Here is a 56,268-nt window from a genome sequence, read left to right on the forward strand (position 1 = left end):
TGACGTCGACGACGATGGTGGGCATCAGGTGGCTCCGGGATGTCGCGGGCAGGGGTGCGGGTCAAGTCTAGAGCCCGCGACGACGCCTCACCGTTCCGGCCTCTCTTCTCCCGTGACCAAACCGTGACCGGCTCCGTGGGAGCGCTCCCTTGACAGGTTTGGGAGCGATCCCATAGCGTCACTGCCAACCCGATGAGAGCGCTCCCAAAGCGGAGTCACAGCACCTCGCTCTCGTCCACACCACAAAGGAGTGTCTTGTGAACTCACGCGCTTTGCGACGGGTCGGCGTGATCGCCGGCGCCGCCGCCACGTCCGCCCTCGTCCTGGCCGGCTGCTCCGGCGGCGGCACGCCCGACGCTAACGGCGGTGGCGGCGAGGACGTCACGCTGACCGTCACGACGTTCGGCACCTTCGGCTACGACGATCTCTACGAGGAGTACGAAAAGGCCAACCCGGGCGTCAAGATCGAGGCGTCCAACATCGACACCGGCGGCAACGCCCGCACCGATCTGTTCACCAAGATCGGCGCCGGATCGGGGCTCTCCGACATCGTCGCGATCGAGGAGGGGTGGCTCGGCGCGATCATGGAGGACGGCGTCTCCGATCTGTTCACCGACCTGCGCGACTTCGGCATCGAGGACCGCAAGGGTGACTGGGTCGACTGGAAGTACGACAACGCGACGGATCCCAACGGCCGTGTCATCGGCTACGGCACCGACATCGGCCCGAGCGGTATCTGCTACAACGCCCCCGCGTTCGAGGCGGCAGGGTTGCCGACGGACCGCGAAGGCGTCGCGGAGCTCCTCACCGGCGACTGGGAGAACTTCTTCACGGTCGGCCAGGAGTACACCGACAAGACCGGCAAGGGCTGGTACGACCACTCCGGCTTCGTGTGGAACGCGATGGTCAATCAGCTCGACGAGGGCTACTACACCTCCGACGGCAAGCTCAACGTCGAGGGCAACGCAGAGCTCAAGAAGCGTTTCGAGATGCTCGGCGCCGCGACCGAGGGCGGCCAGTCGGCCGCTCAGACCGCGTGGGACTGGAACGGCAACAAGTCGTTCGTCGACGGCACCTTCGCGACCTTCGTCTGCCCCGGCTGGATGCTGGGTGTCGTTCAGGAGCGTGTCGAGGGTGCGGGCGGCGACGCCTCCACCGGATGGGACTTCGCCGATGTCTTCCCCGGCGGCGCAGCGAACTGGGGCGGCGCCTGGCTGTCGATCCCGGAGACCTCGGCGCACAAGGAAGCAGCCGCGAAGCTCGCGAACTGGCTGACGCAGCCGGATCAGCAGGTGAAGCAGTCCGCCGCCGCGGGCAACTTCCCCTCGACCATCACGGCGCAGGAGAAGCTCGCGAGCGATGCGACGCCGAACGAGTTCTTCAACGACGCCCCGACGGGCGCGATCCTCGCGGAGCGCGCGAAGGGTGTCGTCGCCCAGTACAAGGGGCCGGACGACTCGGTCATCCAGGAGAACGTCTTCGGCCCGGCGCTGAACTCGCTCGACCTCGGCGAGGTCGACACGGCCGGCGCATGGGACAAGGCGATCTCGCTGCTGGGCGACCTCGTCGAGACCAACTAGCAGTCCCGCACGGGTCACCGGCATCGCCGGTGACCCGTGCACCACCCCCGGCGCACACGAGAGGACATCATGACCACCACCGCATCGCCGCCGCCCCGTGTGCGCTCCGAGACCGACACGAACGCGAAGCCGCAGGCGCCGCGCCGCACGACCCGGCAGCGGCTCTCGCTGCTCGCCTTCCGCGGCTCGCCCTACGCGTACATCGCACCGTTCTTCCTGCTGTTCGGCCTCGTCGGCCTCTTCCCCCTCATCTACACCGTGAACGTCGCGGTGCACGAGTGGGACTTGCTGAAGGGCCAAGGGGAGTTCGTCGGATTCGGAAACTTCTCCGAGATCCTCGGCGACTACATGTTCTGGAACTCGATCGGCAACACCCTGAGCATCTTCCTGCTCTCCGCCATCCCCCAGCTGGCCGTCGCTCTCCTCGTCGCCTACCTCCTCGACCGGGGTCTGCGCGCGCCGACCTTCTGGCGGATGAGCGTCCTGATCCCCTTCGTGGTCACCCCCGTCGCTACCGCGCTCATCTTCTCCAGCGTCTTCAACGAAGCCGACGGCCTCGCGAACAACCTGCTCAACCTGATCGGCATCACCGACCAGCAGTGGAAGCACGACTCGTTCTTGAGCCACCTCGCGATCGCCATCATGGTCAACTTCCGGTGGACGGGCTACAACGCCCTCATCCTCCTGGCCGCCATGCAGGCCGTGCCGCGTGACCTCTACGAGTCCGCCGCGATCGACGGCGCCGGGCCGACCCGACGGTTCTTCTCGATCACGATCCCGTCGATCCGCCCGACGCTCATCTTCGTCATCATCACCGCCACGATCGGCGGGCTGCAGATCTTCGCCGAGCCGAGGCTGTTCGATGTCTCCACGGCAGGCGGCATCGGCGGCAGCGACCGCCAGTTCCAGACGACGGTGCTGTTCCTCTGGGAGCTCGCCTTCTTCCGCCGCAACCTCGGCGAGGCGTCGGCGGTCGCGATCCTGCTGTTCGTGCTCATCGTCGGGATCGGTCTGATCAACTTCCTGGTCTCGCGTGGCATCGCCAGCGGGGACGGCCGTTCCCGCAGGGCGCGCCGCGCGCGCCGCTCCGACACCACGAAAGGCATGCGATGACCACCGCGATCCCGGAACCGCTGCCCGCACAGCAGATCGATGTCGTCGAGCCCGAGCGGCCGCGCCGCGGCGGGCCTCGCCGCTCCCGCGAGAGCGGACCGGCAGGCATCGGCAGCCGTCCCGGCTTTCTCACCTACGGTCTGCTGGCGGCGTTCGTCATCGGCAGCGTGTATCCGATGTGGTGGTCGTTCGTCGTCGCGAGCGGCACCAACGCCACGAGAGGCGAGACTCTCCCCCTCGTCCCGGGCGGCAACTTCTTCGCCAACGCGCTGAAGGTCCTCGACGCGATCCCCTTCTGGCTCGCGCTGGGCAACTCGGTGCTCATCTCCGCGATCATCACGATCTCGGTCGTGTCCTTCTCCACGCTCGCGGGCTACGCCTTCGCCAAGCTCCGCTTCGCGGGCCGCAACGGTCTGATGATCTTCGTCGTGGCCACGATGGCGATCCCCACGCAGCTCGGCATCATCCCGTTGTTCATGGTCATGCGGGAGCTGGGCTGGACCGGCACGATCGGGGCCGTGATCGTGCCGACCCTGGTCACCGCGTTCGGAGTCTTCTTCATGCGGCAGTATCTCGTCGACGTGATCCCCGATGAACTCATCGAGGCGGCACGGGTGGACGGCGCGGGTCAGTTCCGGACGTTCCTGACCGTCGGCCTGCCTGCTGCGCGGCCCGCGATGGCGATCCTCGGACTGTTCACCTTCATGACGGCGTGGACGGACTACCTTTGGCCGCTCATCGTGCTGAGCCCTCAGAACCCGACGCTGCAGACGGCGCTCAGTCAGCTGCAGTCCGGCTACTACATCGACTACTCGATCGTGCTCGCCGGCGCCGTCCTCGCCACGCTGCCTCTCCTCATCCTCTTCGTCGTGGCCGGCAAGCAGCTCATCAGCGGCATCATGGCCGGCGCGGTCAAGGGCTGACGGCGCCCCGTGAACGTCCTTTCGCAGGAGTACTCTGCCCCCGTGCCTGCTGTCGCCCCGCGCCCGTTCCCGACCGACTTCCTCTTCGGAGCGGCGACCGCCGCCTACCAGATCGAGGGCGCCGCCTTCGAGGACGGCCGGACTGCCTCGATCTGGGATGCCTTCAGCCGGGTCCCGGGCGCCGTGATCGGCGCCGACAACGGCGACGTCGCGTGCGACCACTACCACCGGTACCAGGGCGACGTCGCGCTCATGAAGGAGCTCGGCCTCGAGACCTACCGGTTCTCGACCTCGTGGTCGCGGGTCCGTCCCGACGGCGGGCCGGTCAACCCGAAGGGCATCGACTTCTACGAGCGCCTCGTCGACGAGCTCTTGGGGGTCGGCATCCGTCCGTGGCTCACGCTGTACCACTGGGACCTGCCGCAGACGCTCGAGGACCGCGGCGGGTGGACAGCGCGCGAGACGAGCGAGCGGTTCGCCGAGTACGCGTTGTCGGTGCACGATGCCCTCGGCGACCGGGTCACGGACTGGACGACCCTGAACGAGCCGTGGTGCTCGTCGTTCCTGAGCTACACCGGCGGCATTCACGCGCCGGGGCGGTTCAGCATCGGTGACGGGATGCTGGCCTCCCACCACCTGCTGCGCGGGCACGGCCTCGTGGTTGAGGAGCTCCGGCGCCGCGACCCTGCCCTGAACCTCGGGATCACCCTCAACCTCACCGTCGCCGAAGCCGCCGACCCGGCCAAGCCCGAGGACGTCGACGCCGCGCGGCGCATCGACGGCCAGTTCAACCGCTGGTTCCTCGACCCGATCTTCCGCGGGAGCTACCCCGAGGACATCGTCTCGGACATCCGCGCCGTCGACGCCGACGCGGTCGCCCGCTTCGAGGCGGCCGTGCACCCGGGCGACCTCGACACGATCTCGCAGCGACTCGACGTGCTGGGCGTGAACTACTACCACGGCGAGTTCGTCGGCGGCAGCGCCCCGGCCGACCCGCCCCTTCCCGGCGATGCGCCGACCGACCGCGTGGTGGGATCGCCCTGGCCGGCGGGCGACGGCATCCACTGGTACGAGCGCGGCCTTCCCCGGACGGCGATGCACTGGGAGGTGCAGCCCGCGGGTCTGACGGTGCTGCTCGAGCGGGTGTGGGACGAGTACGCGAAGGATGCCGGGACGGCGCTATTCGTGACCGAGAACGGCGCGGCCTTCGACGACGAGCGTGTCGTCGAAGACGGTGAGGTGCGGGTGCACGACGCGGACCGGGTCGAGTTCCTGCGCGGTCACCTGGGAGCGATCCTGGATGCCGCCGATGCCGGCGTCGACGTCAGGGGCTACTTCTACTGGTCGCTGATGGACAACTTCGAGTGGGCGTGGGGCTACGACAAGCGATTCGGGCTGATCCGCGTCGACTACGCCACGCAGGAACGGACGTTCAAGGACAGTGCCCTGGAGTATCGTCGGGTCATCGCTGCCCGAGCGATCGATTGACTGCACTCCCCGAGGTGGCCGTGTCCGAAACCCTTCAGTCCCCGGTGGCGAGCGCCTCTCCTGTGACCATCGAGGAGGTCGCCAGCGCGGCAGGGGTGTCGCGCTCCACCGTCTCACGCGTCGTCAACGGCTCGACGGCGGTGAGCCCGGCGGCCCTCGCGGCCGTTCGCCAGGCGATCGACGAGTTGAACTACGTGCCCAACCGTGCCGCGCGCTCGCTGGCCAGTCGCGCCACGATGGCGGTCGCGCTCGTGGTTCCCGAAGACACGACCCGGTTCTTCGGCGATCCGTTCTTCGCGGCGATCGTGAGCGGAATCAACAAGCGGGTCTCGAAGTCCGACTACGTCCTCAACCTGATCATCGCGAGCGACGACCCGAACGACAAGGCGACGGAATACCTCCGCAGCGGCGCCGTCGACGGTGCGATCATCGTCTCCCACCACACGAGCGACGCCTTCATCGACCGCATCGCCGCAGCGATGCCCGTCGTCTACGGCGGTCGTCCCGTCCGTCAGCGTGAGCGGGACTACTACGTCGACGTCGACAACGTCGAGGGTGGCCGGCTCGCGACGCAGCACCTACTCGACCGGGGCCGCACGCGGCTCGCGACGATCACCGGCCCCACGACCATGCCCGGCGGGATCGACCGTCTGACCGGGTTCCGCGAGGCGCTGGATGCCGCGGGCCTGTCCGCGGTCGCCGTCGAAGACGGCGACTTCACGGCCGCCGCGGGCGCTGCCGCCGTCACGCGGATCATCGAGTCGGGCGTCGAGTTCGACGGCCTCTTCGTCGCCAGTGACCTCATGGCGCGCGGAGTGCTCGTCGAGCTGACGCGTGCGGGCCTGCGCGTCCCCGAGGACGTCGCGATCGTGGGATACGACGATTCGCCCGTCGCCACCTCGGTCTCGCCGACTCTCACGACGGTGCGGCAGCCTTCCCTCGTGCAGGGGGAGGTCATGGCCGACATCCTGCTGACGCTTCTCGCGGGAGGGGCGCCCGAGCGGGAGACGCTGCTTGAGACGCAGCTCGTCGTCCGCGAATCCGCCTGAGGCCGCTTACGCCACGCTGGCGTGCAGGGTGTTGCGCCACGGATCGGTGAAGGTCGCCGTGCGCCCGTCGTCGGCGATCTGGATGCGGTGGTGTCGCAGACGCTCGCTGAGTTCGCCGAAGCTGTCCCGGTCAGGCAGTGCGAGGTCGACGCGACCGAGCCCGAGCGCGGGCATCCGCGGCCCCGCGCCGCGCGAGTTCCAGGCGTTCATCGCCATGTGGTGGTGGTACCCGCCGGCACTCACGAACAGTGCCGACCCGCCCAGCTCAGCCGTGACGTCGAACCCGAGCGCGTCGACGTAGAAGGCGCGCGCCGTGCTCACGTCTCCCACCGACAGGTGGACGTGACCGACGGATGCCGCGTCGGCGGCCGTCGACCCTGCAGCCGCGGCATCCGTCAGGTGGTCCCGGATGAAGGCGTTCGGGTCGAGGTGCAGGGTCGCCATCTCGACCTGACCATGGGTCCACGACCAGTCGCTGCGGTCACGATCCCAGTAGAGCTCGATGCCGTTGCCTTCGGGGTCGGTTGCGTAGAACGCCTGGCTGACGAGGTGGTCGGCGCTGCCGGTGAAGGTCTGGGGCGCGTGCTGGGCGAGGGAGAACAGCGCGGCGGCCAGCGCGGTCTGCGACTCGAAGAGGATCGCGGTGTGGAACAGTCCCGCAGCGCCTGCGGGCGCGTGGCGTAGCCCTGGCTCGTGGCGGAGGATGACGATCGGGCGCCCGGCGCGGCCGAGCGTCACGGTGTCCCCTTCGGCGGTGAGGACCTGCAGGGTGACGACGTCGCGGTAGTAGCGGGTCATGCCGTCGAGATCGCCCACGAGAAGCGTCACGGCGCCCATCGAGGTGGCGGCGGCGAGGCGGTCCGAGGCAGGCATATTCACATGAATAGGTAACGCCGCGGCATCCCGTTCATTCCCGCTCGAGGCTTAGTCCGGGTCGCCGCCGAGCTGACCGATCGGGACGATCGGGCCGCCGTCATCCGCGCCCGTCTTGCGTGCCCGGGCGATGGCGTTGCCGGCGTGGTAGATCACGAGGGCCGCCACGGTGCCGAGGACGATGCCGCCGAACTGCAGCTGCCCCAGGTTCATCGTGAAGTTCGCGATCGCGATGACGAAGGCGACGGCGACCGTGTACTGGTTGACCGGGCGCGAGAAGTCGACCTGGTTGTCGACCCAGATCTTGATGCCGATCACGCCGATGAGGCCGTAGAGCGCGGTCGTCACGCCGCCGATGACGCCGTTCGGGATCGTGAACAGCACCGCGCCGACGACCGGCGAGAACGACAGCAGCACCGCGATGATGCCCGCGACCCAGTACGCCGCCGTCGAGTAGATGCGAGTCGCCGCCATGACGCCGATGTTCTCGCCGTAGGTGGTCGTGCCCGAGCCGCCGAACGCGCCCGCGAGCGTCGTCGCGAGGCCGTCGGCGAGGAGCGCGCGCCCCGTGCGTTTATTGACCGTGGGGTCGCCGGTCATCGTCGCGACGCCGCGGACGTGGCCGACGTTCTCGGCGACCAGGACGAGGACGACGGGTAGGAACATCGGCAGCAGCCCCCACGCCACCGGGTCGCCGAACGAGGGCAGGTGGAAGGTCGGGAGACCGATCCACTGGCCGTTCTCGATCAGCGCGGTCACGCCCGAGAAGTCGACGCGCCCCATGATCAGGGCGGCGATGTACCCGACGACGACGCCCAGGAAGATCGAGACCCGGCCGAGGATGCCGCGGAACAGCACCGCGAAGAGGATGCAGGCGACCAGGGTGATCGTCGCCAGCACGCCATCGGTCTTGAAGTTGTTCCACGCTGCGGGAGCCAGGTTCAGGCCGATCAGCGCGACGATCGCACCCGAGACGACGGGTGGCATGAGCTTCTCGAGCCAGCGCGTTCCCGTCGCCTGCACGAGGAAGCCGATGCCGGCGAGCAGGATGCCGGCGACGAACACGCCGACGAGCGCCTGGCCGATCTGCTCGGGGCTGTCGAGCGGCTTGCCCTGACCAGGGCCGAAGGCGGTGATCGGCGCGATGAACGCGAACGACGACCCGAGGTAGCTGGGCAGCTTGTTGCGCGTGAGGATCAGGAACAGGAGCGTCCCGAGGCCGGAGAAGAGGAGCGTCGTGCTGACGGGGAAGCCGGTCAGCAGCGGCACGAGGAATGTCGCGCCGAACATCGCGACGACGTGCTGGGCGCCGATCGCGATCGTGCTGCCCCAACCGAGGCGTTCACCGGGCGTGACGACGGCGCCGGGGGCGACGCGGCGGCCGTCGCCGTGAAGGGTCCAGATGGGCATGCGCGTGCTCCTCAGATGGTCGGGGGATGCCTGGGGTCAGGCTACCTGGGAGTCGGCTGAGCGCGCGGCAGTCGCCGCATCACGCAGCGGCGAGTCGGTCCAGGAGCTCTCGGTACTTCGCGGCGGTCTGCTCGACGACGTCGGCCGGGACGGTGGGCGGCTCGCCGTGCCGGTTCCAGTTCGCGGCGAGCCAGTCGCGGACGATCTGCTTGTCGAAGCTCGCCATCCGTTCGTTCGGGGTCGCGCCGGTGCGCCATGCCTCGGCATCCCAGTACCGCGACGAGTCGCTCGTGAGCACCTCGTCGCCGAGGGTCAGGATGCCGTCGGCATCGAGGCCGAACTCGAACTTCGTGTCGGCGAGGATCAGTCCCTTCGCCTCGGCGAGGGCGGCAGCGCGGCGGTAGATCTCGAGGGACGCGTCGCGCAGGTCGGCGGCGTGCGCCTCACCGACGAGCTCGACGGTGCGCTCGAACGAGATGTTCTCGTCGTGCTCGCCGAGCGGCGCCTTGTACGCGGGGGTGAAGATCGGCTCCGGCAGGCGGTCGCCGTTGGCGAGGCCGGCGGGAAGGGGGATGCCGCACACGGTGCCGTCAGCCTGGTACTCGGCCCAGCCCGATCCGGTCAGGTAGCCGCGGACGACGCACTCGATCGGCTGCATCTCGAGCTCCCTGACGACCATCGCGCGGCCGGCGACCTCGGCGGGAGGCTCGATGCCGTCGACGAGGTGGTTCGGGATCGGGCGCCCCCCGTCGCCGCCGGCGAGCTGCGCGAACCACCACAGGCTCAAGCGCGTGAGGAGCTCGCCCTTGCCCGGGATGCCCGGGTCGAGCACGTGGTCGAAGGCGCTGACGCGGTCGCTGGCGACCACCAGCATCCGTCCTTCGTCACCGTCTGCGGGGCGGTAGAGGTCCCGGACCTTGCCCGAGTACACGTGGGTCCATCCGGGCAGGGAGGTCGCGGCATCCGTCACCTGGCCATTATCGCGGGCGCGGCGCCCCCTGCGTACCCTGGCGTGATGCGCCGACCACTCCTCGCCCTGACCGCCCTCGCGCTGTCGCTCGGATTGAGCAGCTGCGTCTCGACGACCGGCGTGGATGCCGTGTCGCCGTCGCCGAGTCCGTCGGAGGCGGCGACGTCCACTCCGTCTCCGCCCTCATCCCCGTCTCCCGAGGCCGAGGAGTCGCCGGACCCTTCGTACGGGATTCCCGTCGAGAGCCCGCTCGAAGCGAGCCGCCTCGTGTTCACCGGCGATGCGGTCGGCGTCGTGCCCGAGACCGCACTGAACGTCGCGGCGAGTGCCGTGCAGGGCCAGGAATACACGCTCGAGTTCGACTGCATCCCCCGTGACGCGACCATCACCCTCTCGCTCCGTCCTGCGACGGGCGAGAATGACCCGCCTGCGACGATCTCGGGGCCTACCACGGTGACGCAGGGCTGCGCGGCTCCGGGACGAGTCTCGGGCATCACCGTCAGCCGGATGGTGGGTGTCCAGATCTCGGTCATCGCCGACGGCGTCGATCGGGCCTGGGCCGTCTTCCGCGCGACCGAGTGACGGCTGCGACCCGTATAGTCCATATGGACTAATCGACGGGAGGGAGCCCCATGGCGGATGCCGTCGCACGGCTCACCCCGACCGCGATCATGCTCCTCGCGCTCCTGCGCGAGGACGACATGCACGCCTACGAGATGGTGCGCCTGCTCCGTGAGCGTCGCGCCGACCGGATGATCGCCCTCACTCACGGGACGATCTATCACACGGTCGCGCGCCTCGAACGGCAGGGCCACATCGCCGAGGTGGGCAGCGACCGAGCCGGCAACCGTCCCGAGCGGACGACGTACGCGTTGACGGATGCCGGTGACGCCGCCCTCCTCGACTGGATCCGACGCGAGCTCGTCTCGATCGACGACCCCGAGCGCTTCCGGATCGCGCTCACCGAGGCGCACAACCTCGCGAGGGACGAGATGATCGCGCTGTTCGCGCAGCGGCGTGAGCTGCTCGCGGCATCCCTCGACGCGCACCGCGGTGCCCGCGACCATGCGATCTCCCACGGATCGCATCCGCAGTTCCTCATCGAAGTCCACCGGCAGGCAGCCTTGCTCGCCGCGGACATCGCCTGGCTCGACGAAGCGGTCGAGTTCATCCGTCGTCCCGACACCGTCTGGGGTGTCGTCGACATCCCCGTCACCGACCGCTATCTGGCACAGAGAGAAGCCGCACGCGCATGAGCGAGAGCACAACCACCGTCCGCACCCCGGGCGCGTCCCCCATCCCCACGAATCCGTGGCCCGCCCTGTGGGCGCTCGTCCTCGGCTTCTTCATGATCCTCGTCGACACCACGATCGTCTCGGTGGCGAACCCCGCCATCAAGGCCGCACTCGACCCGTCCACGAGCAACCTCGACAACGTCGTGTGGGTCACGTCGGCCTACCTGCTGACCTACGCGGTGCCGCTCCTCGTGACCGGCCGCCTCGGTGACCGCTTCGGGCCGAAGAACATCTACCTCATCGGGCTCGCGATCTTCACGGTCGCGTCGGTGGCCTGCGGACTCTCGGGCTCGCTCGAGGTGCTCATCGCGGCGCGTGCCGCGCAGGGCCTGGGCGCGGCGCTCATGACTCCGCAGACGATGGCCGTCATCACCCGCACCTTCCCCGCCGAGCGGCGCGGTGCGGCGATGGGCCTCTGGGGTGCGACCGCCGGTGTCGCCACGCTCGTCGGACCCCTCGCGGGCGGCCTCCTCGTCGACGGCTTCGGCTGGGAGTGGATCTTCTTCGTGAACATCCCCGTCGGGATCATCGCCTTCGTGCTCGCGTGGCGTCTCGTCCCGCAGCTGCCGACCAACCCGCACCGCTTCGACGTCCTGGGCGTCGTGCTGAGCGCCGTCGCACTCTTCCTCATCGTCTTCGGCCTGCAGGAGGGCGACCACTTCGACTGGGCGCCGTGGGTGTGGGGCATGATCGCTGCCGGTGTCGCGGTGCTCGGCGTCTTCATCTGGACGCAGGCGCGCACGAAGAGCGAGCCGCTCGTGCCGCTCGATCTGTTCCGCGACCGCAACTTCGCGATCTCCAACCTGGTGATCGCCGCGGTCGGTTTCACCGTCACGAGCATGGCGCTGCCGATGGCGTTCTTCACGCAGCTCGCCCGTGGCCTCACCCCGACCGAGTCGGCGCTCCTCCTCATCCCGATGGCGGTGCTGTCGGGCGTTCTCGCGCCGTTCGCGGGCCGCTTCCTTGACCGCGTCGACCCGCGGGTGCTGCTGGTTCCCGGCCTGTCGCTCATGGTGGTCGGACTCGTCGGCTACGTCCTCCTGATGAACACGGAGGCTCCGATCCTGCTGCTGCTCATCCCCTCGGCGATCATCGGTGTCGCGAACGCCGGCATGTGGGGACCGCTCGCGACGACGGCGACCAGGAACCTCCCGCCGCAGCAGGCGGGTGCCGGCTCGGGCATCTACAACACGACCCGCACCATCGGGTCGGTCATCGGTTCCGCGGCGATCGCCGGCGTCATGCAGTCCCGTCTCGAGGCGAACCTGCCGGGCGCGGGAGACGCCGCCGGGAGCGACTTCGGGGGAGGGATGCCGGCGGCCGTCGCCGAGGGCTTCTCTACCGCCATGGGCCAGTCCATGCTGGTGCCAGCCGCCGTCATCGCACTGGGCGTCGTGATGGTGCTGTTCCTGCGGCGCCCCGCACACCTCGCGAAGCGCTGAGTTCTCAGCCTGCGGACTTCAGCCCGCGGCGCGGAGCCTTCAGCCCGCAGCGCTGAGCGCGATGTCGCGCCGGTAGTGCGCGCCCTCGAGCGAGATCTGCTCGAGGGCCGCGTACGCCCGGTCGCGGGCCTCGGCGAGGTCGCCGCCGACGGCCACGACGTTCAGCACACGTCCGCCCGTCGCGATGAGGTCGCCGTTCGAGTGCGCCGTCGCCGCGTGGGCGAGGTGCACGCCGTCGACGGATGCCGCGGCATCCGTTCCCGTGAGGGGGCGACCGGTGACCGGCTTCTCGGGGTATCCCTCGCTCGCCAGCACGACGGTGACGGCGGCGTCGGGGGCGAACTCGAGTGCCGGCTCCGACTCGAGCGTCCCGCTCGCCGAAGCGAGCAGGAGGCGCGACAGCGGCGTACGCAGTCGCGGCAGGACGACCTGCGTCTCGGGGTCGCCGAAGCGCGCGTTGAACTCGATCACCTTGACGCCCGCGTCGGTGAGGATGAGGCCCGCGTAGAGCAGACCGATGAACGGGGTGCCCTCGGCATCCAGTTGACGGATCACCGGCTCGGCGACCTCGGCGGTCACCTGCGCGACGAAGGCCTCCTCGCTGCCGAAGCGCTCGGCGAGCCAGGGGAGCGGGGAGTAGGCGCCCATGCCTCCGGTGTTGGGTCCCTCGTCGCCGTCCAGTGCCCGCTTGAAGTCCTGGGCGGGGCTGAGCGCGCGGACGGTATCGCCGTCGCTGAGGAAGAAGAGCGACACTTCGGGGCCGGCGAGGAACTCCTCGACGAGGACGGGACCGTTCGGCAGGTAGGTGTCGGCGTGGGCGAGGGCGGCATCGCGGTCGGAGGTGACGATGACGCCCTTGCCGGCCGCCAGGCCGTCGGCCTTCACGACGTAGGGGGCGCCGAACTCGTCGATCGCGGCGGCCACCTCGTCGCGGGTCTGCGCGCGGGCGGCACGTCCCGTGGGGACACCGGCGGCATCCATGATCCGCTTCGCGAACGCCTTCGACCCCTCCATCTGCGCCGCGGCCTTGCCGGGACCGAACACGGGGATGCCGCGCTCACGCAGGGCATCGGCGACGCCCGCGACGAGAGGCGCTTCGGGTCCGACGACGACGAGGTCGATGTTCTCCTCGTTCGCGTACTGGGTGACGGCGGCGGGGTCGTTCTGGTCGAGGTCCGCCACGAGGGTCGCGTCCGCGGCGATGCCGGCGTTGCCGGGAGCCGCGAAGATCTCGTGCCCGGCGCCTTCGGCGACCAGAGCGAGGATGATGGCGTGCTCGCGCGCGCCCGAGCCGAGGACCAGGATCTTCACCCCGTCAGACTACCGACCGGCGCTCGCGCGTTACGGTGGCATCCATGCCCCGCACCATCAGCACCGGCGACGGTCGCGACGCCCTCGCCGCCGTCGCTGCCGGCTCGCCCGCCCGCGCCGAGCTGGCCACCGCGGTGCGCTACCTGCTGCAGCTGCTGGTCGAGAAGGCTCCGGGCAACTCGGTCGAGGTGCGCGTTCCCCCCTTCGGCGCCGTCCAGGTGGTCGAGGGGCCGCGCCACACGCGGGGCACTCCTCCCAACGTCATCGAGACGGATGCCGCGACCTGGATCGCGCTCGCCACGGGACAGACCGCCTGGGCCGACGCCGTCACCGCCGGGCTCGTGCGGGCCTCGGGCGTGCGCGCCGATCTCCACGGTCTCCTTCCGCTCCGCCCCTGAGCCCCCCCGACGGTACGATCGCCTGCGGAGAGGAACGGCATGCACGCACGGCACCTCGAGGTGGATGCTCGTTTCCCGATCCTCGCGATCGCACTCGCCGTGGCGCTGCTGCCGATCATCGGAGCGGCGGCACCGGCCCACGCCGCGGCACGCAGCTGCATCGTCTCCGAGGCGAAGGCCGTGTGGGATGCCGGTGCGTCCGATGTCGAGGCCGGTGGCGCAGTCGCCGCGGCCGACGGCATCCTCACCTTCACCGGCGGGACGGGTGTGCTCGAACCGGTCGGCCCGACCGGCAGCGTCAGCTTCGACGGCACCCTCGTCTACACGAGCGCGGCCGGCGTCACGACGACGCTCTCCGCCCCCACGATCGTGATCGACGGCACGAAGGGCACGCTCCTCTTCGACGTCCAGCCGGAGGGCACCGAGCTCGTCCCGCAGGCACCGCTGGCCGATGTCGATCTCGGTGCCGCGGCCGTCTCCGAGTCCGGCGACACACTCAACCTCGACGGCGTGGGAGCCGCCACCGACCCGACCGGCGAGGGACGCGACGTCCTCTGGTCCGGCACGCTCAGCGGCCTCGACCTCACCATCGCGGCCGACTGCGCCACCCCCGAGGCTTCGGCCGACGCCGCTGCCGCAGAGAAGGATGCCGAGGGCACCGGCATCCTCGTCCCGGTCGTCGTCGTGGGCGTCGCCGCCCTCTTCGCCGCACTGCTCGCAGTCGGGTCGGTCCAGCGGCGCAAGCGCAACAGCGCCCGCACGGCGCAGCCGGAACAGGTCCACGACCCGCTCCCGTGAGGCGGGGGTGGACAATGGAGTCATGGCCGAGCATTCCGAAACGCACGTCGAGTCCGCGGAGCTGCGGCGGAGCCCCCGGTTCGCGGCGTTCTTCGCGGCAGGGGCTGCTCTCGGCATCATCGTCGCGCTGATTCTGACGTACGCGTTCGGCGACGGTCAGATCAGCGAGAGCACGGGAGCGCGCTATTCGCAGAGCCAGGTGTTCGGCTTCCTCCTGCTTGGCTGCGTGCCCGCCGGGGTCGCGATCGGCGGCGTCGTCGCTCTCCTCTTCGACCGTGTGCTGGGACGCCGGCAGCGGACGGTGCGGATCGAGCGGGAGCGCGTCGAAACCGACGACTGACAGCGGTCAGGCGAGTTCGGCGATGATCGGCTGGATCGCCGGGTCGAATGCGGCCACATCGCCGCGGAGGCCGTCGGTGACAGCGATCGTCAGCGATCCGATCCACCAGACCCCTCGCTGCGTCAGCGGAAGCACCTGCACGTTGAGCTCGAACGAGTGGGCCCGGCGTCCGACGCGTCGCTCGTGCTCGGCGATCGCACTGGCATACGCGCGGTAGCTGCTGGCCGATCCCGATCGCGCCTGCTGGGCGTAACGATCGCTCGCCCAGCGGGCGAAGGCCACTGCGTCGGCGGCCAGCGGCGCCATCGCGGCCCGCAGCTCGTCGAACCCGTCGACGGGGAGCACAGCTAGCGTCTCGAATCCATCGACCAGGTCGAGGGGAACGGGGGAGGGGTGAGCCTGCGGCTCGACCGCCATCGCCCAGTACGCCAGCCATTGCCGCTCCAGGAGGCGCGCATCGTCGTCGTCCTCGGGCTGGGCGGCCGGAGCACCCCGCAGGTGCGGCACCTCTTCGGGGGCACGGATGCCGAGGGCCTGACGCACGAACAGCGCGACGAGCACCGTCGCGCTCGCGTCCTCTCGCACGACCCACTCGGGCCGCTCAGCCCCACTCATGCGGACATCCTATGGCTCGGCTGTGCCGGGCGTCCCGCGACGCGAGTGGCAGATGGCGGGGCCCGGCGGCCGGTAGGCTGTGCGGGTGGCCTCCACCCCCACCAATCCCTATTCCGCTGCCGGCGTCGACACCGCGGCGGGAGACCTCGCCGTCGAGTTGATGAAATCGGCCGTCCGTCGCACCCAGGGCCCTGAGGTCCTCGGTGGTGTGGGCGGCTTCGCCGGCCTCTTCGATGCATCCGCTCTGCTCGGCTACGCCAAGCCGCTGCTCGCGACCTCGACCGACGGTGTCGGCACGAAGGTCGCGATCGCCCAGGCGATCGACAAGCACGACACGATCGGCCAGGACCTCGTCGGCATGGTCGTCGACGACATCGTCGTGGTCGGCGCCAAGCCGCTGTTCATGACGGACTACATCGCTACGGGCAAGGTCTTCCCCGAGCGCATCGCCGACATCGTGCGCGGCATCGCCGACGGCTGCACGGCCACGGGCACCGCGCTCGTCGGCGGCGAGACCGCCGAGCACCCCGGCCTGCTGGGCATCAACGACTACGACGTCGCGGGCGCGGCGACGGGTGTCGTCGAAGCGGATGCCGTCCTCGGCGCCGACCGCGTGCGCTCGGGCGACGTCGTGCTGGCGCTCGCATCGAGCGGACCGCACTCCAACGGCTACTCCCTCATCCGCCACATCATCGCGAACGCCGGCATCGGCTACGGCGACAACGCCGCCGACTTCGGCCGCACCTGGGGTGAGGAACTCCTCGAGCCCACGCGCCTCTACACGTCGCCGCTGCTCCGCGCGATCGACGCGCACCCCGGTGCCGTCCACTCGCTCAGCCACGTCACGGGCGGGGGCATCGCGGCGAACCTCGCGCGGGTCCTGCCCGTCGGCACATGGGTCGACGTCGACCGCTCCACCTGGTCCCCGTCCCCCGTGTTCCGCGTCCTCGCCGACATCGGCGGGCTGTCGCTCGAGCAGACCGAAGGCACCTGGAACCTCGGCGTCGGCTTCCTCGCGGTCGTCTCAGCCGAGGCCGCCGAGGCCGCGGCATCCACCCTCTCCGCCGAGGGCATCCACACCTGGCAGGTCGGGACGGTGTCGGACACGACGCTTCCGGCCGGCGACTACGAGCAGGGCGCGAAGGGCGTCGACGGTGGCGCAGTGCGCCTCGTCGGCTCCTACGCAGAAACGGACTGAGCTACACCAATGTGCGGAATCGTCGGCGTCGTCGCGCAAGGGCCCGCCAACCAAGAGGTCTACGACGCCCTGCTGCTGCTGCAGCACCGCGGGCAGGACTCGACCGGCATCGCCACGGCGGAATCGAGCGGGATCTTCCACATCGCGAAGAACCGCGGCATGGTGCGTGAGGCGTTCCGCACCCGCGACATGCGCGCGCTGCTCGGCACGATCGGCCTCGGACACGTGCGGTACGCGACCAAGGGCACGGCATCCAACGAAGAAGAGGCGCAGCCCTTCTACGTCAACGCTCCGTACGGCATCGTCCTCGTGCACAACGGCAACCTCACGAACACGCGCGAGCTGACGGAAGAGCTCTTCCGCACCGACCGTCGCCACCTCAACACGAGCTCCGACACCGAGCTGCTCGTCAACGTCCTCGCGAACGAGCTGCAGCAGGTCATCTCGGGGCTCGAGCTCGACCACGAGCAGATCTTCGAGGCCGTCACCCGCGTGCACCAGCGTGTCGAGGGCTCGTACGCCGCCATCGCGCTGATCGCCGGCTACGGCCTGCTCGCCTTCCGCGATCCCTTCGGCATCCGCCCGCTCATCCTCGGCACCCGCAAGGCCGCGAACGGTCACTACGAGTGGACCGTGGCCTCCGAGTCGCTCGTCCTCGAGAACGGCGGCTTCGAGGTCGTCCGCGACGTCGAGCCCGGCGAGGCGATCTTCATCGACCTCGAGGGCAACCTCTTCACGCAGCAGGTGGCGCCGAACCCGAAGCTCATCCCCTGCTCGTTCGAGTACGTCTACCTCGCCCGCCCCGACTCGGTCATGAACGGCATCTCGGTCTACGAGGCGCGCCTGCGGATGGGCGAGCGTCTCGCCGACACGATCGCGAAGTACACGCCCGAGGGGTCGATCGACGTCGTCATGCCGATCCCGGATTCGTCCCGTCCCGCCGCGATGCAGGTCGCGCGCAAGCTCGGCATCGAGTACCGCGAGGGGTTTTACAAGAACCGCTACATCGGCCGGACGTTCATCATGCCGGGCCAGGCGATCCGCAAGAAGAGCGTGCGACAGAAGCTCAACGCGATGTCGACCGAGTTCAAGGGCAAGAACGTCCTCCTCATCGACGACTCGATCGTCCGCGGGACGACGTCGCGCGAGATCATCCAGATGGCACGGGATGCCGGGGCCAAGTCGGTCACGTTCGCGTCCGCTGCGCCCCCCATCCGCTTCCCCCACGTGTACGGCATCAACATGCCGTCCCGTCACGAGCTCGTCGCGTACAACCGGACCATCCCCGAGATCGCAGAAGAGCTCGGCTGCGATTACCTGGTCTACCAGGAGATCGAAGACCTGAAGGCGGCCATCCTCGAGGGCGCTCCCGACGTCGAAGACCTCGACATGAGCTGCTTCGACGGTCGGTACGTCACCGGCACCGTGAGCGACGAATACCTCGCCTGGGTCGAAGGCACCCAGGAGTCCTGACCCGGCCTAGGGTGGATCGGGTGACGTCTTCCGATCCCCGCGCCCGGCGACGGGGTCGGATCCTCGCCCTCGTCGGCATCGTCCTTCTCGCGTTCTCGCTGAGGTCCGCGGTCGCCTCGCTGTCGCCGCTCTTCGACGCGATCGGTGAGGAGTTCACCCTTCCCGCAGCGGTCCTCGGTCTCATCGGGACCGTTCCGCCGCTGTGCTTCGCGGTGTTCGGCCTCCTCGCCTCCGGGTTCGAGCGCCGATTCGGCCTCGAACGCACGGCGCTCGTCGCGCTCGGGGCTGTGGGTGTCGGGCTCATCGCGCGTGCCGCAGCGACGGATGCCTACGGGCTGCTCCTCGGTTCGGCCGTCATCTTCGCCGGCGTCGGAGTCGGCAACGTGCTCCTGCCGGCGCTCGTGAAGAAGTACTTCCCCGACCGCATCGGCCTTCTCACGACCGTCTACTCGACGATGATGGCGATCTCGACGTTCACGCCTCCGCTGGTTGCGGTCCCCATCGCGGATGCCGCGGGGTGGCGCATCTCGCTCGGGCTCTGGTCCGTCTTCGCATTGGCCGGTCTCGCGCCCTGGATCGTGCTCGCGGTCCGCGCCCGGCGAGCGGCTGCCGCCGCCGACGTCGACCTCGAACCGGTCAGCACCCGCGTGTTCGCTCGCCTGTGGCGCCTCCCGACGGCGTGGGCGCTCGCCGTCACCTTCTTCGCCTCGAGCGCCGTCGCGTACACGTCGTTCGCGTGGTTGCCGAAGATCCTCGTCGACACGGCGGGCGTCACGCCCCAGGTCGCCGGCATCCTGCTGTCGCTGTTCGCGCTCATCGGCCTGCCGGCCTCGCTCGTGGTGCCGGCTCTCGTGGCGCGGCGCGGCATCGTCCTGCCGCTGTTCGTCATCGCGTCGGTCGCGGGAGTGTTCGGCGCGGGCGGTCTGTTGCTGGCCCCGGCATCCGCTCCGTGGCTCTGGGTGTCACTGCTCGGCACACTGCCGCTGCTGTTCCCGCTCGTGCTGACCTCGGTGGGTCTTCGCACGCGAACGCATGACGCGACGGTCGCCCTCAGCTCGTTCGCGCAGAGCCTCGGCTATGGCGCGACGATGTTCGTCCCGCTGAGCGTGGGTCTGCTGCACGACGCGAGCGGGTCGTGGACGGGACCGCTCATCATCCTCGTCGTGATCTCGCTGCTGGCGCTCCCGGCTGGCGTCGTGATCGCGCGACGGAAGACGGTCGAACAGGAGTGGGAGCAACGCCACGGCCCGTGGTGAGTACGACCGGGGAGGTCAGGCCTTCTCGAGTGACGGAGAGGGGGATTCGGACTCGTCGTCCTCGTCGTCCTCATCCGTGTACTGGTCGGCCCACTTGTCCTCGTACTGCTCGTCACCAGGCGCGCCGAGCTCACGCTCGAGCGCGTTGATGTTCAAGCTGTAGGTGTCGTACTTCAGCTCACGGGCGATTTTGGTGTTCTTCGCCTTTTGACGGCCACGCCCCATGCGTAACCCCCTCATTTCACGAGTGCGGGCTTGGTCCGGCAGCCCGACGCAGTCACAGTCCGGCAGTGGCCGGGAAGAGTAGCATTCAGGCTACCACGGTGCGTTCCCGTCGCCCTCGCGGGCGGCGACCAGGAAAGGTGAGACGACATGTCCGATGCCGTATCGCAGCCGACTGTCCGCCGTCCGCATCGCCCCGTCATCGTGGGGATCGTGCCCGGACAGCCCGCTCGCGTGCTCCGCGAAGCGTCGCACTACGCCCGGTTGCACGGCGCATCTCTGCTCGTCGCTCACGTCGACGTCACCCGGTTCGTCTCCTATGAAGACCCCGACGGCTACGTCCACACGGCGCCCATCAACCTCGACGCGATCCCCGGTGAAGCTCTCGAGGCACAGCTGCGCGACGAGGCATCCCGTTCGCTGTCGGGTGTCGACGTCGCGTGGCAGCTCGAGATGCTCGCGGGCGATCCGGCGCTCGCGATGAAGGATCTCGCCGAGCGGACTGATGCCCGACTGATCGTGGTCGGAACCCGCAAGCGGGGGATCGGCGACTCGATCCGCGAGTTCTTCACCGGATCGGTCGCCGCGCGGCTCGCCCACAGGCAACCGCGGCCGATCCTCGTCGTCCCGACCGGCGAGCCGGTGAAGGACGACGAGGACCCGTGGCGCGAGCGGCGGTCATGGCCCGAGGAGCTCTGACCCGGGGCTTGATCACGGCCGCGTCGCGCGCCGCACAGCTTCGGCCGCGTCGTCGAGCGCTGTCTTCAGCTCATCGATGACAGATGCCGCCAGCTCGCCGCCGTGTGCGACGTGGCTCCGGAGGTCGGCGCGCACCTCGGTGCGGAACTCGCTCAGTAGCTCGTCCGCTCGACGGACCTGTTCGCGGGCGGACGCACGCGCGTCGGGTGCGGAGGGTTCCGTCGGACGGGAGGGAGCGCGGGATGCCGCGGCGAGGTCTGCCTGCAGACTGCGCATGGCCTCGCGGACGCCCGCGCGCACCTCGTCGGCGATCAGACGCACACTGTCGGCGAGGCCGGCTTCGATTCCGGCGAGGTCACCGGAGCGCGACGACACCTCGGCGCGACCGGCATCCGTGATCTCGTAGACGGTCTTGCGTCCGTCGACGGTCTTGGTGACGAGGCCTTCTTCTTCAAGCTTCGACAGGCGGGGATAGACGGTGCCGGCGCTCGGGGTGTACGTGCCGCCGGTGCGGTCCGACAGCGCCTGCATCAGGTCATAGCCGTGACGCGGCGCCTCGTCGAGAAGGCTCAGGAGGTAGAGGCGCAGATCGCCGTGCGAGAAGACGGGGGGCATCTCAGTACTCCTCTGCGACGGGCGCATCGTCCGAGATCGCGGCCGTCACGCGGCGGATGACGGTGACGTCGCCCGAGACGGTGTTGGCGCGCACGTCGGCGAAGGATCCACTCAGCTCGCCCGCGGTCCCGGAGTAGTTCGACCCGATCCCGCTCTGCGAACGGTCGATGCCGTCGACCCGGAGCTTGCCGCTCACGGTGCGGAGGGAGTACTTGGCGGGGACAGCCTCATCGAGTCGGACGGTGGCGGCACCGCCGACGGTGTTGAAGGAGATGTTCTGCGTGGGTCCCGTCGAATCGATGAGCACGGCGCCGCTGACGGTGTCGGCGTAGGCGGTGCGGATCGTGCCGACGGCTGTGATGGCGCCCGACACGGCGTTGGCGTTGATGGTCCCGGTGAGTCCACGCATCTGCACGTCGCCAGAGACCGAGTTGGCAGTCACGTCGCCCGTGAGGCCGTCGACGATGATGTCGCCCGACACCGTGTTGAGCTTCGCATCGGCCACGAGACCGGCCACGAGAGCACTGGCGCTCACGACGCCGAGCGTGAGAGCGACGTCGCGGGGGACGGCGATGCTGATCTCGGCCTGCGGTCCGCCGCTGCCGAAGTTGCGGAACGACGCGAGGAAGTTGTCCCAGCGAAGCTGTGCGTGATCGATCTCGATCGCACCGTCCTGCGCTTCGATGCGGAGTTCCTTCTGTGTCACCGAGTGGACCTCGATGCGAACGCCCGGCTCGTCGTGGGCGACGACGTCGATCTGACCACCGACCATTCCCACTTTGAGGCGGCGGATGCCGTCGAGATCGATGACGCGGGCCTCCCCGGGCTGAACCAACCACTTTTCGAGAGTCATGTTGTCTCCTGCGGAATGAGCGCGAATCGAGATATATCGCGTTGAGAGGAAGATAACACGATATATCTCGAACGTCCACAGCGGAGCTCCTCGCTCGCGAGGGTTCCGGGCACGTAAGAGGCCCCCTCTACCGCGATGCGGGAGGGGGCCTCATGACGCTCCTGGGGGAGAGCGCCGCTGACGCGCCTGGGGGTGCGCGTCAGACGGTCATGTGTTCTTGCGGAGTACGCGCAACAAGAAGGCGATGAGCGCGATGACACCGACGATGATGGCGACCCAGAGCAGGAACTGGAGGCCTTCCGTGATGCCACCCACGATCGCCAGGACGATGGCGATCACGATGATGATGATGAGTGCGAGGTTCATTGGAGGCTCCCTCTGTTTGTCTCCGTTGTCCGCCGGGAGGCGGGGGTGACGCGGGTGTGCGTCTGTCCATTGTTATCAGCGTTCTCTCAGGTGGCAGGGGGGCTTGACAGGCTCCGGCAGCGGTGACATACCGTGGCCGCACGCGGGTGATCCCTGCCCGCGCCGACCACGAGAGGCGGGTGCACCATGCCGGCAGGACGCGGCTCGAACAGCCTGAAAGACCCTGAACTCTACGAGGAACTTCGCTCCGATGGCGCGTCGAAAGAGAAGGCCGCACGCATCTCGAACGCGGCCGCCCGGGACGGCCGGAGCGCCGTCGGAAGCCGGGGCGGCAAGGCCGGGGACTACGAGGAATGGACCGTGGCGGACCTCCGCGCCCGAGCGAAGGAACTCGGCATCCGCGGCTACTCGAGCGCCCGCAAGGCGGATCTCATCGACATGCTCCGATCGCACTGACGTGCCGAGACTGAAGCGGGTGCGCCCGGGCGCCGACCTCGGCTATCGCAGGGTGGGGTCGCCGCCCCGATTCCGTTATGTGGATGCCGACGGCAACCCGCTCCCGAAGGACGAAGCCGAGCGGGTGCGCGCCCTCGTGCTGCCGCCGGCATGGCAGGACGTGTGGATCTCCGCTGTGCCGAACGGCCACATCCAAGCGACCGGCGTCGACGAGGCCGGCCGCGTCCAGTACCGCTACCACCCGCAGTGGACGGCGGGCCGCGACCGCGGCAAGTACGCGAGGGCCCTCCAGCTCGCAGACGCGCTGCCCCGGGCGCGGGGGCGCGTGACGACGTCGCTCCGGCGGGAGGACCTCGACCAGGAACGGGTGCTCGCCGCGGCGTTCCGACTGCTCGATCTCGCCGCCCCCCGCGTGGGCGCGGAGCGCTACCTCGTCAAGCACGGCAGCCGCGGTCTCACGACGCTGCTGCGGCGCGACGCCGCGGTCGACGGCACCGTCGTCGCCCTTCGGTTCCCCGGCAAGAGCGGTCAGCGCCAGGAGATGGAGGTCGACGATGTCGACCTCGCCACGGCTGTCGAACTGCTCGTGGGCGGCCGGCCGAGTTCACCCCTCCTGGCCTACCTGCGAGGGCGCCGCAGGGTCGCCCTCAGCCCGACGGACGTCAACGCCTACGTCCGCTCGATGACCGGCGGCACCTTCACGGCCAAGGACTTCCGGACGCTCCGCGGCACGATCACCGCGGCCGATGCGCTCGCCCGGATCGGTCCCGCCACCAAGAAGGCCGACATGAAGCGGGCCGAGGTGCTCGCGGTGAAGGTCACGGCCGAGGCCCTGGGCAACACCCCCGCCGTCGCCCGCAGCTCGTACATCGACCCGAGGGTGTTCGATCGGTACCGGCGCGGCATCCTCCTCGACACGACGATTTCCCCCGAATCGGCGATCCGGACGCTCATCCTCGCCTGACCTCCGCTCCCAGCCTCACCGCGCGCAGGGCGTGGGATAGTTGAGCCCATCCCCGCACCCTCACCCTGCACCGTGGAAATGGGCTTTCGTTGTCTCACCTCGCCGTCCTGAGCCTCAAAAACCGCGCGCTCATCGCCCTCATCACGATCGTCGCGGCGATCTTCGGAGGGCTCGCGCTCACGAGCCTCAAGCAGGAGCTGATCCCGCCGATCCAGCTGCCGCAGCTGTCGATCCTCACGACCTACCCCGGTGCGTCGCCCGACGTCGTCAACAACGATGTGTCGACCCCCATCGAGCAAGCGATCCAGGCCGTACCCGACCTCGAGTCCACGTCGTCGACGAGCACGACGAACGCGTCGATCATCCAGGCATCCTTCGCCTACGGCACCGACCTCGCGACGGCAGAGCAGAAGATCCTGCAGTCGATCAACCGCATCGACGACACCCTGCCCGACGGCATCGACACCAGCGTTCTCGCCTTCTCGACCGACGACCTCCCCGTCATCGCCCTCGCCGTGACCGGATACGACGACGAGGCTGCCGTGCAGTCGCGCCTCGAGAGCGCCGTCGTCCCCGACATCGAAGACGTCGACGGTGTCGCGGCCGCCCAGATCGTCGGTGGCCGGACGTCGCGCGTCACCATCACTCCCGACCAGGAGGCGCTCGCCGCCGCGGGTTACACGCAGACTGCGATCACCGACGCGCTCGACCAGAACGGCCAGCTCTTCCCCGGTGGCACGGTGAACGAGGGCGATCAGACCCTCACCGTCCAGACCGGCACGAAGCTCGACTCGGTCGATCAGATCACCAAACTGCCGCTCGTCCCGACGAACGCCGACCAGATCGCCGCCGGAGCCCTCACCGTCGGCGACGTCGCCAAGGTCGTGCTCGACACCGACCCCGTGACCTCCATCTCACGCGTCGACGGCAAGCCCGCCCTGACGGTCTCGATCACGAAGCTCCCCGCGGCCAACACTGTCGACGTCTCGCACCTCGTCCGCGACAAGATCGGCGAGCTGAAGGATGCCCTCGGCAGCGGCGCGACCATCACGGTCGTCTTCGATCAGGCGCCCTACATCGAGCAGTCGATTGAGGCGCTCGCGCAGGAAGGTCTTCTCGGCCTGGCGTTCGCCGTCGTCGTCATCCTGATCTTCCTGCTCTCGGTGCGCTCCACCCTCGTCACCGCCATCTCGATCCCGACGAGCGTGCTCATCACCTTCGTCGGCATCCAGGCGTTCGGGTACTCGCTCAACATCCTCACGCTCGGTGCGCTCACGATCGCGATCGGGCGCGTGGTCGACGACTCCATCGTCGTCATCGAGAACATCAAGCGGCACTATGTCGGCGGTGCCGACAAGCTGCAGTCGATCCTGCTGGCGGTCCGCGAGGTCGCGGCGGCCATCACGGCATCCACTCTCACCACCGTCGCCGTCTTCCTACCCATCGCCTTCGTCGGCGACCTGACCGGTGAGCTCTTCCGGCCGTTCGCCCTCACCGTGACGATCGCGATGCTCGCCTCGCTCTTCGTGGCGCTGACGATCGTGCCCGTGCTGGCGTACTGGTTCCTGCGGCCGGGTAAGCCGGTGCTGGATGCCGCGGGCCGGGCCGTCGACCCCGAGGACCCGACCGCGCCGCCGACCCGCCTGCAGAAGTCGTACCTGCCGGTGCTCCGGTGGACCCTCCGCCACTCGGTCGTCACCCTGCTGCTGGCCGTCGTCGTGCTCGGCGGCACCATCGCCGCCGTGCCGCTCATGAAGGTCAACTTCCTCGGCGACTCGGGCCAGAACACCTTCACCGTGACGCAGAACGTCGGCGCGACCGCGAGCCTGAAGACGCAGGACGCTGCGGCCGAGCGGGTCGAGAAGGTCTTGCTCGACGTCGACGGCATCGACACCGTGCAGACGTCGATCGGCTCGTCCGGCTCCGCGCTCCGCGACGCCTTCTCGGGCGGCGGCACCGGCATCACCTACTCGATCACGACCGACCCCGACGCCGACCAGGAGCAGATCCGTACCGACGTGCAGAAGGCCGTCGCCGACCTGAAGAATGCCGGCGAGGTCACCGTCGCCGCGTCGCAAGGCGGGTTCGGCTCGAGCGACATCGAGGTCGACGTCACGGCGCCCGACGCCGGCGTCCTCCGCGACGCGACGGACAAGGTCGTCGCGCAGCTGAAGGATGCCGACGGCATCGACCAGGTCGACTCGAACCTCTCGGCATCCCTGCCGTTCGTCTCGGTCGCCGTCGACCGCGCCAAGGCCGCGGACCTGGGCCTCTCGGAGGTCGCCGTGGGCGGACTCGTGTCGAACACGATGCAGCCGCGTCAGATCGGCACGGTCGAGATCGACGACTCCACGCTCACCGTGTACCTGCAGGCGTCGGAGATCCCGAAGACCATCGCGGAGCTCCGCGGACTCGAGATCGCCAGCGCGACGGGCCTCATCCGCCTCGACGAGGTCGCGACGGTCACGGAGTCCGAAGGCCCCTCGTCCATCACGAGCGAGCGCGGTCAGCGGACGGCATCCATCACCGTCACGCCGTCGAGCGATGACCTGAACGCCGCGAACGCGACGGTCACGGCCGCTCTGAACGACGCCGACCTGCCACAGGGGGCGGATGCCGCGATCGGCGGCGTCGTCACGCAGCAGCAGGACGCGTTCGCGCAGCTCGGACTCGCGATCCTCGCCGCGATCCTCATCGTCTACATCGTCATGGTCGCGACCTTCAAGTCGCTCCGCCAGCCGCTGCTGCTGCTCGTGTCGGTGCCGTTCGCGGCGACCGGCGCCATCCTGCTGCAGATCGCGTCGGGCGTACCCCTCGGCGTCGCCTCGCTCATCGGTGTACTGATGCTCGTCGGCATCGTCGTGACGAACGCGATCGTCCTCATCGACCTCGTCAATCAGTACCGGGAGAAGGGTCTGTCGACGCCCGAGGCAGTGATCGCCGGTGGCGCTCGACGTCTCCGACCGATCCTCATGACTGCGCTGGCGACGATCTTCGCCCTCACGCCGATGGCGCTCGGCATCACGGGACATGGCGGCTTCATCTCGCAGCCCCTCGCGATCGTCGTCATCGGCGGACTCGTGTCGTCCACGGTGCTGACGCTCCTCGTGCTTCCCGCCCTCTACAACCTCGTCGAGGGCGCCAAGGAGCGTCGCGCCGCGAAGCGCGGCGACGTCGCTCCCGCCGTGGCGGCGAGCGAAGCGCCGATGACGCGTCGGGCACGGCGGGGCGCGGCATCCACCGCCGTCACCGGTGCCGCAGCGGTCGACACCGCCCTCGTCATCGAGGAGGCACCGGACGTCGAGATCCCGCTGAACGAGCCGCGGGGCGACTCCGAGCGTCGGGACTGAGGCTCAGCCGACGAGGTCGACGCCCCAGTCGAGCGTCCAGGTCTCGTCCGGCGCGAGCCGGCGGAGGCTCCGGCCGGAGTTGAACGCGTCGGCAGGCGCCGTCATCGGCTCGATCGCGACGGCGAGGTCGTGGCCGGGGAACCGGTCGGTCGTGAACACCTGCACGTACTCGAACCCCTCGCCCGCCCAGACGGTCAGGCGGCGGCCGTCGGGTGCGATGAGGTGCGCCTCGACGCGTCCCTCGCGGCGGGGGAGGCCGGCGTAGGCCACGTCGAGCGCGAGGTCGCCGACGCGGCGCGGCGCGCTCAGGTCGTGCTCGTCGTCGATCGGTTCCTCGGCCACGGGGATGTTCTGCTCGTCGAGGCGGAACCAGGTGCGGGCCTCGAGCTGCAGCGACAGATCCGCGGTGTCGACATCCGAGATGCGGAAGTACGGGTGCGTTCCGACGGCGACGGGCGCGTCACCGGACCCGACGTTCGTGATCTCGTGCGTGACGCGGAGCCCGCCGGCGACGAGCGCGTAGGTCACGCGGTTCTCTAGGTGGTACGGGTACCCCGACTGCGGGAAGACATCGGCGCGCAGGGTGATCGCGGCATCCGTCTGCGTTTCAGCCCGGTAGGGAGCGAAGCGGAGCAGCCCGTGCGACGCGTTGCCGAACTTCGGCTCGGTGATCGCGAGCTGGCGGAGCTCGCCGTCGTCCTCCCAGCGTCCGTCGCGGATGCGGTTCGGCCACGGGACGAGGACGATGCCGGATGCCGCTGGTGTCGGCACGTCGGCGGGGTAATCGGGCACGAGGTCGACCCCACCGACGCGGAGTGCGCGGAGTGCGGCGCCGACCTCGGCGATCTCGGCCGACACGTCGGCGGCGCGGAGGGAGAAACGGGTTCCGGTGGGATCGGCGGCCATGCCGTCAGCGTATCGGCGCGGCGGGTTCCCAGGTGGGACCGGTAGCGTAGTCACGTCGGCGGAGGACACCGCGCTGTGCGCGGGCATCCTGTGTAGTCCTCGGGGCCGATCGCGACGCCCGATCCGCGGCGTCGCAACCAGTAACTGGAATGGCCCCCGGCCGACGGAAGTCCGGGTTTGACCGTGCGTGCGCGCACGGCGCTGTTCTCGTGCGAGAACTCAGAAAGAACACGCATGCCCAAGAACAAGAAGCCGGCCGGCGGCCGCGCTCAGAACTTCGAGCCCCGCTTCGGCAAGAAGACCTCCTACCAGGACGCCAAGCGTCGTCCCGGTCAGGCATCCGCCGGTACCGCCGGCAGCTCGAGCCCCAAGCACCGCGGGTACCGCGCCGCCGAGGAAGGTGGCGCCACGAAGGGCCGCTGGACCGAGCAGGACCGCGCCGGTCGCGCCGAGGCGCGCGGCATCCGCTCGCACGCGCGCAGCGACCGTGGTGACCGTCCCGCCGGTGGCGAGCGTCCGCGCTTCGACCGTGCGGGTGGCGCGGAGCGTCCTCGTTTCGACCGCAGCGAGCGTCCCGCTCGTTCGTTCGATGACCGTCCTCGTCGGGATGACCGCACCGAGCGTCCGCGCTTCGACCGTGCGGGTGGCGCCGAGCGTCCGCGCTTCGACCGCAGCGAGCGTCCCGCTCGTTCGTTCGATGGCCGTCCTCGTCGGGATGACCGTCCCGCCGGTGGCGAGCGTCCCCGCTACGACCGCGCCGGTGGCGGCGCGGAGCGTCCTCGTTTCGACCGCAACGAGCGTCCTGCGCGTTCGTTCGACGACCGTCCCCGCCGGGACGACCGGACTGAGCGTCCGCGTTTCGACCGCAACGAGCGGCCCGCTCGTTCGTTCGACGACCGTCCGCGTCGCGATGACCGCACCGAGCGTCCGCGCTTCGACCGTGCCGGTGGCGCCGAGCGTCCCCGTTTCGACCGCAACGAGCGTCCTGCGCGTTCGTTCGACGACCGTCCCCGTCGGGACGACCGGACCGAGCGTCCCCGTTTCGACCGTTCCGAGCGCCCCGCTCGTTCGTTCGACGACCGTCCCCGTCGCGACGACCGGACCGAGCGTCCCCGTCGCGATGACCGGACCGAGCGTCCCCGGACCGAGCGTCCCGCTCGCACCTTCGACGACCGTCCCCGTCGGGACGACCGTCCGAACCGTGGAGATTGGAAGGCCGACGAGAAGTCGAAGGCCCACCAGGACCACGTCGACGTCGTGCACGAGCGTCTCCAGGCCGAAGCGGTGGATGCCGCATCCGTCGAGCAGGCATCGTTCAGCGACCTCGGCCTCGGCCAGAACCTCGTCCGCACCCTCGAGGGGATGGGCGCCAAGGCCCCCTTCCCGATTCAGGCTGCGACCGTCGGTCCGATTCTCGAGGGCCGCGACGTCCTCGCCCGCGGCCGCACCGGCTCGGGCAAGACGATCGCCTTCGGCGCTCCCCTCGTCGAGCGCGTGCTGCGCGGCCAGGCCGGCAAGCGTCGCGCCTGGGGCCGTTCGCCGCAGGCCCTGATCCTCGCGCCGACGCGTGAGCTCGCGCTGCAGATCGACCGCACCGTGCAGGAGCTCGCGCAGAGCGTGGGCCTGTTCACGACGCAGATCTACGGTGGCGTCCCGCAGGGCCGCCAGGTCGGTGCGCTCAAGAAGGGTGTCGACATCATCATCGGTACCCCGGGCCGCATCGAAGACCTCGAGAAGCAGGGCAAGCTCGACCTGTCCGAGGTCGGCATCGTGGTCCTCGACGAGGCCGACCACATGAGCGAGCTGGGCTTCCTCGAGCCGATGCAGCGCATCCTCCGCCTCGTGCAGGACGACGCGCAGAAGCTGCTCTTCTCCGCCACGCTCGACCGCGAGGTCGCCGCTCTCGTCGACGAGTTCCTCGTGAACCCGGCCGTCTACGAGGTCGCCGGTGAGACGCAGGAGACCAGCACGATCGATCACCGCGTGCTCGTCATCGACCACAGGGACAAGGCCGAGATCCTCACCTCGCTCGTCGACCGCGACGGCAAGACGCTCGTCTTCACGCGGACCCGCGCGTACTCCGAGATGCTCGTCGAGCAATTCGAGGATGCCGGGATCGCCGCCGTCGCCCTCCACGGCGACCTCAACCAGGCCAAGCGCACCCGCAACCTGCAGCGTCTGACCGACGGCAAGGTCAACGTGCTCGTCGCGACGGATGTGGCGGCTCGCGGCATCCACGTCGACGACATCGACCTGGTCGTCCAGGCCGACGCGCCCGACGAGTACAAGACGTACACGCACCGCTCCGGCCGTACCGGTCGCGCGGGCCGCACGGGCACGGTCGTCACGCTGATCACGCGTCAGCGTCGTCGGCGCATGACCGAGATGCTCGAGCGCGCCGAGATCGACGCGCCGTTCGACGAGGCTCGCGCCGGCGACGACGTGCTCGAGGAGATCACGGGTCGTCAGGCCGCGAACGTCGACGCCTGAGCGTTCTCACTAGGGTGGGCGGATGCCGATCGTCATCCGCCCCCTCGGTGATCCCGACGTCGAGCCGGTCGTGTCGCTGTGGCACGCGGTCGGGCTGACGCGTCCCTGGAACGACCCGCACCGCGACATCGCGCGTGCCCGCGCCGTCTGGCCCGACCTCTTGCTGGTCGCGGCAGACGGCGCTCGTGTCCTCGGATCGGTCATGGCCGGCTACGACGGCCATCGCGGCTGGCTGTACTACCTCGCGACCGATCCCGACCGGCGCGGCGAGGGCATCGGACGGATGCTGGTCGCCGAAGCCGAGCAGCGCCTCGAGGGCCTCGGGTGCCCGAAGGTGATGCTCATGGTGCGCGAGGGCAACGACGCGGTCACCGATTTCTACGACTCCATCGGCTACGCGCGTGACGCGACCTCCGTCCTCGGCAAGCGCCTGATCCCCGACGACTGACGGCTCAGAAGAGCATGGCGGAGGCCTGTTCCCGAGTCGCCGTCTTCATGACGGGACCCGTGGCCCGCACCGCCCCGAGACCCGCCCGCGGCGGCACGTCCTCCTCTTCGAGCCGGCCGTGCAGGCCGTGGCGTCGCAGCAGCGGACGCACGCGAGCCGAGAGCCACGTCCGGTACCCCTTCGGCGCCGAGACCGACGCACCCGGGTAGAGGCCGCGGTAGGCGGGCACCAGGTCGGGGCACTCGCGTTCGAGCCACGCCCAGAACCACTCCTTCGCCCCCGGTCGCAGGTGCAGTGCGCCGAACACGACCCGACGGGCTCCGGATGCGGCGATCCGAGCGATCGCATCGTCGAGGACGTCGACCCCGTCGGTCAGGTGCGGCACGATCGGCATGAGGAAGACCGTGGTCGAGAACCCGGCATCCGTCGCTGCCTTCACCGTGTCGAGGCGCGCCTGGAACGACGGCGCGCCCGGCTCGAGGAGCTGCCGCAGCGGCTCGTGCGGGATCGCGATCGACATGGCGATGTGGATGGGGACGCGGGTCGCGGCATCCGTCAACTGCGGCAGGTCGCGGCGCAGAAGTGTGCCCTTCGTGAGGATCGAGAACGGCGTGCCGCTCGAGGCGAGGGCGTCGATGATGCCCGGCATCAGCCGATAACGCCCCTCGGCGCGCTGATACGGATCGGTGTTCGTGCCGAGCGCAACCGGCTCGTGTCGCCACGACGGCTTCGCGAGTTCGCGGGCGAGCACCTCGGCCACGTTCACCTTCACGACGATCTGCGAATCGAAGTCCGCGCCGGCGTCGAGGTCGAGGTAGGTGTGCGTGTTGCGCGCGAAGCAATAGGCACATGCATGTTGGCACCCCCTATAGGGATTCACCGACCAGGAGAACGGCATCGCCGATCCGCTCGGCACGTGGTTGAGCGCGGACTTCGCGACGACTTCGTGGAAGGTCATCCCCGCGAAGTCCGGCGTCGTGACCGAGCGGACGAGCCCACCCATCGACTCGAGGCCGGGCAGAGCGCCGTCATCGACCGTCGAGATGTTCTGACCCTGCCACCGCATCTTCACAGTCGAACACATCTTCGAAATACTGTCAACGACACACGCGGGGTGGTCGAACACCGGGAACGCGAGAGATCGACTGCGAGACTGGGCAGGTGTCTGAGACGAGGAGCGCCGCCCGGCGGCAGGTGCTCCGCAGGCGCCGTCAGCGCCGAGCGCTCCTGCTCCTGACGCTCACCACCGCCCTGATCGTCACGCTCGTCGTGGTTGTCTCCCGGGCGATCGCGCCCGACGACGCCGTCGCAGACCCGGCATCCGATCCCGTTCCGGCCGCGTCGTCACCCGTTGCCGTGTCCTCCCCGCCTGCCGCCGACCCCGCAGAAGAGACCCGGCCGATCTGCGAGACGGATGCCGTGGTCTCGGCGCTCGCGGAGGGTTCCGACGCCGACGTGATCGCCGCCTTCGGGGGTGGCGAGCCGTTCCGAGCTGCCGTCGCCGCGGGCGAGGCGCCCTGCGTCGATCTCCACGAGGCGGGTCGCATCTGGGTCGTTGCGAACAAGCGCCACGCGCTCGAACCGATCGATCACTGGCCCACGCCGCAGGCGCGACCGCAGAGCACGCGCATCGTCGCGGGCGGGTGGCTGCTCGACCAGACCGCCGCCGCGCTCGACGAGCTCTCGGCGGACGTTCGCGCCGCCGGCGCCGGCACGATCGGTGTCAGCAGCGGCTTCCGCCCCTATGACTTCCAGGTCGAGACCTACAACCGCCATGTCGCCAACCGGGGCAAGGCCGCGGCCGACCTCCGCAGCGCCCGCCCCGGCCACAGCGAGCACCAGACCGGACTCGCGGTCGACGTGGTCGCGTGCGATTCCGGATGCGGCGACCACGACAGCTTCGGCGGCACCCCGCAGTCCGAGTGGATCGTCGCGAACGCCTGGCGGTACGGCTTCATCGTCCGCTACGAGGAGGGGCACACCGCCACCACGGGATACTCCGCCGAACCATGGCACCTGCGATTCGTCGGCCGCGAACTCGCCGCCGCGTACGCCGACGGCGGCTTCCACACGCTCGAGGAGTTCTTCGGCCTCGAGCCGGCGCCCGACTACGGCTGAGGCTCACGCTCCACCGGCAGCCACAGCTCGCACGTCGCCGTCGAGAAGTCCTCCCCTCGCTCCAGGATCGAGACGATCGACGGCCCCGGGCGCAGCCGCCACGGGTTCGCCGGGAACCAGTCCGTCGCCGTCGCCGCCCACACCGTCTGCAGCGCATCGGGGTATGCCCCGCTCGAGCGGAACACCGCCCAGGTGCCCGCGGGGACCTCGATGACGTCGAGATCCGGCGGCACGGAGCTTTCCGCGGCGCGCGCGACCCCGTGCAGATACGTCAGCTCGGTCCCCTCCGCATAGTCGGGGTCGACGCCGTCGCTCACCTGCAGCAGCCCGGCGGGCTCGGTATCGCTCAGCCCCTTCAAGCGAGCGTGTTCGGCGGGTGGCAGCGACGCGATGTGCGCCTGGATGGCGGGGTTCGCCCCGCGGTGGATCAGTGGCACGCGTGCGGCGTGCCCGATGAGGCGGAAAGCGGGGTGGTCGACGATACGGGTGTCCATGGGGCTGCTCCCTTCTACGGTCAGGCGGAACCTGAGCTGCGGTTGTGTGCGGAGGGGGCCGCCGTCTCGCCTCACGGCAGACGGCGGGGCGCCGTGCACGGCCTGGAACGCGCGGGCGAACGCCTCGGTCGAGCCGTAGCCATAGCGCACCGCGATCGTCAGCAGGTCCTCGGACCCGACGAGGTCGCTCGCCGCGACCGTCATCCGCCGACGCCGGACGTACTCCGACAGCGGCATCCCGGCGAGCGACGAGAACATCCGACGCAGGTGGTACTCGGTCGTGCCGTGCGCGTGGGCCACGGTGGCGATGTCGAGCTCGTCGCCGAGATGCGCCTCGATGTGCTCGACGACGCGGGTCAGTGCGCTGATCACGGTTCCTCCTCCGGCATCCACTCTCATCTTCGCGCCCGGGTCACGCCCGACTTCTGCGGACCGGAACGATCGGATGCCGCGCCGCGGCACTCAGTCGCGCTCACCCTGGCATTCAATCCCACGGGGCGCGTACAGTGGATGCCGGCGACGCCGCCCACGAGCGCAGCGTCGCGCGTGTGTGAAAGCACCGACACGAAGGGGGTCCGCGCATGGAGCGGAACATCTACGACGAGGACCACGAAGCGTTCCGCGACGTCGTCAAAGAATTCATCAAGCGGTACGTCACGAACGAGAAGCGCGAACAGTGGGATGCCGCGGGTGAGATCGACCGCGCGACGATGCTCGCGGCGGGCGAAGCCGGTGTCATCGGTCTGAGCGTCCCCGAGGAGTTCGGCGGCGCGGGAATGCTGCAGGACTACCGCTTCCGCACCGTCGTGAACGAAGAGATCATCCGGGCGGGGGCCGGCTCGCTCGCCGGCGCCTTCGGCATCCAGGACGACCTCGCCGTCCCGTACCTCGTGCACATGGGCACCCAGGAGCAGAAGCAGACCTGGCTGCCCCGCATGGCGACCGGTGAGGTCCTCGGCGCGCTGGCCATGACCGAGCCCGGCGCGGGATCCGACCTCCGCGGCATCTCGACCACGGCGAAGAAGACCGACGGCGGCTACATCGTCAACGGCGCGAAGACATTCATCTCGTCGGGGACGACCGCGGACATCTTCGTCGTCTTCGTGAAGACGGGCGAGGGCAACCGGCCCGACGCCTTCTCGCTGCTGCTGCTCGAAGCCGACATGGCCGGGTTCGACCACGGCAAGAAGCTGCACAAGATGGGCTTCCAGGGGCACGACACCGCCGAGCTCAGCTTCACCGACGTCTTCGTTCCCGACGCGAACCTCATCGGCGGCGAGGAGGGCAAGGGCTTCATCCAGCTGATGATGAACCTGCCGCTCGAGCGCCTCTCGATCGGCGTCGCGGGCGCCGCAGCCGCACAGGCCGGCGTCGAGTGGACGATCGCCTACACGAAGGACCGCGAGGCCTTCGGTCAGCGGATCATCGACTTCCAGAACACGCGCTTCACGATGGCGGACCTCGTCACGACGGTCGACGTCATGTGGGCCTACATCGACCGGGCGATCGCGCTCTACGGTGAGAGCAAGCTCTCGGCGGAGGATGCCGCGCAGGTCAAGTTCTGGGCGACCGAGCGCGAGTGGGAGGTGCTCGACGCGTGCGTCCAGCTCCACGGCGGGTACGGCTACATCATGGAGTACCCGATCGCGCGCGCCTTCCTGGACGCCCGCGTCCACCGCATCTACGGCGGCACGAACGAGATCATGCGCGACATCGTGTCGCGCCAGATCGCCGGCAAGCGCTGACCTGACGACCGAGGTCCCGATCGGGCCGGAAAACCTGCGTGGTTACCCGGCCCTATCGGGACCTCGGCGCGTCAGGCGCGACTCGGCCCGCGACTACTTGGCGACGAGCGTCGTCTCGAAGCTGTAGAGGTCGGGGCGGTAGCAGTGGTGGCCGTACTCGCATGCGCGACCGGAGTCGTCGAACGCGACGCGCTCCATCGTGAGGACCGGGCCGTTCGAGTCGATGTCGAGCAGTTCGCCCTCGTCGCCGCGGGCGCTCCGGGCGCCGATCTTCTGCTTCGCGACGCGGATGGTGACGCCCCGCGCGCGCATGATCTCGTAGAGGCCGTGCTCCTCGAGCTGCTCGCGCGTGATGTCGGCGAACTCCAGCGGAAGGTAGTTTTCGAGGACGGCGACCGGGACGCCGTCGGTGCTCCGCTGACGCCGAACGAAGACGACATCGTCGCCGACGCTCAGCCCGAGGCTCTGGGCGACGATCTCGGACGCGGGCACGACGTCGTGCCCCAGCACACGGGTCGCGGGAACGTGCGAGGAGTTCTTCAAGTCCTCGTACAGGCTCGTCAGTTCGACCGCGCGCGTGACCTGACCCTGGACGACCTGCGTCCCGATGCCCCGGCGCCGCACGAGCAGCCCCTTGTCGACGAGCTCCTGGATCGCCCGGCGAATCGTGGGGCGCGACAGCCCGAGTCGCTGGCCGATCGCGATCTCGTTCTCGAGGCGGCCTCCCGCGGGGATCGCGCCGGAGTGGATGGCGGCTTCGAGCCTGCTGGAGACCTGGAAGTACAGCGGCACCGGGCCGGTGCGGTCCAGGTCGGCGAAGAGTTCCGCGGGCCAGTAGGTGGCGGCATCGACCACAGCCCTCACACTCCTTCTGATGGATGACGGGTGCCACCGGCGTTTGTACCGACAACATCACGTGTCAGGCTAACGGCACATCCGCTCTGGTCTCGGGATTTGCCCTTGTGTTATTGTTAGGACATGTTCGCGCCACGAGACACGACCGCCGGATGACCTCTCGCGCCATCGCCCCGGAGGTCCTGTCGATCGGACGACTCGGCGTCGACATCTACCCGCTGCAGACCGGCGTCGGCCTCGAAGAGGTCTCGACCTTCGGCAAGTTCCTCGGTGGCAGCGCCGCCAACGTCGCCGTGGCCGCCGCCCGTTACGGCCACGATGTCTCACTCGTCTCGCGCGTCGGTGACGACCCGTTCGGCCGGTACCTCCGCGCGGAACTCGACCGGCTGTCGGTGAACCCCGACCTCGTCAGCGTCGACGGCACCTACAAGACGCCGCTCACGCTCTGCGAGATCTTCCCGCCCGACGACTTCCCGCTGTACTTCTACCGCGAGCCGAAGGCGCCCGACCTCGAGGTCACGCCCGACCAGCTGCCCGACGAGGTGCTGAAAGAGGCATCCATCTTCTGGCTCACCGTCACCGGCCTCAGCCAGGAGCCCAGCCGCGCCACGCATCTCGACGCCCTGCGGCGCCGGGGTCGGTCACGGCACACGATCCTCGATCTCGACTACCGGCCCATGTTCTGGCCGGACCCCGCCGAGGCGACCGCACAGGTGTCCGCCGCTCTCGAGCACGTCACGGTCGCCGTCGGCAACCGCGAGGAGTGCATGGTCGCGGTCGGCGAGACCGATCCGATGCGCGCCGCCGATGCGCTCCTCGACCGCGGCCTCGAGCTCGCGATCGTGAAACAGGGGCCCGACGGGGTTCTCGCGAAGACTCGTGACGAGACGGTCGTCGCGCCGCCCCACTTCGTCGACGTGGTCAACGGACTCGGCGCGGGCGATGCGTTCGGCGGCGCACTCTGCCACGGTCTGCTGAGCGGCTGGGACCTGGAGCCGATCCTCCGCTTCGCCAACGCAGCGGGCGCCATCGTGGCATCGCGCTTGGAATGTTCGACGGCGATGCCGACGGCCGACGAGGTCGAGGCGATCCTGAGCGCGGGGAGCGCGACATGAGCGACCGAGTCATCAGCGAGGCGGCCTTCGCCCGGCTCCGGCAGCTGCGCGCCTTCGACCCCGAGTCGATCCGTCACGCCGTCGCGACCCGCACCCGCCGTCACCTCGACAGGGGCGACGGCCGGCTCTTCATCGTCGCTGCCGACCATCCCGCCCGCGGCGCCCTCGCGGTGGGGTCGGATGCCACGGCCATGGCCGACCGCTACGAACTGATCGAGCGCCTCGCCATCGCGCTCAGCCGACCCGGTGTCGACGGCGTGCTCGGGACGCCCGACATCATCGACGACCTCGCCGCCCTGGGCCTGCTCGACGGAAAGATCGTCGTCGGATCGATGAACCGCGGCGGACTCCGGGGGTCGTCCTTCGAGATGGACGACCGCTACGGCGCCTACGACGTGCCCTCAATGATCTCCGCGAATCTCGACTTCGCGAAGGCGCTCGTCCGCATCAACCTCGACGACCCGGCGACCGCGGCGACCCTCGAGGCGACGGCGCGTGCCGTCACCGCTGCGGCGGGCGCCGGCATCCCGATCATGCTCGAACCGTTCATGAGCACGTGGAACGACGGCCGGATCGTCAACGACCTGTCGACGGATGCCGTCATCCTCTCGGTCGCGATCGCGGCGGGCCTCGGCGGGTCGAGCGCGTACACCTGGATGAAGTTGCCCGTCGTTCCCGACATGGAACGGGTCATGGCCGCCACGACGCTGCCGACCCTTCTGCTCGGCGGCGACTCGGGAGACGACCCCGACGAGACGTTCGCCTCGTGGCAGGACGCTCTCTCGCTTCCCGGCGTCCGCGGTCTCACTGTCGGCCGCACCCTCCTCTACCCGCCCGACGGCGACACCGCGGCGGCGGTCGACATCGCCGCGGGCCTCGTCCACTCCTCCCTCCTCACGAAGGAACAGTCATGAGCACCTTCTCCACCCAGAACCGCGTCATCGGCCACTGGATCGGCGGCGCGCACCGCGCGTCCACGAGCGGACGGACGGCTCCCGTCTACAACCCCGCGACCGGTGCGGTCCAGGCCGAGGTCGCCCTCGCCGACCAGGCCGAGATCGACGCTGCGATCGCCGCCGCCGACGAGGGCTTCCGCACCTGGTCGGCTTTCTCGATCGCGAAGCGGCAGACGGTCATGTTCGCGTTCCGCGAGCTGCTGAACGCCCGCAAGGGCGAGCTCGCCGAGCTCATCACGAGCGAGCACGGCAAGGTCGTCTCCGACGCGATGGGTGAGATCCTCCGCGGCCAGGAGGTCGTCGAGCTCGCGACCGGGTTCCCGCACCTCATCAAGGGCGCGTACTCCGAGAACGCTTCGACGGGGATCGACGTGTACTCGATCAAGCAGCCCCTCGGCGTCGTCGGCGTCATCTCGCCGTTCAATTTCCCCGTCATGGTCCCGCTGTGGTTCGCACCCATCGCGATCGCGGCGGGCAACGCCGTCATCCTGAAGCCGAGTGAGAAGGACCCCTCGGCAGCGCTGTGGCTCGCCGAACTGTGGCAGGAGGCGGGCCTTCCCGCCGGTGTCTTCACGGTGCTCCAGGGCGACAAGCTCGCCGTCGACGGTCTGCTCCACAGCCCCGTCGTGCAGTCGATCTCGTTCGTCGGCTCGACCCCGATCGCGCAGTACATCTACGAGACGGCATCCCGGAACGGCAAGCGGGTGCAGGCGCTCGGCGGGGCGAAGAACCACATGCTCGTCCTCCCCGACGCCGACCTCGACCTCGTGGCCGACCAGGCCGTCAACGCCGGTTTCGGCGCGGCGGGGGAGCGGTGCATGGCGATCAGCGTCGTGCTGGCCGTCGAGCCCGTCGCAGACGAACTGATCGCGAAGGTCACCGAGCGCATCGCGAAGCTCACGATCGGCAACGGCGCGGGCCAGGACGGCGTCGAGCCCGACATGGGTCCGCTGATCACCGACGTCCACCGCGACAAGGTGTCGTCGTACGTCGACATCGCCGAGGCCGACGGGGCGACGGTCGTCGTCGACGGCCGCGGCTTCACGGTCGAGGGGCACGAGGACGGCTTCTTCTTCGGTCCGACGCTGCTCGACAACGTCCCGACCACGTCGCGCGCCTACACGGAGGAGATCTTCGGACCGGTGCTGTCGGTCATCCGCGTCGAGAGCTACGACGAGGGTCTCGCTCTCATCAACTCCGGTGAGTTCGGCAACGGGACCGCGATCTTCACCAACGACGGCGGTGCCGCACGCCGGTTCCAGCACGAGGTGCAGGTCGGCATGATCGGCATCAACGTGCCGATCCCCGTGCCCGTCGCGTACCACTCGTTCGGTGGCTGGAAGAAGTCCCTCTTCGGCGACGCGAAGGCTTACGGTGTCCAGGGGTTCGATTTCTTCACCCGAGAGAAGGCCATCACCAGCCGGTGGCTCGACCCCGCCACGCGAGCCCTCGGCGACCAGGGTGGCATCAACCTCGGGTTCCCCCAGAACAACTGATCGCACGCCGTCCGGCGGCGGCATTCCGAGAGCGCGAAGATGAGCATCGAGAACACCTGGTTCCACCGCCGCGGCGACCTGGCCGCAGGCGGCTGGGAGAGCGTCGTCGGTCGGGAGACGCCCGGCTGGCAGCACACCGGCATCCGTGTCGCCGACCTCACCGAGGGCGACGCGGTGGAACTCGCCGAGACCGATGTCGAGCGCATCATCGTGCCGCTCGCGGGATCGTTCGAGATCGTCCACGTCGATGCCGACCACGCACACGGCGCCGACCGCGAGTGGACGAGGCTGCACGGTCGCCGGTCGGTGTTCGACGGCCCGACCGACGTGCTCTACCTGCCGGTCGGGCGCACCGCCACCCTCACGGGCCGGGGCCGCGTGGCCGTCGCGGAGGCCCCGGCATCCGTTCGTCACCCGTGGCGCTACATCGCCGCCGCGGAAACTCCGGTCGAGCTCCGCGGAGCGGGATCGTCGAGCCGTCAGGTGCACAACTTCGGGACGCCGCAGGCGCTGGATGCCGACCGCCTCATCGTCTGCGAAGTGATCACCCCCGCCGACAACTGGTCGTCGTACCCGCCGCACAAGCACGACGAGCACGTTCCGGGGCACGAGTCGCGCCTCGAGGAGATCTACTACTTCGAGTCGGCGCCGGTGGCAGGGTCCGCGGCATCCGCTGAAACCGCCTTCGGGATGTTCAGCACCTACTCGTCGCCCGCGGGCGAGATCGACATCAACGCGATGGTGCGGACGGGCGACATCGCCCTCGTGCCCTACGGCTACCACGGCCCCGCCGTCGCTGCGCCGGGCTACGACCTGTACTACCTGAACGTCATGGCCGGGCCCGATCCCGACCGGGCATGGCTCATCAGCGACGACCCCGCGCACGCGTGGGTCCGCGACACATGGGCGGAGCAGGACGTCGATCCGCGACTCCCGTACCCGACAGAGGAAGGCCGATCCTGATGGCAGAGACGAAGCGGATGACGGTCAGCCAGGCGCTCATCGAGTTCCTGGCCCACCAGTGGACGGTCGACGGCGACGTGCGCGAGCGCACGATCCCCGGGGTCTTCGGCATCTTCGGTCACGGCAACGTCGCCGGCATCGGTCAGGCGCTCACGCAGCTGAACGTCCACGATCCCGACCTCATGCCGTACCACCAGGCCCGCAACGAGCAGGCGATGGTGCACCAGGCCGTCGGCTACGCCCGGATGCACCGCCGCCGCGGCACGTATGCGGCCGCGGCATCCGTCGGTCCGGGCGCGGCCAACATGCTCACGGGAGCCGCCCTCGCGACGACCAACCGCCTGCCCGCGCTGCTGCTGCCGAGCGACACGTTCGCGACGCGCGTCGCCGACCCCGTGCTGCAGCAGCTCGAGCAGCCGTGGGACATCGGGCTCACGGTCAACGACGCGTTCCGTCCGCTCTCGAAGTTCTTCGACCGCGTGCAGCGGCCCGAGCAGCTCTACTCGATCGCGCTCGCCGCGATGCGGGTGCTCACCGACCCCGCCGAGACCGGCGCCGTCACGATCGCGCTCCCCGAGGACGTCCAGGCCGAGGCGCTCGACGTGCCGATCGAGTTCCTGCAGGACCGGGAGTGGCACATCCGCCGGCCGCTCCCCGAGCGCGGACCGCTCGAGCGGGCGGTCGCCGCGATCCGCTCGGCGAAGACGCCGTTCATCGTCGCGGGCGGCGGCGTCATCTACTCCGAGGCCGAGGAGCAGCTCCGTGCGTTCGTCGAGGCCACCGGCATCCCCGTCGGCACGACGCAGGCCGGCGGCGGGTCCCTCGCCTGGGACCACCCGCAGTACCTCGGCGGGGTCGGCGCGACCGGCTCGCTCGCGGCCAACCGGCTCGCCGCCGAGGCCGACGTCGTCATCGGGATCGGCACGCGCTACAGCGACTTCACGACGGCGTCGCGGACCGCGTTCCAGAACCCGAACGTCGTGTTCGTCAACATCAATGTGGCCGCCTTCGACGCCTACAAGCACGGGTCGGAACTCCCGGTCATCGCCGATGCTCGGGAGGCTCTGATCGCGCTGGCGCGGGAGCTCGAGGGCTTCCGCGTCTCGGCGGAGCACGCCGAGCAGATCGCCCGTCAGAAGGCCGAGTGGGACGAGATCGTCGACGGCGCCTTCGCGCGGTCGGGCGCCGACCGCCCGGGCCAGCCCGAGATCATCCACGCGGTCCACGCCGCGACCGACCCGCGCGACGTGATCGTGCAGGCGGCCGGATCGCTGCCCGGCGACCTCCACAAGCTGTGGCGCGTGCGGGACTCGCTCGGCTATCACGTCGAGTACGCGTTCTCGTGCATGGGCTACGAGATCGCCGGCGGCCTCGGCGCCAAGCGTGGACTCGAAGCCGCGGGCGACGACCGCGACGTCATCGTGATGGTGGGCGACGGGTCGTACCTGATGCTCAACAGCGAGCTCGTGACGGCGGTCGCCGAGGGCATCAAGATCATCGTGGTCCTCATCCAGAACCACGGCTTTGCCTCGATCGGCCACCTCTCCGAGACCGTCGGGTCGCAGCGCTTCGGCACGCAGTACCGCACCTACGACCCGGCGGCGAAGAACTTCCAGGGCGGCGACGTGCTCCCCGTCGACCTCGCGATGAACGCCCGCAGCTACGGGCTCGAGGTCGTCGAGATCGCGGAGGGACCGGATGCCGCGGCGAACCTGACCGCCGCGGTCGCCGCCGCGAAGGCATCCGACCGCTCGACCTTCATCCACATCAACAGTGATCCGCTCGTCTACGCGCCCGACAACGCCGGATGGTGGGACGTGCCCGTTCCGGAGGTGTCGACCATCGAGTCCACGCAACGGGCCCGCGAAGCCTACGTCGGCGAACGCGCCGCGCAGCGCCCCCTCCTCGGGGGAGGTCAGCGATGAAGGCGGTCGTCGCCGGTGCACCGGTCAGCTTCGGCGTCTTCGAGCTGACCCCCGAGGGCGCCGAGACGATCTCGCCCGACGCGATGATGGCGGCACTCGCCGAGGCGGACTACGCCGGCATCGACCTGGGTCCCCTCGGCTTCTTGGGCGAGAACGCGGCGCTCCGTGACCGCCTCGAGCGGTTCGGCCTCGGGCTTGCCGGCGGCTGGGTGCAGCTGCCGTTCTCGGACGACGAGGCGTTCGCCGCAGCCCTCCCCGACCTGCGCGCCGCGCTCCGGCAGTTCTCGGCGGGTGCCGACGCCGGCGCCGGCCCCCTGCCGCTGCCGACTCTCGCCGACGACGGCTCCTCGCTCCGCCGTGGCGCACCGGGTCGCGGCGCCGAGGTCGACCGGCTCGACGCGGATGCCTGGGGCCGCCTCACCGACAACGTCGCCCGCGCCGCGCGCCTCGTCCGCGACGCCGGGTTCGAGCCGACGTTCCACCACCACGCCGGGACGTTCGTCGAGTCGCCCGACGAGATCGACCGATTCGTCGCCGACACCGACGTCGACCTGACCCTCGACACCGGTCACCTCTTCATCGCGGGCGGCGACCCGCTCGCCGCCGTCGAGCGCTGGGGCGACCGCATCAACCACCTGCACCTCAAGGACGTCGACCTCGCCGCCCTCCGCCGGGTGCTCGCCGCCGGCGGCGGGATGCCGGAGGTCTGGTCGGGCGGATCGTTCGTCGCCTTCGGCCAGGGCGACATCGACCTCGCCGCCGTCATGACCGCCCTCGACGCCCGCGGGTACGAAGGCTGGGTCGTCGTCGAGCAGGACGTGCTCAACGGACCCGACGTCGCGCTCGACGCCTTCGTCACCGCCCGCTCCGCCGATCAGATCACCAACCGCGACGCCCTGCGCGCGTGGGTGTGACCCTTCCCCCTCTCTCGACGAACAGGAACGACATGACCGCCACCCCCGTCCGCTTCGGACTCTTCGGCTCCGGACGCATCGGCCAGGTGCACGCCGCGAGCATCGCCGCATCCCCCGACGCCGAGCTGGCGTGGATCGCCGACCCGTTCATCGACGGCGCCAAGCGTCTGGCCGCCCAGTACGGCGGAAAGACCACGACCGATCCCGCCGAGGTGTTCGCCTCGGGTGAGGTCGACGCCGTGCTCGTCGCCTCGCCGACCCCCACGCACGTCGACCTGATCCGCGCCGCGGTGGAGGCCGGCATCCCCGTCCTCTGCGAGAAGCCGATCGACCTCGACATCGCCCGCGTCGAGGCGCTCCGTCCCGTGGTCGCCGCCGCCGGTGTGCCCGTCGCACTCGGCTTCAACCGCCGGTTCGACCCCGGCTTCCGCACGGCGCGTGACCGCGTCGTCGCCGGCGAGATCGGACGCCTCGAGCAGCTGACGATCATCAGCCGCGACCCCTCGGCGCCGCCGGCGTCGTACGTCGCCGTCTCGGGAGGCATCTTCCGCGACATGACGATCCACGACTTCGACATGGCGCGCTTCTTCCTGCCCGACATCATCGAGGTCACCGCCTTCGGTACGACGACGTTCGACGAGGGCGCCCGCGAGCACGGCGACTTCGACACCACGACGGCGATCCTCAAGTCCGCCTCGGGCGCTCTTGTCACGATCGTGAACTCGCGCCACAGCACCACCGGCTATGACCAGCGCATCGAGGCGTACGGCAGCGAGGGCGACCTCACCGTCGCCAACCAGGGCACGAGTCTCGTGAGCCTCTCGAACGCGAACGGCGTCGCAGCCGGTGCGCCGTTCGAGGCATCCATGGTCACCCGCTACACCCCCTCGTACCGGGCCGAACTCGCCGAGTTCATCGCGCTCGTGCGCGGCGAGCAGTCGTCGAGCCCGACGTTCGACGACGGCCGCGCTGCCCTGCTGCTCGCCGACGCCGCGCAGCGGTCGGCGACCGAGGGCGTGTCGGTCGCCGTCGACCTCAGCTGACCGCGGATCGAGGTCCCACTCGGGCCGGGTATGCGTCGTCGTGACCCGGCCGAAGTGGGACCTCGCCGTGCCCGCCCCGTACGATCGACCCTCGTGAGGGATGCCGCCGCCGAACGTCGATCGTGGGCGTTCCCGTCGGTCGCGTTCGGGGCAGGGCTCCTTCTGCTCGCCCTCGTCGCAGCGATGATGCTGGCCACGTCCGACCTGGACGTCTGGTCGATCCTCGCGGCCGTCCTCGGCGGCTCGGCCATCGGTGTGGCCTTCGTCGACGCGGTCGAGCGTCTCGGCGTGGCGGGCCTCGTCATCCATCTCCTCGTCGCGATCTCGGCGGGGATCGTGCTCGCTGGCGTCGGCTCATGGGGAGAACCGCCGGATGACCCGCTGCTGCGAGCGGTCGTCGTCGCCGGCGGTATCGCTGCGGCGCCGGCAGCCGCGTGGACCTGGATCGCCCTTCTCGGTCGTTTCCTCGGCCGCGCCCACACCGGCCGGCGGCGTCCGCCGCAGGAGCAGTCGACCCTCGAATGGCGCGCTGCGCCGACCGACGGCGCCGTCCTGGACGTCCGGGCGGTGCCGATGTCGATCCGGAGCCTGGCCGGCCTGATCGTCCTCGCGGTCGTGGTCACCGCCGTTCCCGTCGTCGCCGTGGTGATCAGCTTCTCCGACGTCGTCGCGCGGTTCGGCCCGCGCACCCTCGTCATCCTGGTCGCCCTTCCCTTCGCCGGTCTGGCGTACCTGTGCCTGTGGGCAGTCTTCCGCCGCAGGTCCGGGGAGTACACGATCACGTTCGGCGCCGGGGAGGTCCGCCTCGCATCCGGAGCGCGCGAGGAGCGGTTCGCCTACCGCGACATCGAGATGCTCCGCTGGCGCGAGCGCGGCGAGTACGCGCGGGTAGAGGTGCGCACGGCCGCGGCGCACCGCACCCTGCTGGTGGGACTCATCCGCCATCCCGCCCTGCCGCCCCTGTCCCGCCGGACGGTCGACCTGCTCGAGGCGGCAGGTCTCACCGCGCAGGTCTCCCGAGACCGCGCAATGACCACGTACCGGCGCTGAGTCGCCCTCGAGGTCCCGATCGGGCCGTTTATGCGCCCCGGTTTCCCGGCCGAAGCGGGACCTCGCGCGCTGTCAGGCGTCGCTCGCGACGGGATGCGGCTGCTCCCGCATCCCCCACGGCGAGCCGTAGCCCTCGGGCCGGGGCGCGGCGAGCAGGTCGAGGAACGGCTTCGCGTCGAACGCCTCGGGGCCGAGCACGCCCGTGCCCGACCACGTGCCGCGGGCGAGCAGCTCGAGCGCGATGACCGGGTTGATGGCCGTCTGCCACACGACGGCCTGCGAGTTGTCCTCGCGCATCGTCTCTTCGTTGTCGGCCACGTGGTACAGGTACGTCGAGCGCGGCTGACCGTCCTTGCCGGTGCCGGTCACCCACACGCCCGCGCACGTCTTGCCGCTCATCTTGTCGCCGAGGGTCGCCGGGTCGGGGAGGGCGGCGGCAACCACGTCGCGCGGCGAGACCTCGACGCCCTTCACGGTGAGCGGGGCGGTCTTGTCGAGGCCGAGCTTGTTCAGCACCCGCAGCACCTCGATGAACTCGTCGCCCAGGCCGTACTTGAACGTGACGCGCTTGGCCTTCGTCCACCGCGGCATGAGGAGCACCTCTTCATGCTCGACGTTGACGCACTCGACCGGTCCGATGCCGTCGGGGAAGTCGAACACCTCGGGCTCGCTGAAGGGCTCGGTGACGTACCAGCCCTTCCTCTCCTCGTAGATGACCGGTGGGTTGAGGCACTCCTCGATCGTCGTCCAGATCGAGAACGAGGGCGCGAAGTCGTACCCGGCGACCACGAGGTTCGCCCCGTCGCGGACGCCGAGCTCGTCGATCTCGTCGAACAGCTCGTCTTCCGCGTAGCGCGCGAAGACGTCCGAGAGGCCGGGTTCGACGCCGATGCCTACGAGCGCGAGGCGCCCGGCATCCTTCCACTCCTGCTCCTTCGCGAACTGCTCGTCGCCGAGCTTCACGCCCACCTCTTCGTAAGGGCGATCCGGATGCCGCACCGACAGGCTCATGGCCATGTCGAGGTACGTCGCGCCGGCCGCGAACGCGCCGTCGAAGATCGGCATGACGAAGCGCGGATCGACCGCGTTGAGCACATGGGTGGCGGAGTGCTCGCGGATGAGGGATGCCACGGACTCGGCGCTCGAGGCATCCACCTGCGCCGCGTGGAACCGCTCGTCGCCGAGCTCGTCGACGAGGGCCTGCGGGCGCGCCGGGTCGTAGTCGGCGATCACGACGGTCTCGAAGAAGTCGCGGCGACGGAGGATGCGGGCGGCAGCACTGCCCACACCGCCCGCCCCGATGATGAGGATGCGCATGGCGGGGGATCCTTTCGGGCGGTCAGATGCCGCCGTCGATCGAACGGGGGAGGGAGCTCGTGTCGTCGGGGACGAGGACCGGGGTCTCGCGGTTGAGGCTCTCGCCGCGGAAGAACCGCTTCGAGCGCGGGAACAAGAACCACACGACCATGAGGACCACGCCGAGTGCGAGTGCCCCGATGCCGACGACGAACGTCGAGCCGACGCCGAGCAGGGTGCCGTAGTAGCTGTAGTCCGGGGCCAGCATGTCGATCGCCGACTGGATGAACGCGTACGTGAGCATGAGCGCGCCGATCAGCGGGAAGAGCCCCTTGAAGAAGAAGTCGCGTGCCGAGCGGAACAGGTCGGCCCGGAAGTACCAGACGCAGGCGAATCCGGTGAGGGCGTAGTAGAACGCGATCGCGAGGCCGAGCGAGAGGATCGTGTCCTGCAGGATCGCGTCGCTGATCGAGGTCATCACGACGTAGTAGACGCTCGCCACGACCCCCATGACGAGGGTCGAGAACGACGGCGTCCGGTAGTCGGGGTGGACGTCCTTGAACTTCGCCGGCAGCGCCCGGTAGACACCCATCGCGAGCGTGCCGCGTGCGGTCGGGAGGATGGTCGTCTGCGTGGACGAGACGGCGGAGATGAGGACGGCGACGACGAGCAGCCAGCCCCACGGGCCGAGCAGACCATCGCGGATGCCGAGGAAGAAGTCGTCGGCGTTCGCGTCGTTGGCCAGGCCCGGGCCGTCCTCGCCGAGGCCGGCGTACATCATCGCGGCAATTGCGACGGTGACGTAGGTCACCAGGAGCAGCACGCAGGTGAGGAGCGCGGCCAGGCCCGGGATGCGCTTCGGATCGCGGGTCTCCTCGTTGAGGGCGAGGCAGGTGTCCCAGCCCCAGTAGATGAAGATCGACAGGAGGATCGCCTCGACGAAGCCGCCCCACTCGCCGAAGGCGAACGGGTTCAGCCACTGCCAGTCGAAAGCCGTCGCGCCCGGTGCGGAACCGGCGAAGAACTGCGTGAGTGCAGCGACGACGAAGACGATCAGCGCCAGGTACTGGATGCCGAGAAGGATGTTCTGGATGCGCTCGCCGATCTCGACCCCGCGCCACGAGATCCAGGTCATGGCGGCGATGAAGGCGACCGCGACGACGATGATCCGCCAGTCGTTCGGCTCCTCGAACTCCTGGCCGAGCAGGGCCCAGAAGTAGACCGAGGCGACCTGGGCGAGGTTCGCGAGCACGATCATGCCGGCGATCGCGACGCCCCACCCGCCCATCCAGCCGACCCACGGTCCGAACGCCTTCGTCGCCCACGTGAACGCGGTGCCGCAGTCGGGCACCGCGTTGTTGAGCTCGCGATACGCGAAGGCGATGAGCAGCATCGGCACGAAGGCGATGACGAGCGCGATGGGCGCCTGCCCGCCCACGGCGAGGACGACGTAACCGAGCGTCGCGACGAGCGAATAGACCGGCGCGGTCGAGGCGAGCCCGATGACGGTGGAGCCCCAGAGACCGAGGGTCCCCGAGGCCAATCCCTTGCCGTCCTGCCGGGTCAGATGAACGGGAGTCGTGGTCACGCGGGCCTCCTCAGAAACGCGAGCCGCTCCCGCGTTCGGGTGCGGCCTGCGGCATCGGGAGCCGGGGCCCTGCGGGAAAGTTGCCTCACCCTAGCACCGACGATCCCGGGCGCACGAGGGCCGGCGCGCGGCATCCGTTCAGGCTGTCTGGGGCGCCCGTCGTCGCGCCAGCCGGGCCACGCCGGCGGCCCGCAGTCGGTCCGCGATACGGATGCCGGCCCACGTCCCCGCCAGGCAGCTCACCGTGCAGAGTGCGATGAACAGCACCACGAGCGGCGGGCTCATCGACCACAGGTCGAACGACTGCGCGGCCAGGATCGGGTAGGCGATGCCGATGGCCGCGCCGCCGACGTAGTGGAGCCAGGTCGACCAGCGTCGGTAGAGGGTCACCAGGAAGGGGAGCTCGGGGAAGAGCGACCAGAAGACGGTCGTCGCGACCGCGGAGATCGTCCAGAACGGGGCGAGGACGAGGCCGGAGATGACCCCGACGAGCAGTCCCGCGAACGGGCGGTTGAGTAGGCGCAGAGCGATGACGGCCGGCATGACCCAGAGGCCCGCGATCGCGACGCTCGCGAACGGGACGGTGGCGAACAGGCCGAGCGACACCCACCATCCGACGGCGAGCACGATGCCCGAGGCGACGCCGATCGCGGCGCAGGTGAGCAGGTAGGCGGTGGTGATCTTGCCCATGGTCAGTGTCCCGTCTGTGCGGTGGCGACCCGGCCGCCGGTGGCGGTGCGGTCGGTGCGCCAGTACCCGATGAAGCTGATCGCGGCCTTGTCGACGCCCTGCGCCACGAGGTGGCGGCGTGCAGCGGTCGGCAGGTGCTGCTCGCCGACGATGAAGTGATGCGCGTCCGGTGTGGGTGTGAGCCGCTCGAGCTCGGCGAGGGCGAGCGAGCCGGGTGCGGCATCCGCGTCGCGCACGAGCCAGCGGACGTCGACGCCGGCTGGGGCCTCGAAGGCGAGGGTGTCCTCGGCGCTCGGCGCCTCGATGAGCGCGACGCCCGTAGCCGATGCCGGCAGCGACGCGCACACGCCGGCGACCGCCGGAGCCCCCGTCTCATCGGCGACGAGCACGACCCGCTCCACCCCGCGGGCGGGGTTGAACCCGAGACCCTCGTCGATGATGACGACGCTCTCGCCCGGCTGCGCGCGCTCGGCCCATCCCGATGCCGGGCCCGCGGCATCCCCGTGTCCGTGCAGGACGAAGTCGACATCGATCTCGGCACCTCGATCGGTGGATGCCGCGCGGTAGGCGCGCACGGTGTAGTTGCGCATCACGGGGCGGACTCCCTCGGGGATGCGCAGGAACCGGAGGTAGCCCAGCAGACCGTTCGCCTTGGCGGGGATCCGGTCGAGACCCTCCTCGCCCCCGATCGGCAGGAACAGCCGGAACCACTGGTCGTAGCCGCGGAACGTGAATCGATCGATCTCGCCGCCGCCGAGGGTGACGCGCATCCAGTGCGGGGCGATCCGCTCGGTGCGTACGACGGTGAGGTGCAGGAGCTCCTGCACCTCGGGCTTCACGAGGGCGCTGGCGCGGGCCATGACGGGTTCCTTCTCTTACAGGGTCCAGGGGAACAGGGCGATGAGGACGGCGGCCGATGCGATCCAGAACAGGGCCGTGAAGACGGTGTCGCGGGGGCGCCAGGGCAGCAGGTACCGCTCGGTGCGGTCGGGGTGGGCGCCGAACGCGCGGGCGTCCATCGCCAGCGCCACGCGCTCGGCGTGACGGATCGCCCCGGCTAGGAGCGGCACGATGTATCCCCACCACCGGGCGATCGCCGCGAACGGGCCGCGGCCGACGTGCGCGCCGCGCACCCGATGCGCCTGGCGGATGACCTCGAGCTCGTATCCGAAGCGCGGCACGAACCGGAAGGCGGCCAGGGCCGTGTACCCGATGCGGTACGGCACGCGCAGCTGCTGGACGAGCGCGCGGACGAGGTCGGGGCCGGTGGTCGTGAGTCCGGCGATGAATCCGAGGGCGAGGATCGCGGCGAGCCGGATTCCCGTCGCGAGCCCGATCTCGATCGCCCCCAGGTACAGCGTCCAGTCGCCGAGAGAGAGGATCGGCACCGACCGGTCGACCCGCGACGGGTCGGCCCAGAGCGACAGGGCGAAGCCGATGACCGCCGCCCCGACCGGCACCGCGACGAACAGCAGCAGCGCGACACGGCCGGTCAGGCGCGCCCCCGCGAGCACCAGAACGTAGGCCAGGCCGAGGAAGACCGCTGGGGTGGCGAGGTCGCGCGTGAAGATCAGCAGCAGCATCGCCGGGAGCGGCCCGGCGAGCTTGGCGAGCGGACTCAGTCGTGCGAGGAACCCACGCACGGGCGCCCCGACCGCGTACGGGTCGATCGTCGTGGTCATCCGAGCGCCGCCTCGAGGTCGGCGAGGCGGGTGAGTCCGGAGAGGGACGGATGCCGCGTCACGCCGCGCAGCGCGGCGGCGAGCGGCGGCGTCCGCAGTCCCGATCGGTGCAGCAGCGCCTCGTCGGCGAACACGTCCCGCGTGGGGGCGTCGGCGACGATCCGCCCGTCGTCGACGACGATCGTGCGGGTCGCATACTCCGAGACGAGCTGCATGTCGTGGGTGACGACGAGGATGGTGGTGCCGCCGTCGTTGAGCCCCCGCAGCAGGCGCAGGAGCTCGTCGGCGCGGGCGCGGTCCTGCCCGAAGGTCGGCTCGTCGAGCGCGAGGATCGGGGCGCCCCCGACGAGCGCGGTCCCCACCGACAGACGCCGCTTCTGCCCGCCCGAGAGCAGGAACGGGTGGACGTCGGCTTTGTTCTCGAGTCCGAACCGCGTCAGCACCGCCATCGTCTGCGCGCGGATCTCCTCCTCGCCGAGGTGCCGGCCGCGCAGGCCGTGGGCCAGTTCGTCGAAGACCGTGTGGGCGATGAACTGGTGCTCGGGGTTCTGGAACACGAACCCGATGCGCTGCGAGAGGTCGCGGAGTGCCAGGCGCGCGGCATCCGTCCCTGCAACCCGCACGGCGCCGCGCGGCGGCGGGATGACCCCCGCGATCGCCTGCAGCAGGCTCGTCTTGCCGGCGCCGTTGGCTCCGACGACCGCGACGAACTCGCCGGCCGTGACGGTGAGGTCGACGTCGTGCAGCACCTCGCGCCGGCCGCGGCGGAGGGTGAGCCCGCGCACCTCGATCACCGGGTGTGCCGAGTGCAGGTCCACGCGCGGGTCTACGCCCTGTTTCGGGACCTCCGGCGGCGCTGAACCTGCACTGGGTACCGGGGCGTCGGTCGCCTCGAGCATCTCGCGGAGTTCGGTCGGGGTCAGCGGGATGCGGGGCAGGTCCCACCCCGCCCGGCGGAGGGCGAGCGCCGCGGTCGCGGAGACGGGCAGCCACACCCCGAGCGCGTGCAATTCCTCGGCGCGCCCTCGGAGCACCTCGTCGACGGTGTCGTCGGCGATGGTGCGGCCGGCGGCGTCGAGCACGACGACCCGGTCGGTGATGACGACGGCGGCGTCGAGGTTGTGCTCGACGAGGAGGATCGATCGCCCGTCGGCGACGACGGCGGCGAGTGCGTCGTAGACGTCCTCGATGCCGGCGGGGTCGAGGTTGGCGGTCGGCTCGTCGAGGACGAGGAGGTCGGACCCGAGCGCGAGGGCGCTCGCGATGGCCAGGCGCTGCTTGCCGCCTCCCGAGAGCCGGTCGGGGTTCTCGTGGCGCCTGTCCCAGAGTCCCATCCGCCGGAGCGCATGCTCGGTGCGGGACAGCACCTCGTCGACGGGACGCCGCAGGTTCTCGGGTCCGAAGGCGACGTCGTCGAGGACCGTGCCGGTGATGAGCTGCGCGTCGGGGTCCTGGAAGACCATGCCGACGTGCGAGGCGAGCGCAGCCACCGGCGTCGTCGCCGCGTCGAGTCCGGCGACCGAGACCGTGCCGGTGAGCTCGGCGGGCACCGCCTGCGGGATCAGGCCGTTCGTGGCGAGCGCCAGGGTCGACTTGCCCGATCCGCTGGGACCGAGCAGGAGCACGACTTCGCCCGGCCCGACATCGAACGAGACGGATGCCGGTACCGCCGTCTTCGCGCCCTCGTGCACGATTGCGACGTCTCGCACACACAGAAGCGCGGGCGGCGTTCCCGGGGCGAGCGGGGCTGCGGCGGCGCCGGAGTCGGCAGAGGTCACGGGAGTCCAAACGGGAGGGGTGCTCCCAGGTTAGCCTACCCTTACCTGGCGTGGAGGGTCGGTCGTGCGACCCCAGCCCGGCGCAGGCTCGAGCCCACGCCGAGGCCGGCGGCGGTCCACGCGACCGGACCGAGGATCGAGATCACGAAGTAGGCGATCTGCGCCCAGGTGGGGAGCACCGTCAGGTCGGCGGCAAGGGCCACGGCCCCGGCGACCACGATCCCGATCACGACGGCCGAGACGTAGAAGCGCCAGCGCCCCCAGGCGCGGTACCGGGTGAGCGCAGCCACACCCTCCTGGATCGCGCCGAACAGGAGCGCCGTGCCGAGGAAGCGCCAGATCCAGGCCGGGTTGACGGCGCTGGCGACGAGCGCGGCCAGCACGTGCGTCAGGAGAGCGACCAGCGGCATCCGGAACACCTGCTGCGCGATGATGCCCGGCAGCACGTGAGATCCGAGCACCGCGCCGTACGCCCAGGGTGCGAACGCGATGACGGCGGGCGTGACGACGCCGGCGACCCCGCCGAGGAGGCCGGTGGCGACTCCGAGCGCGGCGCAGACGAGCAGCACGCGCGTGGAGAAGACGGGGTGTCGGGGCACGGCACAAGGCTATCCGCGGAGGAGAAGAGGGCGGGCCGTGCAAAACAGCCACATGCCGCTCATAGCCGCCCCACTGGTGCGCCAATGTCGGCAGACCGACACTGGGGCGAGAGACGAGGAGTCCCGCCATGAACAGTCCCCGCCCCACCGACACCCCCGACGGTCCCGCTTTCGAGGGTCGTCTGCTCGATCGACCCGAGGACGACGTCGTCGATCAGGGCGCCGCGTTCGACATCCGCACGCTGCTGACCCGCCGGAGCGTGTTCGGTGCGCTCGGGATCGTCGCCGGCGCGGCGGTGCTCGCCGCCTGCACCCCGCGCGGGTCGACCGTGCCGGCGACCTCGGCCGCGGCATCCCCCTCCGTCGCCCCCTCAGCCCCGGCAGCGAGCGCTGACGCCGCGCTGCCGGCCGGCGAGATCCCGGAGGAGACCGCGGGCCCGTACCCCGGCGACGGCTCGAACGGGCCCGATGCGCTCGAACGCGCCGGGGTGGTGCGCAGTGACCTCCGCAGCGACATCGGCGGCGGCGAGTCGGTCGCGGGCGTCGCCCTCACCTTCACGCTGCGCCTCACCGACATGGCGCAGGCCGATCGCCCGCTCACCGGCGCCGCCGTCTACGCGTGGCAGTGCGACGCGGAGGGGCGCTACTCGATGTACACGAGCGGGGTCGAGGACCGCTCGTGGCTCCGCGGCGTCCAGGTGACGGATGCCGACGGCCAGGTCACGTTCACCTCGATCGTCCCGGGCTGCTACCCCGGCCGGTGGCCGCACATCCATTTCGAGGTCTACCCCGACGAGGCGTCGATCACCGACGCGGGTACGGCGATCGCCACCTCGCAGCTGGCGTTCCCCGCCTCGGTGGCGGACGCGGCCTACGCGCAGGACGGATACGGCGATTCGGCACGCAACCTGTCGCGGCTCTCGCTCGATTCCGACATGGTCTTCGGCGACGACGGAGGCGCGCTCCAGCTCGCCACCGTGACGGGCAGTGCCGGAGCGGGCTACGCCGCAAGCCTCGCGGTGCGCATCGACGCGACGACCTGACGGCGGGTCAGGGTCGCCGGCGACGCTTGGTGAGCCGGACGGTCGGCAGCGGCGGTGCGGGGATCCGCTCGTCGCCGTGGGTGACGACGTGACCGAACCGCGGCGCGTCCGCCTCCCACTCCTCCCGTGCCGACACGATCTCTTCGTGGCTGCGACCGACGAAGTTCCACCACATGACGATGTCGCTCTCGAACGGTTCGCCGCCGAGCACGAAGACCGTGACATCGGTCGGAGCCTCGATCTCGATGTTCTCGCGTGCGAGACCGAGGTAGAGCAGATCGTGATCGCCGAGCGCGACCGGCTCGTCGCCGGCATGGACCAGGGGTGAGCCGTCGACCCCGACGATCGCGTGCTCCCAGGCCGGGTTCAGGGGGATCCGGATGCGCGCCCCGGCGGGGATGTAGACCTCGGCCCCGACGATCGGCGTGTACATGGTGGCGGGTGAATGGATGCCGGCGAGCTCACCGACCACGACGACGGCCGCCGCTCCCTCGCCGAGGTCCACGATCGGGAGGTCCGTGTGGCGCTCGAAGTCGGGCTCGCCGTGTCGCCGCGACTCGGGGAGCGCCACCCACAGCTGGAGGGCGTCGGTCACGGTGGGCTCGTCGCCCATGGAGTACTCCGAGTGCGCGATCCCGGCGCCGCTCGTCATGATGTTCAGCTGGCCGCGCTTGATGACGACGTCGGAGCCGATCGCGTCGCGGTGGCGGGTCTCGCCCGCGAACGGCCACGTGACCGTCTGCAGGCCGATGTGCGGGTGGGGTTCCACGCGCATCGTCGTCACCTGCGGCCCGAAGCGGTCGAGGAAGCACCAGGCTCCGACCATCGGCAGCTCGCGCTGCGGCAGGGCGCGGTGCACCTGCATGCCGCGGACGCCCCCGAGGGGGACCTCCCGTGCGGTGAGCAGGAGGGAGCGTGGCCCGTCGCAGGCCGTCGGGGCGTCGACCGATTCGGTCGGGTCGGCGTCGAGGCGCGTCATCCCTTACTCCGCGTCGGGTGAGGCGACGGTGAGTCCGGGCACGTCGTGGTTCTGCAGGTATCCGGCGACGAACGGACACTGCGGCACGACCTCCTCGCCGCGGCGGGCCAGGTCGGCGAGCGCATCCGCGACCAGCGTCGAGCCGAGGCCGTGGCCCTTGTACGCGGGGTCGATCTTGGTGTGGGGCATCACGGTGCGCCCCGACCCGTCCGCCGTGAACAGGGTGTACCCCGCCACCGCCCCGTCGACGTGGATCTCGTAGCGGTTCTTCTCGTCGTTGCGCGTGACCGTCGGTGCAGCGTCGTGTGCCACGGTGACCCCCTCTGTCGTGTGGGTCAACCGTAAGCGCCGCGCGAGCCTTCCCGCCAGACGGAGCCGAGTTGGCCGTTCGTCGCGCCGGTCGCGCCGCTCGTCGCAGCGAGCTCGGCGGTTGCGTGGGGGAGCGGCATCCGTCTTCCTACCCTGGCCTGTACGCAAGGACGCGCCCCGAAGGAGTCACCCATGTCTGCACCGTCGCGCCGTGGCAAGGCCGCCACGCTCGAGCCGGATCCCTCGCTTCCCCCCGTCGCCCTCACCGAGGAGCAGACGGCGAAGGACAGCCGCTGGACGCCCGCGAAGATCGTCATCTGGGCGCTGATCGCCCTCGCCGGTGGTCTCGGCTGGACGATGCTCGCCATCGTCCGCGGTGAGACCGTCAACGCGATCTGGTTCGTGTTCGCGGCCGTCGCCACCTACCTCATCGGCTACCGCTTCTACTCGAAGGTCATCGAGAAGCACCTGCTGCGCCCCGACGACCGTCGGGCGACCCCCGCCGAGGTCAAGCAGGACGGCAAGGACTACGTCCCGACCGACCGTCGCGTCCTCTACGGCCACCACTTCGCCGCCATCGCCGGCGCCGGTCCCCTCGTCGGCCCGGTCCTCGCCGCGCAGATGGGCTTCCTCCCCGGCACGATCTGGATCATCGTCGGCGTCGTCCTCGCCGGCGCCGTCCAGGACTACACGGTGCTCTTCTTCTCGATGCGTCGCGGCGGCCGGACG

55 protein-coding genes (2 of these 55 running past the window's edge) are annotated in these 56,268 nt (G+C 70.0%); 32 read left to right on the top strand and 23 right to left on the bottom strand.

The features are described 5' to 3' along the window. Positions 1-25 carry the 5' end (the start) of a phosphoribosylformylglycinamidine synthase subunit PurS gene (gene purS / locus ABQ271_RS00585; RefSeq protein WP_349309630.1) on the bottom strand. It extends 221 nt beyond the left edge of the window, so the window shows 25 of its 246 coding nt (coding positions 1-25); the start codon lies at positions 23-25; its stop codon lies beyond the left edge, outside the window. Between the two features lie 232 nt (positions 26-257). On the opposite strand from purS, the gene ABQ271_RS00590 reads away from it, so the two are divergent. The 5 genes from ABQ271_RS00590 to ABQ271_RS00610 all read left to right on the top strand — a co-directional run bounded on the left by ABQ271_RS00590 (position 258) and on the right by ABQ271_RS00610 (position 6,153). Next, positions 258-1,580 carry an ABC transporter substrate-binding protein gene (locus tag ABQ271_RS00590; protein WP_349309631.1) on the top strand — a complete coding sequence of 441 codons (1,323 nt, stop codon included), beginning with the start codon at positions 258-260 and terminating at the stop codon, positions 1,578-1,580. Between the two features lie 69 nt (positions 1,581-1,649). Then, positions 1,650-2,693 carry a sugar ABC transporter permease gene (locus ABQ271_RS00595; protein WP_349309632.1) on the top strand — a complete coding sequence of 348 codons (1,044 nt, stop codon included), beginning with the start codon at positions 1,650-1,652 and terminating at the stop codon, positions 2,691-2,693. Next, on the top strand, positions 2,690-3,616 hold the full coding sequence (locus ABQ271_RS00600) for a carbohydrate ABC transporter permease (RefSeq protein ID WP_349309633.1): 927 nt from the start codon (positions 2,690-2,692) through the stop codon (positions 3,614-3,616). The genes ABQ271_RS00595 and ABQ271_RS00600 overlap by 4 nt, the downstream gene beginning before the upstream one ends. Before the next feature lie 42 nt (positions 3,617-3,658). Then, on the top strand, positions 3,659-5,104 hold the full coding sequence (locus ABQ271_RS00605) for a GH1 family beta-glucosidase (RefSeq protein ID WP_349309634.1): 1,446 nt from the start codon (positions 3,659-3,661) through the stop codon (positions 5,102-5,104). 62 nt (positions 5,105-5,166) lie between these two features. Further along, positions 5,167-6,153, top strand: coding sequence for a LacI family DNA-binding transcriptional regulator (locus ABQ271_RS00610; protein WP_349309635.1), 987 nt, complete (start codon positions 5,167-5,169; stop codon positions 6,151-6,153). A 6-nt stretch (positions 6,154-6,159) separates the two neighbouring features. Here the strand turns inward: ABQ271_RS00610 and ABQ271_RS00615 are convergent, their stop codons facing one another. The 3 genes from ABQ271_RS00615 to ABQ271_RS00625 all read right to left on the bottom strand — a co-directional run bounded on the left by ABQ271_RS00615 (position 6,160) and on the right by ABQ271_RS00625 (position 9,406). Then, positions 6,160-7,026 (bottom strand): VOC family protein, encoded by an 867-nt coding sequence (locus ABQ271_RS00615; protein WP_349309636.1) that lies wholly within the window; start codon positions 7,024-7,026, stop codon positions 6,160-6,162. A gap of 51 nt (positions 7,027-7,077) precedes the next feature. After that, entirely contained in the window at positions 7,078-8,436 is a 1,359-nt protein-coding gene (locus tag ABQ271_RS00620; RefSeq protein ID WP_349309637.1) for a solute carrier family 23 protein, read from the bottom strand. Between the two features lie 79 nt (positions 8,437-8,515). Beyond that, on the bottom strand, positions 8,516-9,406 hold the full coding sequence (locus ABQ271_RS00625) for a phosphoribosylaminoimidazolesuccinocarboxamide synthase (RefSeq protein WP_349309638.1): 891 nt from the start codon (positions 9,404-9,406) through the stop codon (positions 8,516-8,518). 45 nt (positions 9,407-9,451) lie between these two features. Between ABQ271_RS00625 and ABQ271_RS00630 the strand changes: the two genes are divergently transcribed. The 3 genes from ABQ271_RS00630 to ABQ271_RS00640 are packed head-to-tail and all read left to right on the top strand — an operon-like array spanning position 9,452 to position 12,143. Continuing rightward, positions 9,452-9,988: a hypothetical protein gene (locus tag ABQ271_RS00630; RefSeq protein WP_349309639.1), complete on the top strand. Its 537-nt coding sequence runs from the start codon at positions 9,452-9,454 to the stop codon at positions 9,986-9,988. A 50-nt stretch (positions 9,989-10,038) separates the two neighbouring features. Continuing rightward, entirely contained in the window at positions 10,039-10,662 is a 624-nt protein-coding gene (locus ABQ271_RS00635) for a PadR family transcriptional regulator (protein ID WP_349309640.1), read from the top strand. Beyond that, positions 10,659-12,143: an MFS transporter gene (locus ABQ271_RS00640; protein WP_349309641.1), complete on the top strand. Its 1,485-nt coding sequence runs from the start codon at positions 10,659-10,661 to the stop codon at positions 12,141-12,143. The genes ABQ271_RS00635 and ABQ271_RS00640 overlap by 4 nt, the downstream gene beginning before the upstream one ends. A 39-nt stretch (positions 12,144-12,182) precedes the next feature. Here ABQ271_RS00640 and purD read toward each other — a convergent pair whose 3' ends face one another. Further along, positions 12,183-13,454, bottom strand: coding sequence for a phosphoribosylamine--glycine ligase (purD, locus tag ABQ271_RS00645; RefSeq protein ID WP_349309642.1), 1,272 nt, complete (start codon positions 13,452-13,454; stop codon positions 12,183-12,185). Between the two features lie 44 nt (positions 13,455-13,498). On the opposite strand from purD, the gene ABQ271_RS00650 reads away from it, so the two are divergent. From ABQ271_RS00650 to ABQ271_RS00660, 3 genes are read left to right on the top strand one after another with little or no spacing between them, the layout of a single operon-like run. Then, entirely contained in the window at positions 13,499-13,852 is a 354-nt protein-coding gene (locus ABQ271_RS00650) for a sterol carrier family protein (RefSeq protein WP_349309643.1), read from the top strand. Positions 13,853-13,891: 39 nt separating this feature from the next. Further along, positions 13,892-14,650, top strand: coding sequence for an HtaA domain-containing protein (locus ABQ271_RS00655; protein ID WP_349309644.1), 759 nt, complete (start codon positions 13,892-13,894; stop codon positions 14,648-14,650). 22 nt (positions 14,651-14,672) lie between these two features. Then, complete coding sequence (locus ABQ271_RS00660; protein WP_349309645.1) at positions 14,673-14,990, top strand: potassium transporter Trk; 318 nt, start codon at positions 14,673-14,675, stop codon at positions 14,988-14,990. 6 nt (positions 14,991-14,996) lie between these two features. Here ABQ271_RS00660 and ABQ271_RS00665 read toward each other — a convergent pair whose 3' ends face one another. After that, positions 14,997-15,605 (bottom strand): zinc-binding alcohol dehydrogenase, encoded by a 609-nt coding sequence (locus tag ABQ271_RS00665; protein WP_349309646.1) that lies wholly within the window; start codon positions 15,603-15,605, stop codon positions 14,997-14,999. Between the two features lie 79 nt (positions 15,606-15,684). Between ABQ271_RS00665 and purM the strand changes: the two genes are divergently transcribed. From purM to ABQ271_RS00680, 3 genes are read left to right on the top strand one after another with little or no spacing between them, the layout of a single operon-like run. Next, positions 15,685-16,803, top strand: a complete 1,119-nt coding sequence (gene purM / locus ABQ271_RS00670; RefSeq protein WP_349309647.1) for a phosphoribosylformylglycinamidine cyclo-ligase — start codon at positions 15,685-15,687, stop codon at positions 16,801-16,803. A 9-nt stretch (positions 16,804-16,812) separates the two neighbouring features. Further along, on the top strand, positions 16,813-18,276 hold the full coding sequence (gene purF / locus ABQ271_RS00675) for an amidophosphoribosyltransferase (protein ID WP_349309648.1): 1,464 nt from the start codon (positions 16,813-16,815) through the stop codon (positions 18,274-18,276). 20 nt (positions 18,277-18,296) lie between these two features. Continuing rightward, positions 18,297-19,532 carry an MFS transporter gene (locus ABQ271_RS00680; protein ID WP_349309649.1) on the top strand — a complete coding sequence of 412 codons (1,236 nt, stop codon included), beginning with the start codon at positions 18,297-18,299 and terminating at the stop codon, positions 19,530-19,532. 15 nt (positions 19,533-19,547) lie between these two features. Here the strand turns inward: ABQ271_RS00680 and ABQ271_RS00685 are convergent, their stop codons facing one another. Then, a complete protein-coding gene (locus ABQ271_RS00685) occupies positions 19,548-19,757 on the bottom strand; it encodes a DUF3073 family protein (protein WP_036310981.1) in 210 nt (69 codons plus the stop codon). A 147-nt stretch (positions 19,758-19,904) separates the two neighbouring features. Between ABQ271_RS00685 and ABQ271_RS00690 the strand changes: the two genes are divergently transcribed. Next, positions 19,905-20,453, top strand: a complete 549-nt coding sequence (locus ABQ271_RS00690; RefSeq protein ID WP_349309650.1) for a universal stress protein — start codon at positions 19,905-19,907, stop codon at positions 20,451-20,453. Positions 20,454-20,465: 12 nt separating this feature from the next. Here the strand turns inward: ABQ271_RS00690 and ABQ271_RS00695 are convergent, their stop codons facing one another. From ABQ271_RS00695 to ABQ271_RS00705, 3 genes are all read right to left on the bottom strand, one after another. Further along, positions 20,466-21,068, bottom strand: coding sequence for a helix-turn-helix transcriptional regulator (locus ABQ271_RS00695; RefSeq protein WP_349309651.1), 603 nt, complete (start codon positions 21,066-21,068; stop codon positions 20,466-20,468). 1 nt (position 21,069) lies between these two features. Continuing rightward, entirely contained in the window at positions 21,070-21,921 is an 852-nt protein-coding gene (locus tag ABQ271_RS00700) for a DUF4097 family beta strand repeat-containing protein (protein WP_349309652.1), read from the bottom strand. Between the two features lie 207 nt (positions 21,922-22,128). Next, a complete protein-coding gene (locus tag ABQ271_RS00705; protein ID WP_164499361.1) occupies positions 22,129-22,287 on the bottom strand; it encodes a hypothetical protein in 159 nt (52 codons plus the stop codon). Positions 22,288-22,473: 186 nt separating this feature from the next. On the opposite strand from ABQ271_RS00705, the gene ABQ271_RS00710 reads away from it, so the two are divergent. From ABQ271_RS00710 to ABQ271_RS00720, 3 genes are all read left to right on the top strand, one after another. Continuing rightward, on the top strand, positions 22,474-22,743 hold the full coding sequence (locus ABQ271_RS00710; RefSeq protein WP_349309653.1) for a Rho termination factor N-terminal domain-containing protein: 270 nt from the start codon (positions 22,474-22,476) through the stop codon (positions 22,741-22,743). Position 22,744: 1 nt separating this feature from the next. Beyond that, entirely contained in the window at positions 22,745-23,707 is a 963-nt protein-coding gene (locus ABQ271_RS00715; RefSeq protein WP_349309654.1) for a DNA topoisomerase IB, read from the top strand. Between the two features lie 89 nt (positions 23,708-23,796). After that, on the top strand, positions 23,797-27,057 hold the full coding sequence (locus ABQ271_RS00720) for an efflux RND transporter permease subunit (RefSeq protein ID WP_349309655.1): 3,261 nt from the start codon (positions 23,797-23,799) through the stop codon (positions 27,055-27,057). 3 nt (positions 27,058-27,060) lie between these two features. Here ABQ271_RS00720 and ABQ271_RS00725 read toward each other — a convergent pair whose 3' ends face one another. Next, positions 27,061-27,963, bottom strand: coding sequence for an aldose 1-epimerase family protein (locus tag ABQ271_RS00725; RefSeq protein WP_349309656.1), 903 nt, complete (start codon positions 27,961-27,963; stop codon positions 27,061-27,063). A gap of 234 nt (positions 27,964-28,197) precedes the next feature. Here ABQ271_RS00725 and ABQ271_RS00730 point away from each other — a divergent pair, with 234 nt between their 5' ends. Both ABQ271_RS00730 and ABQ271_RS00735 read left to right on the top strand, forming a co-directional pair. Continuing rightward, positions 28,198-30,453, top strand: a complete 2,256-nt coding sequence (locus ABQ271_RS00730) for a DEAD/DEAH box helicase (protein ID WP_349309657.1) — start codon at positions 28,198-28,200, stop codon at positions 30,451-30,453. Positions 30,454-30,475: 22 nt separating this feature from the next. Continuing rightward, on the top strand, positions 30,476-30,901 hold the full coding sequence (locus ABQ271_RS00735) for a GNAT family acetyltransferase (RefSeq protein WP_349309658.1): 426 nt from the start codon (positions 30,476-30,478) through the stop codon (positions 30,899-30,901). A gap of 4 nt (positions 30,902-30,905) precedes the next feature. On the opposite strand, the gene ABQ271_RS00740 is transcribed toward ABQ271_RS00735, so the two are convergent. Then, positions 30,906-31,967, bottom strand: a complete 1,062-nt coding sequence (locus tag ABQ271_RS00740) for an Rv2578c family radical SAM protein (protein ID WP_349309659.1) — start codon at positions 31,965-31,967, stop codon at positions 30,906-30,908. Positions 31,968-32,062: 95 nt separating this feature from the next. Between ABQ271_RS00740 and ABQ271_RS00745 the strand changes: the two genes are divergently transcribed. Further along, the gene (locus ABQ271_RS00745) at positions 32,063-33,019 is read left to right on the top strand and encodes a M15 family metallopeptidase (RefSeq protein WP_349309660.1); all 957 of its coding nucleotides are present in this window, start codon (positions 32,063-32,065) and stop codon (positions 33,017-33,019) included. Here ABQ271_RS00745 and ABQ271_RS00750 read toward each other — a convergent pair. Next, on the bottom strand, positions 33,010-33,885 hold the full coding sequence (locus ABQ271_RS00750; RefSeq protein ID WP_349309661.1) for an AraC family transcriptional regulator: 876 nt from the start codon (positions 33,883-33,885) through the stop codon (positions 33,010-33,012). The genes ABQ271_RS00745 and ABQ271_RS00750 overlap by 10 nt on opposite strands. Positions 33,886-34,094: 209 nt before the next feature. Here ABQ271_RS00750 and ABQ271_RS00755 point away from each other — a divergent pair, with 209 nt between their 5' ends. Beyond that, positions 34,095-35,258, top strand: a complete 1,164-nt coding sequence (locus tag ABQ271_RS00755; protein WP_036310954.1) for an acyl-CoA dehydrogenase family protein — start codon at positions 34,095-34,097, stop codon at positions 35,256-35,258. A 93-nt stretch (positions 35,259-35,351) separates the two neighbouring features. On the opposite strand, the gene ABQ271_RS00760 is transcribed toward ABQ271_RS00755, so the two are convergent. Next, positions 35,352-36,113: a GntR family transcriptional regulator gene (locus ABQ271_RS00760; RefSeq protein WP_349310921.1), complete on the bottom strand. Its 762-nt coding sequence runs from the start codon at positions 36,111-36,113 to the stop codon at positions 35,352-35,354. 152 nt (positions 36,114-36,265) lie between these two features. On the opposite strand from ABQ271_RS00760, the gene iolC reads away from it, so the two are divergent. The 8 genes from iolC to ABQ271_RS00800 all read left to right on the top strand — a co-directional run bounded on the left by iolC (position 36,266) and on the right by ABQ271_RS00800 (position 45,575). Continuing rightward, on the top strand, positions 36,266-37,228 hold the full coding sequence (iolC, locus tag ABQ271_RS00765; RefSeq protein WP_349309662.1) for a 5-dehydro-2-deoxygluconokinase: 963 nt from the start codon (positions 36,266-36,268) through the stop codon (positions 37,226-37,228). Beyond that, positions 37,225-38,142, top strand: coding sequence for a deoxyribose-phosphate aldolase (locus ABQ271_RS00770; RefSeq protein WP_349309663.1), 918 nt, complete (start codon positions 37,225-37,227; stop codon positions 38,140-38,142). The genes iolC and ABQ271_RS00770 overlap by 4 nt, the downstream gene beginning before the upstream one ends. Next, complete coding sequence (locus tag ABQ271_RS00775) at positions 38,139-39,680, top strand: CoA-acylating methylmalonate-semialdehyde dehydrogenase (RefSeq protein ID WP_349309664.1); 1,542 nt, start codon at positions 38,139-38,141, stop codon at positions 39,678-39,680. The genes ABQ271_RS00770 and ABQ271_RS00775 overlap by 4 nt, the downstream gene beginning before the upstream one ends. 39 nt (positions 39,681-39,719) lie before the next feature. Beyond that, positions 39,720-40,643, top strand: a complete 924-nt coding sequence (gene iolB, locus ABQ271_RS00780; RefSeq protein ID WP_349309665.1) for a 5-deoxy-glucuronate isomerase — start codon at positions 39,720-39,722, stop codon at positions 40,641-40,643. Further along, complete coding sequence (gene iolD, locus ABQ271_RS00785; protein WP_349309666.1) at positions 40,643-42,568, top strand: 3D-(3,5/4)-trihydroxycyclohexane-1,2-dione acylhydrolase (decyclizing); 1,926 nt, start codon at positions 40,643-40,645, stop codon at positions 42,566-42,568. Before iolB ends, iolD begins: the two co-directional genes overlap by 1 nt. After that, on the top strand, positions 42,565-43,482 hold the full coding sequence (locus ABQ271_RS00790) for a sugar phosphate isomerase/epimerase (RefSeq protein WP_349309667.1): 918 nt from the start codon (positions 42,565-42,567) through the stop codon (positions 43,480-43,482). The genes iolD and ABQ271_RS00790 overlap by 4 nt, the downstream gene beginning before the upstream one ends. Positions 43,483-43,514: 32 nt before the next feature. Beyond that, entirely contained in the window at positions 43,515-44,525 is a 1,011-nt protein-coding gene (gene iolG, locus ABQ271_RS00795; RefSeq protein ID WP_349309668.1) for an inositol 2-dehydrogenase, read from the top strand. 93 nt (positions 44,526-44,618) lie between these two features. After that, positions 44,619-45,575: a hypothetical protein gene (locus ABQ271_RS00800; protein ID WP_349309669.1), complete on the top strand. Its 957-nt coding sequence runs from the start codon at positions 44,619-44,621 to the stop codon at positions 45,573-45,575. Positions 45,576-45,647: 72 nt separating this feature from the next. Here ABQ271_RS00800 and ABQ271_RS00805 read toward each other — a convergent pair whose 3' ends face one another. From ABQ271_RS00805 to ABQ271_RS00835, 7 genes are all read right to left on the bottom strand, one after another. Continuing rightward, complete coding sequence (locus tag ABQ271_RS00805) at positions 45,648-46,892, bottom strand: saccharopine dehydrogenase C-terminal domain-containing protein (protein ID WP_349309670.1); 1,245 nt, start codon at positions 46,890-46,892, stop codon at positions 45,648-45,650. 22 nt (positions 46,893-46,914) lie between these two features. Then, positions 46,915-48,459, bottom strand: a complete 1,545-nt coding sequence (locus tag ABQ271_RS00810) for an APC family permease (RefSeq protein WP_349309671.1) — start codon at positions 48,457-48,459, stop codon at positions 46,915-46,917. A 138-nt stretch (positions 48,460-48,597) separates the two neighbouring features. After that, positions 48,598-49,149 carry an ECF transporter S component gene (locus tag ABQ271_RS00815; RefSeq protein ID WP_349309672.1) on the bottom strand — a complete coding sequence of 184 codons (552 nt, stop codon included), beginning with the start codon at positions 49,147-49,149 and terminating at the stop codon, positions 48,598-48,600. 2 nt (positions 49,150-49,151) lie between these two features. Further along, positions 49,152-50,009 carry a siderophore-interacting protein gene (locus ABQ271_RS00820; RefSeq protein ID WP_349309673.1) on the bottom strand — a complete coding sequence of 286 codons (858 nt, stop codon included), beginning with the start codon at positions 50,007-50,009 and terminating at the stop codon, positions 49,152-49,154. Positions 50,010-50,024: 15 nt separating this feature from the next. After that, on the bottom strand, positions 50,025-50,831 hold the full coding sequence (locus tag ABQ271_RS00825; protein ID WP_349309674.1) for an energy-coupling factor transporter transmembrane component T: 807 nt from the start codon (positions 50,829-50,831) through the stop codon (positions 50,025-50,027). Continuing rightward, a complete protein-coding gene (locus ABQ271_RS00830) occupies positions 50,828-52,609 on the bottom strand; it encodes an ABC transporter ATP-binding protein (RefSeq protein ID WP_349309675.1) in 1,782 nt (593 codons plus the stop codon). Before ABQ271_RS00830 ends, ABQ271_RS00825 begins: the two co-directional genes overlap by 4 nt. A gap of 41 nt (positions 52,610-52,650) precedes the next feature. Further along, positions 52,651-53,208 carry an ECF transporter S component gene (locus ABQ271_RS00835; RefSeq protein WP_349309676.1) on the bottom strand — a complete coding sequence of 186 codons (558 nt, stop codon included), beginning with the start codon at positions 53,206-53,208 and terminating at the stop codon, positions 52,651-52,653. Between the two features lie 128 nt (positions 53,209-53,336). On the opposite strand from ABQ271_RS00835, the gene ABQ271_RS00840 reads away from it, so the two are divergent. Further along, positions 53,337-54,251 carry an intradiol ring-cleavage dioxygenase gene (locus ABQ271_RS00840; protein ID WP_349309677.1) on the top strand — a complete coding sequence of 305 codons (915 nt, stop codon included), beginning with the start codon at positions 53,337-53,339 and terminating at the stop codon, positions 54,249-54,251. A gap of 7 nt (positions 54,252-54,258) precedes the next feature. Here the strand turns inward: ABQ271_RS00840 and ABQ271_RS00845 are convergent, their stop codons facing one another. Both ABQ271_RS00845 and ABQ271_RS00850 read right to left on the bottom strand, forming a co-directional pair. After that, complete coding sequence (locus ABQ271_RS00845; protein WP_349309678.1) at positions 54,259-55,230, bottom strand: pirin family protein; 972 nt, start codon at positions 55,228-55,230, stop codon at positions 54,259-54,261. A gap of 3 nt (positions 55,231-55,233) precedes the next feature. Next, the gene (locus ABQ271_RS00850; protein ID WP_349309679.1) at positions 55,234-55,542 is read right to left on the bottom strand and encodes a GNAT family N-acetyltransferase; all 309 of its coding nucleotides are present in this window, start codon (positions 55,540-55,542) and stop codon (positions 55,234-55,236) included. Between the two features lie 189 nt (positions 55,543-55,731). Between ABQ271_RS00850 and ABQ271_RS00855 the strand changes: the two genes are divergently transcribed. Further along, positions 55,732-56,268, top strand: partial view of a carbon starvation CstA family protein gene (locus ABQ271_RS00855; protein WP_349309680.1) — the 5' end (the start) only. It continues 1,725 nt past the right edge of the window; the window shows 537 of its 2,262 coding nt (coding positions 1-537); its start codon is at positions 55,732-55,734; its stop codon lies off the right edge, out of view.

This window comes from Microbacterium sp. MM2322, assembly GCF_964186585.1.
Classification (GTDB): domain Bacteria; phylum Actinomycetota; class Actinomycetes; order Actinomycetales; family Microbacteriaceae; genus Microbacterium.

Bases quoted from the DNA above. Each gene is read 5' to 3' on its own strand.
- ABQ271_RS00845 (WP_349309678.1), bottom strand. From the start codon at position 55,230: ATGACGCGCCTCGACGCCGACCCGACCGAATCGGTCGACGCCCCGACG.
- ABQ271_RS00650 (WP_349309643.1), top strand. From the start codon at position 13,499: ATGCCCCGCACCATCAGCACCGGCGACGGTCGCGACGCCCTCGCCGCC.
- ABQ271_RS00665 (WP_349309646.1), bottom strand. From the start codon at position 15,605: ATGAGTGGGGCTGAGCGGCCCGAGTGGGTCGTGCGAGAGGACGCGAGC.
- iolB (WP_349309665.1), top strand. From the start codon at position 39,720: ATGAGCATCGAGAACACCTGGTTCCACCGCCGCGGCGACCTGGCCGCA.
- ABQ271_RS00755 (WP_036310954.1), top strand. From the start codon at position 34,095: ATGGAGCGGAACATCTACGACGAGGACCACGAAGCGTTCCGCGACGTC.
- ABQ271_RS00805 (WP_349309670.1), bottom strand. From the start codon at position 46,892: ATGCGCATCCTCATCATCGGGGCGGGCGGTGTGGGCAGTGCTGCCGCC.
- ABQ271_RS00825 (WP_349309674.1), bottom strand. From the start codon at position 50,831: ATGACCACGACGATCGACCCGTACGCGGTCGGGGCGCCCGTGCGTGGG.
- ABQ271_RS00660 (WP_349309645.1), top strand. From the start codon at position 14,673: ATGGCCGAGCATTCCGAAACGCACGTCGAGTCCGCGGAGCTGCGGCGG.
- ABQ271_RS00705 (WP_164499361.1), bottom strand. From the start codon at position 22,287: ATGAACCTCGCACTCATCATCATCATCGTGATCGCCATCGTCCTGGCG.
- ABQ271_RS00710 (WP_349309653.1), top strand. From the start codon at position 22,474: ATGCCGGCAGGACGCGGCTCGAACAGCCTGAAAGACCCTGAACTCTAC.
- ABQ271_RS00790 (WP_349309667.1), top strand. From the start codon at position 42,565: ATGAAGGCGGTCGTCGCCGGTGCACCGGTCAGCTTCGGCGTCTTCGAG.
- iolC (WP_349309662.1), top strand. From the start codon at position 36,266: ATGACCTCTCGCGCCATCGCCCCGGAGGTCCTGTCGATCGGACGACTC.
- ABQ271_RS00630 (WP_349309639.1), top strand. From the start codon at position 9,452: ATGCGCCGACCACTCCTCGCCCTGACCGCCCTCGCGCTGTCGCTCGGA.
- ABQ271_RS00840 (WP_349309677.1), top strand. From the start codon at position 53,337: ATGAACAGTCCCCGCCCCACCGACACCCCCGACGGTCCCGCTTTCGAG.
- ABQ271_RS00690 (WP_349309650.1), top strand. From the start codon at position 19,905: ATGTCCGATGCCGTATCGCAGCCGACTGTCCGCCGTCCGCATCGCCCC.
- ABQ271_RS00685 (WP_036310981.1), bottom strand. From the start codon at position 19,757: ATGGGGCGTGGCCGTCAAAAGGCGAAGAACACCAAAATCGCCCGTGAG.
- ABQ271_RS00635 (WP_349309640.1), top strand. From the start codon at position 10,039: ATGGCGGATGCCGTCGCACGGCTCACCCCGACCGCGATCATGCTCCTC.
- ABQ271_RS00595 (WP_349309632.1), top strand. From the start codon at position 1,650: ATGACCACCACCGCATCGCCGCCGCCCCGTGTGCGCTCCGAGACCGAC.
- iolG (WP_349309668.1), top strand. From the start codon at position 43,515: ATGACCGCCACCCCCGTCCGCTTCGGACTCTTCGGCTCCGGACGCATC.
- ABQ271_RS00695 (WP_349309651.1), bottom strand. From the start codon at position 21,068: ATGCCCCCCGTCTTCTCGCACGGCGATCTGCGCCTCTACCTCCTGAGC.
- ABQ271_RS00815 (WP_349309672.1), bottom strand. From the start codon at position 49,149: ATGGGCAAGATCACCACCGCCTACCTGCTCACCTGCGCCGCGATCGGC.
- purF (WP_349309648.1), top strand. From the start codon at position 16,813: ATGTGCGGAATCGTCGGCGTCGTCGCGCAAGGGCCCGCCAACCAAGAG.
- ABQ271_RS00615 (WP_349309636.1), bottom strand. From the start codon at position 7,026: ATGCCTGCCTCGGACCGCCTCGCCGCCGCCACCTCGATGGGCGCCGTG.
- ABQ271_RS00700 (WP_349309652.1), bottom strand. From the start codon at position 21,921: ATGACTCTCGAAAAGTGGTTGGTTCAGCCCGGGGAGGCCCGCGTCATC.
- ABQ271_RS00655 (WP_349309644.1), top strand. From the start codon at position 13,892: ATGCACGCACGGCACCTCGAGGTGGATGCTCGTTTCCCGATCCTCGCG.
- ABQ271_RS00730 (WP_349309657.1), top strand. From the start codon at position 28,198: ATGCCCAAGAACAAGAAGCCGGCCGGCGGCCGCGCTCAGAACTTCGAG.
- ABQ271_RS00620 (WP_349309637.1), bottom strand. From the start codon at position 8,436: ATGCCCATCTGGACCCTTCACGGCGACGGCCGCCGCGTCGCCCCCGGC.
- ABQ271_RS00775 (WP_349309664.1), top strand. From the start codon at position 38,139: ATGAGCACCTTCTCCACCCAGAACCGCGTCATCGGCCACTGGATCGGC.
- ABQ271_RS00770 (WP_349309663.1), top strand. From the start codon at position 37,225: ATGAGCGACCGAGTCATCAGCGAGGCGGCCTTCGCCCGGCTCCGGCAG.
- ABQ271_RS00740 (WP_349309659.1), bottom strand. From the start codon at position 31,967: ATGCGGTGGCAGGGTCAGAACATCTCGACGGTCGATGACGGCGCTCTG.
- ABQ271_RS00640 (WP_349309641.1), top strand. From the start codon at position 10,659: ATGAGCGAGAGCACAACCACCGTCCGCACCCCGGGCGCGTCCCCCATC.
- ABQ271_RS00600 (WP_349309633.1), top strand. From the start codon at position 2,690: ATGACCACCGCGATCCCGGAACCGCTGCCCGCACAGCAGATCGATGTC.
- ABQ271_RS00820 (WP_349309673.1), bottom strand. From the start codon at position 50,009: ATGGCCCGCGCCAGCGCCCTCGTGAAGCCCGAGGTGCAGGAGCTCCTG.
- ABQ271_RS00725 (WP_349309656.1), bottom strand. From the start codon at position 27,963: ATGGCCGCCGATCCCACCGGAACCCGTTTCTCCCTCCGCGCCGCCGAC.
- iolD (WP_349309666.1), top strand. From the start codon at position 40,643: ATGGCAGAGACGAAGCGGATGACGGTCAGCCAGGCGCTCATCGAGTTC.
- ABQ271_RS00735 (WP_349309658.1), top strand. From the start codon at position 30,476: ATGCCGATCGTCATCCGCCCCCTCGGTGATCCCGACGTCGAGCCGGTC.